Genomic DNA, 57,671 nt, shown 5'->3' on the forward strand with positions numbered 1-57,671 from the left:
AGATAGAAAGCAAAGAATAGCTGAACTTGCTAAAGTTTTTGATATGGAAAGTGCCTTGGGAGATAAGATTATGAGTTACTCTCATGGTATGAGACAGAAGATTGTTATCATGGGTACGCTTGTTCATAACCCAAGAATCTGGATACTTGATGAACCAATGACTGGTCTTGATCCTAAATCATCTTTTGATCTTAAGACTATGATGAGACAGCATGCTGATAATGGAAATACAGTATTATTTTCTACACATGTTCTTGAAGTTGCAGAAAAAGTCTGTGACAGAGTTGCTATTATAAATAAAGGTAAAGTTCTATTCTGTGGAACACTGAACGAAATGAAAGAACACTTTAAGGAAAATGAGTCACTTGAAAAAATGTTCTTGGAGATGACTGAAAATGCATAATATTCTTTTATTAACTAAAGTATTTTTAAAAACAGGAGGAAATTCGTTCGCCTCAGATAGCAACAAAAAGAAAAAGAGTGCAAAGATTGGGAATGGCTTAATGTATCTTCTAATCTGTATCTGTTTTTTACCACTTATAGGATTAATATTTACACTTCTAAATAATGTTTATGGATCATTTAAGGCTTTAAATCAGGAAGGATATCTGATGACATTTGTCCTTAGTTCAGTAAGTATGGTTATATTTATATTTTCAATGTTCAGCATAGCTTCGATACTATTCTTTTCAAAGGATATAGAGTATCTGTTGCCTATGCCATTTAAAGCAAGAGAAATAACTATAGCAAAGTTTTTATATATTCTTTTTGGAGAATATTTAATTTCAGCTTTTATACTAATTCCAGCATATGCTGTATGGATTATTAACAGTAACCCTGGAGTAATGTTTTATGTTGCTGCAGTGATAGTATTTCTTGTTACACCGATTGTACCTATATTATTATCAGCTATTATAATAATGCCTATAATGAGATTTTCAGGACTTGTAAAACATAAAGATGCTTTTACTATTGTAGGATCATTTATAGGTATTGGTTTTGGAGTAGGAATAAATATATTTACACAAAGTGTAGGAAAAAACGCAAATTCACCAGAAGCTCTACAAAATATTTTACAAAGCAAAAACGAACTTATAAATTCTATAGCAACTATTTTTGTAAATGTTAAGTCATCAACTAAGGCTATTGTTTTATCAGGATCAAGCGAAGGAATTATAAACCTGCTTATTCTTTTTGTTATAATAGTAGCTGCACTTGGAATTTATATGGTACTATCAGATGCTTTATATCTTAAAGGTGCAATGAGTTCATCTGGTTCTGTATCAAAAAAGAAAAAGATATCTAGTGAACAATTTGAAAAGTCTACAGATACAAATAGTCCACTTATAGCACTTGTTAAAAGAGAAATAAAGATTATTTTAAGAACTCCAGTTTATTTGATGAACTGCGGCTCAACAGTTTTACTTGTTCCAATATGCTGCATTCCTGTATTCTTGTCAGGCAATCTCTTCAGTCAACTTGGAGGACTTGCTAGTACTATTGCATCAAGTGAAGGTGCACAGATTATAACACTTATGATAATTTATGCAATCAGTGCTTTTACAGTAGCAGTAGCGCCTGCATCAGGTACAGCTATTTCGAGAGAAGGAAGTAGTATATATGTATCAAAATATATACCAGTTGATTATAAGAAACAGCTTGATGCAAAACTTATAGTATCATTTAGCATAAGTGCTATATCATTAATTTTAATATTAGCTATAGTAGAAATCTTATTAAAGCTTAATGCGATTTTATTTATAGCATCATTACTGATTACACTTCTTATTTCATCATTTGCATCAATAGTAGCTCTATTAATAGATGTTATGAAGCCAAAACTTTCATGGAATACAGAAGAACAGGCTGTAAAGCAGAACTTTAATCCATTTTTTGCTTTTGCAATATCAGCAGTAATACTTGCACTTGGAATTCTTCCTACAATACTGCTTATTGATAAGGGATTATGGATTAATATATTAGTAATACTTGCAATTCTTGCAGCGATCAATGTTGCTGCATATTACGTACTCTCTAATTATGGAGTAAAAAGATTTGCATCTATAGAATAATATAAAATGAAAAGTTTATTAAAATTAAACAGGGCCGTTGTATAACGGCCCTGTTTTTGCTTGGGGGAGATAAAAATGGGAAAAGGAGTATGATAAGAAACATCATAAGTTATAGTTTCTTTTAAAATTCTTCTTAAACAATATATAAAGAAGTGTTCCATCAAATACCCATTGAATTGAAGTTATAACCCATACTGATACTACTGACATCTTTAGGACAAAAATTGCAATAAACATCAGTGGTAGTCTTATAGCCCATGATGTAAAGAGAGCAACCTTAAATGGAGTCTTTGTATCGCCAGTACCTTTTAAGATTCCACCAGCTATCATAGATAAAGCAGTAAATGGTTGCTCAATTGCAGCTACCATTAAGCAGTATGTTCCGAATTTTATAACTTCAGATTCGTTTGATGTAATAAAGAGATTTATTAATTTCCCGGGAATTACAAGGAAAAGTACAGAACAGATTGACATAGTAAGTATTCCGAGGATAAGTGAAACTGAAGCATATTCTTTGGCTCCTTTATAATTTTTTTCGCCTACCTTCTGTCCTACAAGCGTAGTTGCAGCTACAGCAAATCCCCATCCAGGCATATATGATAAGGACTCAATAGTTGTAGTAATCTGGTTAGCCGCAAAGGCTATTGTACCAAGTGAAACTATGAAGAGGTTACAGATAAGCCTACTTATACTGAATGATGCTTCCTGCAACATAGCTGGTACTGAAAGATTAATCAGTGATTTTGTTCTGAATATGTTCAATGATTTTATATATTTTATCCTTATCTTTATTTTTGAGTATTTAATGAAATATACTGAAGCTACGGAAAAACCTACAGCTTCTGCAATAGCTGTGGCAATGGCTGCCCCATCAGTTCCAAGCTCTGGAAGGCTAAAGCGTCCAAAGATAAGACAGTAATCAAGAAATATATTTATAATGTTGACTGAAGCTGCAATTATAAGTGGTGTTACAGTGTTGCCAGAACCTCTAAGTGTTGCAGAAAGAGCAGTAGTCATCATGCTGAAGAATATTCCTATGCAGGCAATTCTCATATATGAAGAGCCAATCAATGCAACATTATCATCTGCGCCTATAGTTTTAAGAAGAGGCAGAGCAAAAACTGCAAATAATATACTGACTATTAATGAGATTATTATCGTAATACCGTATCCTATTGTGGCACACTCTTCAGCTTTGGCGATATTTTTGGCGCCTGTATAACGTGCAATCAGGGATGTTATTCCAACTGATATACCAGAAGCTATAAGAATATTAGAAAATGTAGAAAGTATTTCTGTACATAAGCCAACGCTGCTTACGGCAATATTTCCACCATATCTTCCTACCATCATCGTATCAAATACCCATATTAAAGTGTAAAGAAGCATTTCTCCGACTGCTGGAAGTGAAAGCTTAAGAACATTTAAATAAGTCTGTTTGTGAAATCTAGTCATGATATAAAGTCTCCTTTTAAAAACATCAATATTCCCATTATATCATATAATTGTTGAGTGATATGCATCAATTATTGTACTAAAATATCTATTAGCCATATTAATAAATGTGAATTTGTGAATTAGTTAAGAGATTAGAACTAAGAGAGCAGAGAATCGGATGAAACTCCTATGGAGTTTCTAGCAAATGTATAAGCAGGCATACTAAATCAAAGATTTGGAATGCCTGCTTAAGCGTAGCGAATAAATTCCATCCTGTTCTCTTATCTCTGCTCTTATATCTCTAATCTATTTATTATCAAGCAGCTGTTTTTGTAGCTTGGTTAGCGCTTTTCTCTTTATAAACATAACCTGACTGTATGTTAAGTGAACTTCCTTTGCATATTGTCTATAGGATTTGTTTTTGAAAAAACATTGCCTTATAAGATGCTGTTCCTTCTCATCAAGATTTTTTAGTGATTTTAAAAGTACATCATAATCAGCTTTTAATATTATATCTTCCACAAGATCATGAGTAGTCTGTTCCACAAATTCAAAGTTATCCACGTAACAGTTTGATTCTTTTTCTGGCACGCTTCTTCGTATTTTATAATTTACTTGATTTTTGATAGCAGTAAGTGCATAGCCAAAAAATCTGTGCTTGTCCACGTTGTAGTATTTCACAGCCTTTGATAGAGCAAGATAGCATTCTTGATATATATCTTCAAAGGTATAACCGTCGATAAAGCTTTTTTTGCAGAGATTAATGATGAAAGGCCTGAACTTTTCATACAGTTCTTTTTCAGCTTCTTTATCTCCGTTTTTTGTTTTTATTACTAATTCCTCGAATGAATTTATTTCCAAATTAAGTTCACCACCTTTTTAACTTTCAATATAAATATATGCTACCGAACAAATGTTTGCAATAAAATAGAAAATTTGTTCGAAAATGTTTAAAGAAAATTAATTTTATCATCATGGGATATGTTGTAAAGTTGTCACAAAACTGTGTTACAATATTAATTAATAAAACTACAAGAAGGGGCGCGATATTATGATAAAAGATGTATTCGTAAAGAATAGAAAAAAATTATTGGAAAAGGTAGAGGATAATTCAGCAGTTATATTTTTCGCTGGAAAAGCGCTTACTAAATCTGCTGATGAAGAATATCCATTTACTCCAAATAGAAATTTTTATTATTTAACAGGAATCGACGAACCACATCATATTCTTTTATTAAAGAAGGTTAACGGAAAAGAAAGTGAAGTATTATTTGTAATAAAACCAGATCTTGAAAGAGAAAGATGGTATGGAAAAACTTTAAGACAGAATGAAGCATCAGAACTTTCAGGAATTGAAGACGTAGAATTCCTTGATTCTTTTGAAGCCGTAGTTAACAGACTTATAACTGCTGGAGACATTGAAAACTTATATCTTGATTTAGAAAGAAATTCAATGGATGATGACAAGACTACTGCAGAAAAATTTGCTTCAAAGATAGCGGGAATATATCCACAAATTGTAGTTAAGAATATCTATAATATAATAAGTGAAATAAGAATGGTAAAGTCTGAAGAAGAAATTGAAGAGATGAGAAAAGCTATAGCTATAACATTAGAAGGCGTAGAAGCTCTTATGAAAAATTCAAAAACAGGCATAAAAGAATATCAGCTTGAAGCTTATTTTGATTTTGTATGCAAGAGCCATGGAGTTAAGGATTATGCATTTAAGACTATTGCAGCAGCAGGAGAAAATGCAGCAATTCTTCACTACTCAACTAATAATACTGTAATCAAAGATAATGAAATGATTCTTTTTGATCTTGGAGCTCAGTACAAATACTACAATGCTGATATCTCAAGAACATTCCCTGCTAATGGAAGATTCACAAAGAGACAGAAGGATGTATACGAAGCAGTACTTAGAGTAAATGAAAAAGTTATTGCAGCAACAAAACCAGGAGTTAAATTTATCGACTGGAACAACCAAGCTACCGAATGGATTGCAGAAGAATGTATAAATCTTGGTCTTATAAAGGATAAGTCAGAAGTTAGAAAGTACTACTGGCATAGTATTGGACATAGTTTAGGATTAGACTGCCATGATGTTGGAAGAAGAGATGTAGAGTTTAAGCCAGGAATGGTATGGACAGTTGAGCCAGGTATTTATATAGCTGAAGAAGGTATAGGAGTAAGAATAGAAGACGATGTACTTGTTACTGAGAACGGCTGTGAAGTTCTTACTAAGGATATGATTAAATCAGTAGAAGATATAGAAAAATTTATGGCTCAGAAGTAAACATAAAAAAATAATAAAGAAGGTGTTTAAGATATGAATTTTATGAATGGACGATATGGAAAGTTTGATATGCTCGATCAGATAATCATTCTGGTTGCTGCAATACTATGCATGTTCAGATATACAAGACCTGTCAGCATATTGCTTGTCTTATTTGTACTATATAGATTCTTTTCAAAGGATGTATATAAGAGACAGCAGGAAGAGCTGAAGTTTCAGGACTTTATAAGAAATGCCCTTGGAAAATCAGCACAGAAATATAGTGGTTATAATGTATACAAGAAGCCATTAGGCCAGAGAATGAGCGATTGGTTTAATGAAAAGAAAAACTATAAGATTTTTACATGTAAGAATTGCGGTCAGAAGCTGAGAGTTCCAAGGGGAAAAGGCAAGATTACAATTACATGTAGAAAATGTGGCATACAGTTTAAAGCCAAAAGTTAGACATTAATTCCCTAGCAAAATCAAGCGTAAGTATAGATTGAGCAAGATGCTCAATAATAATTTAGAATGTAGGATTTAGAATGTAAAATTGCAGATTGAACTCCTTTGAGGAGTTCTAAAAAGAGGCGGAAGCTCCTCTTTAAAACTCCTCTTAATTTAAAATTAATTAAGAGGTTTGGAGGTGAAACCTCCATGATAAATTAAGAAATCAACTTGCTGATTTCATCCTGTAATTTTAAATTTTAAAATCTAAATTTTTAATTATTTATATATAGCTTTTATTAGAGGATTAATCATTAAAAAAAGGGTATAATAAAAACATATTATGGTAAATAATGAGAGGTGTTTTTTATGAATGATTTAAAAAATGTATTTTTAGCAGGGATAGGTGCTGCAGCTGCAACATATGAAAAGGCTGACAGTATGGTTAAGCAGTTTGTTGAAAAAGGAAAGCTTACAGTAGATGAAGGTAAGGAACTTTCAGAAGAATTAAAGAGAAACTTTACTAGTTCAGCAAGCGACAAAATGAATAAGCTAAACAATAAGATTGATGACATAAAACCTGCAACTAAAGATGAAGTAAGACAGATAATAGAACAGTATGGTTTCTGCTATAAGGGAGAGTATGATCTTCTTCAAAGCAAGGTTGATGAACTTGAAAAGAAAGTTGAGGAACTTGAAAAGAACTTAAAAACAAATAATTAGAGGATGATTGGTGAAATATGAAGAAGAAGTCTTTTTTAAGGTTTAAGGAGATAATGGGGGTTTTCGCTTCGTATGGTTTTGGATACCTTATAGATTCAAAGAAGAAGAGGCATGAAGATGCTCCTAAAAATTTAAGAAGAGCATTTGAAGAATTAGGGTCTACATTTATAAAAATAGGGCAGATACTAAGTACAAGACCGGATATACTGCCGGAAGAATATATAAATGAACTTTCAAAACTTCAGGATTCTACAAATGAAGAAGACTTCTTCAGCATTAAACAGGTATTTTTTGATGAATTTAAGATAGACATTGAGAAAGCTTTTAAGGATATTGATATAAAACCTGTGGCCTGTGCATCGATTGCCCAGGCTTATAAAGCTGAACTTAATGATGGCAGGAAGGTAATTGTAAAGATACAGCGTCCTGGCATTGAAGAAATGATCAATACTGATATTCATATATTAAAAAAACTTCTTGGAATGGTCAGCTTTATAAATGAAGATGAATTCCTTATGAATCCAGTGGATGCTCTTAAGGAAATTGAAATCGAAACAAATAAGGAATTAAATTTTGAACTTGAAAAAGAAAATATATTGAAGTTTAGGGAACTTAACAAAGATGTAGCATGTATATATGCACCAAAGATTATAGATGAATACTGTGGTAGAAGAGTAATTACTATGGAGTACATAGAAGGCTTTAAGATTACTGATATTGATAAGATTGAGGAGTATGGTTATGATCGATATGATATAGGAAAGAAACTTGCTCTTTCATTTTGCAAGCAGGTGTTTAATGATGGGTTCTTTCACGGGGATCCTCATCCTGGAAATATTCTTATAGCTGATAATAAAATATGTTATATAGATTTTGGATCTGTGGGAGTTCTCACAGAATCAATGAAAAAATCATTTAATGATGCAATGGTTGGAGTTGCAACAAGGGATACCAATAAGCTTGTCAATTTCCTAATAGGGGTAGGTATACGTCGAGGGAAAATGGATAGAAATATGCTTTATGAAGATGTAAAGTATCTTTTAAATATGTATCTATCTACGTCAATTAAGAACATAAAGATGTCAATGCTTATCAGAGAAATTATTGAAATAGCAAAAAGAAACAATATACAGCTGCCTATTGACTTTGTAATGATATCAAAAAGTGCGCTTATCATTGAAGGTGTTGTTTCAAAGGTTTCTCCTGACATGGATATACTTGATTTTGTAATTCCATATGTAAAGTCTAAGAATAAATATTACTTTAGAGAATCATTTAATTACGATAATATAATGATTAGCTTATACTCATTCTTAAAAAGATCTAGCGAGTTGCCAGATAAGTATGCAGAACTTGCAGAAAACCTAAATGAGGGAAGGGTAAAAGTTAAAATAGAATCTACAGAATTCAAAGATACCATGAAGGAGGTCAATAAAATGACTAACAGGGTGGTATTTGGAGTCGTAGTATCAGGCATGATAATAGGTTCATCTTACATACTCAGCGCCAATGTAGGACCTAAAATTAAGGGTGTATCAATCATTGGAATAACAGGATATGTTATCTCAGGGATATTTGCATTATACCTGTTAATTTCAATATTACGATCAGGAAATCTAAAATAATACAAGTCTTAAGCATTATTTTGTAGAAATATGTATTTTTACAATTTTGCAAATAGGGCTTGTATTTTTTGCTAGAATGGTATAGTATAATTGTTATCAAAAAGAGAATAGATTTAGAAGAGGTAGAGGCGCATTATTTAATAGTAACTGTACAGAGGTAAACACAATGAAGTGCAGTGAAAGGAAATGATGCCGAAGTTTATGGATAATGTTTTAAGGCCATATGCTGGACTTGCATAGAATATATGCAAGGCTGTCACAATATTTTGTGGAGAGCTATCATCTATAGGAAATTTTTCATTAAGTTATCTTAATGGATTAAGAACTCTGGGTGTTATCTCAGGGTTCTTTTTTGCCTCTTTTATTATCACTCTTAAGTATTTTAAAGGAGGACTTTTTATGAAAAACAGAAAAAAAATATTTTTACTATCATTTACTTTGTTTTTACTATCATTTTGTACTATAGCACTTGGTGCAGAGAAGGATGCAGCACAGGTTAACGCAGTTAAGTTTGGACTGCTTACACTGCTTCCACCACTAATAGCAATAGTACTTGCATTTGTAACAAAAAACGTTGTTATTTCATTGTTTCTGGGAATACTTGTAGGATGTGTAATTCTGCAGTTTAATGGGACAAGCAATATATTTTATGCACTTATCCATGGATTCCTGGATATGACTCAAAGGATGCTTAATTCTATAGCAGATCCTTGGAATGCAGGTATAGTACTTCAGGTACTTGCAATAGGAGGACTTATCAGTCTTGTAAGTAAAATGGGTGGAGCTAAGGCGGTAGCAGAAGCTTTATCAAAGAAAGCCAAGACTCCAAAGAGTGCCCAGATGATATCATGGCTTTTAGGAATTCTTGTTTTCTTCGATGATTATGCAAACTCGTTAATCGTTGGACCTATAATGAGACCAATTGCTGATAAGCTTAAGGTTTCAAGAGAAAAATTAGCATTTGTTATTGATGCAACAGCAGCACCTATTGCAGGACTTGCAATAATATCAACTTGGATAGGGCTTGAAGTTGGACTTATAAAAGATGGATTCAGCCAGCAACTTGGACAGGATGTAAATGGATTTGGGATATTCCTAAATACAATTCCTTATAGATTCTATAATATTTTAATCCTTGCTTTTGTTGTAATTACAGCATTATCTTCAAGAGAATTTGGACCTATGCTTAAAGCGGAGAGAGCTACCAGAGTTAGAAGTAAAAAGGCTGATAAAGAAAATGTAGTTATTGATACTGATCTTGAACCTGTAGAAGGAATAAAATTAAGTGTCTGGAATGCAATAATTCCAATAGGAACTCTTATAATAGCAGCACTTGTGGGATTTTATTACAGTGGATATAAAACAATATTAGCTGGTAAAGATGCTTCGCTTATAGCACTTGTAAATAATTCACCAGCAAGTTTTGCAGCTATTAGGGAATGTTTTGGACAGGCAGATGCTTCAATAGTATTATTCCAGGCAGCACTTATAGCAACAATAGTAGCAATTATAATGGCATTCTTTAAAAAGATTTTCTCAGTATCAAAAGCTGTAGAAGTATGGATAGAAGGTATGAAACCACTTGTAATTACAGGAGTTATTCTTATTCTTGCATGGAGCTTAAGCTCAGTAATAAAAGAACTTGGAACTGCAAAATTCCTTGTTTCAATATTATCTGATTCAGTTCCACAATTCCTTCTTCCATCAATAATATTTATATTTGGTTCAGTAATATCATTTGCAACAGGAACAGCTTATGGAACAATGGGAATACTTATGCCGCTTGCTATTCCATTAGCCTTTGCAATATCACCTGATATGGGATATGTAACAGTAAGTATAAGTGCTGTACTTACAGGAGCTATATTTGGGGATCACTGCTCACCAATATCTGATACAACAATACTTTCATCAATGGGAGCAGGATGCCATCATATAGATCACGTTAAAACTCAGATATGGTATGCACTTTTCGTTGCAGCTGTAACAATAATCTTTGGTTATATACCAGCAGGACTAGGGCTTCCTATATATATAATACTTCCAGTAGCTATTGCTGCACTTACTGGACTTACTTATCTTATAGGAAAACCAGTAGAAGGTAACGAATAGTTAATAGTGAATAACGAATAGTGTAGGCAGAAACTCCTTACAGGAGTTTCTGAAATTAAAGAGGGGGTTATCTTTTTAATTATAAATTTTATATTTTAAATAAAAGGTATGGGAGAATCCTATACCTTTTGGTATTATTGAGATTTTTTTGACTTTTTTTAGAAAAAGGGTTATTATAATATTAATTTAATTTTAGGAGGTATATTATGACATCACTTAATATGGTTAAAGTAATTTTAGTCCATCATCATTGTTAGAGACTTGGTCTGATTAAAGTCAGATACAAGTCTATTTCCGCAGGCTTGTATCTCTGACAATGGTTTTTAAGTGTATTCATAATTTTTGTGAAGCCATGCAGGATAGAAGCTGCATGGTTTTTTTGTATTCAAAAATTCTAAATTATTAAGGAGTGTATGAAAAATGAAAAATAATATAATAAAACCAAGTATTTTAGCAGGATTTATGGAGTTACTTCCCAAGAATCAGAAAAAATTTGATGATATAGTAAGTAAGATTAAAGCAGTTTATGAGGAGAATGGCTGCGAAGCTATTGATACACCTATAATAGAAAAATCTGAAGTGCTGCTTGCAAAGTCTGGCGGAGAAACTGAAAAGCAGGTATACAGCTTTGAAAAAGGAAAGAATAAGATGGCATTAAGATTTGACCTAACTGTGCCTTTTGCCAGATATACAGCTCAGCACTTTGATGAATTAGCTTTTCCTTTCAGAAGATACCAGATAGGAAAAGTTTATAGAGGAGAAAGAAATCAGAGAGGAAGATATAGAGAGTTTTATCAGTGTGATGTTGACGTAATAGGAAAGAACAGTTTAAGTATCAATAATGATGCCTGGGTTATTAATCTTGCTGATAGAGCATTTAAAGCTATAGGCCTTACATCATATAAATTCCAGATAAGCAATAGAAAAATCTTAAAAGGAATTTTAAGCGAACTTGAAATTGAGAGAGAAAATGATGTAATGACACTTATAGATAAGTATGACAAGATTGGAGAAAAGTGTTTTAATGATGAACTTACAAAAGTTATTGGTTCAGAACAGGCTGAGATAATAAATAACATTATTTCTATAGAAGGCAGCAGTGATGAAACAATAAAAAGACTTTCTGAATTTAAGTTTTCCAATGAAACATTTATTGAAGGAATAAAAGAACTGGAAAAAGTAACTAATATACTGTCATGTCTTGGAGTAAGCAGTGATAAATTTACAATAAATTTAAAGATAATTAGAGGTCTTGATTACTATACAGGTACTGTATTTGAAACATTCCTTACTGGTAATGAGAGTTATGGTTCAGTATGTTCAGGTGGAAGATATGATAACCTTGCAGAAAAGTATACAAATAATATTCTTCCTGGTGTTGGAATGTCTATAGGATTAACAAGATTGTTCTTTGTGTTAAGTGAAATTGGATTCCTTGATACATATAAAGCAAACAATAGTCTTGATTATCTTATTCTACCACTTGGAGATACAATGGATTATTGCATAGAAGTGATGAATGATCTTCAGAAAAAGAATTACGTAGCAACTGTTTATTTTGAAGAAAGTACATTAAAAAAGATGATGATTTATGCAAATAAGATACAAGCAGAAAATGTAATTATTATAGGCGAAGATGAAGTTAAAAATAAAAGACTAAAATCTAAAAATATGAAAACAGGTGAAGAAACTTATATTAATTTATAATATAAATTAATTTCTGTAAAGTATTGAAATATAGGCGATGCAACTCTTAGTTGACAAAAAGAAATTATCGGTTTGTAGACTAAAATTACCTTTTAAGTATAATTGTTCTTAGAGGTGAGTGTGGTGAATTTAGCAGATAAGTTACAATTATTAAGAAAGAAAAATTTATTGTCTCAAGAGGAACTTGCAGAGAAACTTGGTATTTCAAGACAGGCAGTTTCAAAGTGGGAATCTGGACAGTCTTTACCAGATTTAAATAAACTTAAAGCAATATCTAAACTTTATAATGTTACAATTGACAGCTTAGTTAATGATGACAATGAAATTGGTGAGCGTAATGAAAATAAAGCAGCAGATGAAAAAAGTAATACTTCATATGAGCAAGATTTAAATGGTAAAATAGTTCTCAATATTAACAAGATATCAGTTGATTATGAGTATAAGAGTAAAAAGACTTTATTTGGACTGCCTCTTGTACACATTAATTTAGGTGGTAAGAACAGAACCCTCCTTATTTCAATGAGGAGATGAATGTTCTTCTTTTTTGCATAAAAAGACTATATGTAACCATATAACACCCTTAAATACTTGCTTTTTATATTAAATAAATGTATACTATATGTATGAAGAGTAAATTAACTAAAGCGAGAACTTGTGTCTATAATATTAACTATCATATTGTTTGGACAGTTAAGTATAGACGTAAAATTTTAATTGGAGATGTAGAACAATATTTAAAAGATGAACTACAAAAAATTGCTGAAGAAAAAGATTTTATAATTCATGCAATGGAATGTGATAAAGACCATATTCATTTATTTGTATCAGCTCATCCTAAGATAGCACCTTCTTACATTGTTAAGATGTGTAAAGGTATCACAGGAAGAAAATTGTTTCTACAATTCCCTGATATAAGTAAAAAATTATGGAAAAATACTTTGTGGAATAGTTCTTTTTATATTGAAACTATTGGTTCAACTAATGAAGAAAATATAAAAAGATATATTGAAAATCAAAAAATGAAAGGAGAATAATGTTTTGTTATTGACGAAAAAGATTATATATAAACCAAATGAATTAGAACTTAATATTTTAAACTCAATGGCTTTTTCGTCAGCAAAGCTATGGAATATAGGCAATTATGAAAAGAGAAATTATAAAACATTAGGTTTCTCTGAATTTCCTAATTGGTATGACCAAAAGAAAAGACTAAAAGATAATTTTTGGTATAAGAATTTACCATCTCAAACATCACAAGATGTATTAAATAAATTGCAAAAAGCTTGGAAAAGTTTTTTTGAGTTAAATAAATCAAAAGGAATTAAAAATCCAAAACCACCAAGATTTAAAGGTAAAAAAGATTTATTTAATTTCACTTATCTTAATAATGGATTTAAAAAAGTATCTGATGATACTATTAAATTTTCTATTTCTAAACAACAAAAAGAATATTTAAAGGATAAATATGACTTTGATTCTAAATATTTAAGTTTGAAAATAAAATACTTTTCAACAATCAAAGGAAATATTAAAACTATTGAATTTAAACCACTTAAAAATAAAAAATATCAAATTAATGTTGTTTATGAAATAGAAGATGTAGCCCTTAAAGATGATAATGGAAATTATTTATCTATTGATATTGGTATTTCAAATCTTTTCACTTGCTATGATAATAAAGGTAAAAGCTTTATTGCAAGTGGCTCTAAATACTTAGAAATTAGTCATTATTTTAATAAGAAGATAAGTCATCTTCAAGAAATAGCGAATAAACAGCAAATAGCAAGTGGTAAAAAGTATGTAACTACTACTAAAAGGATAAATAATTTATATAAAAAGAAACAATTACAACTTAATCATTATTATCATTGTGTAACTAAAGAAGTTGTTAAATATTGTGTTACTAATAATATAAATAAAGTTGTAATAGGTGATATAAAAGGAATTAGAGATAATGCTAAATTAGGAAGTATAAATAATCAAAAGCTACATTTTTTGCCTTATGATAGACTTTATGATTTACTTGCATATAAATTATTAAGAGAAGGAATAGAACTAATAAAAATAAAAGAAAGTTATAGTTCACATAGTATCCATGTTGAATGATAGCATATACTCTGCCTCCTTTGTATTATTATATTTTTTATCATTAATTTTATAGATTTTCATTTAGTACTTATTATATTATATCTGTTTATGTTGACTATATGCAACGCTTTTTATATAATTTTAAATATATCACTAAGGAGGAATAATTAGGATGAAGTCACTAAAGAAAATAATGCTCGGCATTACAATGTTAATGTTAGTTTCGGGATTAGGTAATACACTAATTACAGCACAGGCAGAAGGAGAAGTTAGTAATGACTATGTATCCCCATATGATATATCTACAGAAGAAAATACTATATATGGAGAACCTAATATAGAAAATCCATTAGATGAGATTGGCTCAATGTCCGGATATGAAGATATTAATGATAATACTCTCACTTTATCTAGTAATGTAGTTGATATATCTAATATACTAACAGATAAAGAGGAAATAAATACCGTAATTGCCAATCAAAACGAACTGACAGGTCTTAATATTGTAGTGTATACTGATACTAAAGATGTTGAAGATAGCACATTTGAGACTATGTTCGGGTATAAAGTGGACAAAACTAATACCAATATATTAATTACAGTAAATACAGAAACAAATAAAATGAGAATTATACATGGTAAAGGTGTTAAGATGAACTTTATATCTAAATTTAACCTTGAAAGATTGGCTAACATAAAACTAAAAGATGGAAATTATGCGGGAGCTATTACTGACACAGTAACTAGACTAGATAAAACCATAAAGCATGATACCATAAAATGGAAAATAATTAGTTTTATTACACCTATGTTAATTTCACTATATTTAGCTCTAACCATAGTAAAACTTAAAAACTATAATCATGGAAAACTGTAAATAATTGCGAGAAAATGAGGCGACATCACGCTTAGAAGGTGTCGCTTTTTTGCGTTTTTGGGAAATAGTCATTAGTGAATACTCCCCTCTTGTAGAAGAGGGAGCTTCTAAGGTAGTCCTAACAGGGCTATCTTATTCTTTTTTATATTGTGTTTGGTATTTAATATTTCTAACCTGTTAGGCTACCCTTAACAATATAGGGTTATTCACGCACCCCTTATCCATTGCTATTTGTATTAGCTTTGGAGTACTATTTTTATACTTTCTTAATATATTATATCTTCTTTTTTTCTTGCAATAAATATATTTGCCGTTATAATTATATTATATTTCTCAATTACCCTAATTTTATCAAAATATGAAACGGAGTATATATATGTTTGATGTAAGAGACTTTTCAGAATTAAAAGAACTTTTGGCTAATAGCTGTAATGGACACCCAAATATTGTAGATAATATTGAAGACTTAACTAGAGGAATAGCATTTTATCAGATTGTTTTCCTCGATGATAGATTGAACCATTTTGATGAAAATGACTGGTATAATCATATAAAAGAGTATGAGACTAGAACAGGTATGCCATATGATGGTGACGCAATAGATATAAAATATGACACCAGAGTTAGATTATCTAATAGTATGTTAAGCGATAACTTCCTATGCGTTACAGAGCTTATAGTAGGTAACGGGTATGAGGAAAATTATTATGATATATTAATGTGGATTGAAGATTACGCAAGGAAAAAAGGCTATGACGGTGTGCGTATTGATTTATCTACAAATAATGAATCTGTAAATACCATAGCACAGGATTGTGGTTACGAATATAAGGAGCTTACAGTAAAGAATATCGTATCTAATATGATAAATACTGGATTCGTAAGCAAGAAGCCTTTAGTTCGATATTTAGTATAGTAAAAAAACCGGGTTAATACTATTGAAGTATTAACCCGGTTTTTTGATATTAATATATACTTTACAAATTTTAGGTGGTAAGAGCAGAACCCTCCTTATTTCAATGAGGAGATGAATGTTCTTCTTTTTTTTGCATAAAAAGACTATATGTAATCATCTAACACCCTTAAATACTTGCTTTTTATATTAAATAAGTGTATACTATATGTATGAAGAGTAAATTAACTAAAGCGAGAACTTGTGTCTATAATATTAACTATCATATTGTTTGGACAGTTAAGTATAGACGTAAAATTTTAATTGGAGATGTAGAACAATATTTAAAAGATGAACTACAAAAAATTGCTGAAGAAAAAGATTTTATAATTCATGCAATGGAATGTGATAAAGACCATATTCATTTATTTGTATCAGCTCATCCTAAGATAGCACCTTCTTACATTGTTAAGATGTGTAAAGGTATCACAGGAAGAAAATTGTTTCTACAATTCCCTGATATAAGTAAAAAATTATGGAAAAATACTTTGTGGAATAGTTCTTTTTATATTGAAACTATTGGTTCAACTAATGAAGAAAATATAAAAAGATATATTGAAAATCAAAAAATGAAAGGAGAATAATGTTTTGTTATTGACGAAAAAGATTATATATAAACCAAATGAATTAGAACTTAATATTTTAAACTCAATGGCTTTTTCGTCAGCAAAGCTATGGAATATAGGCAATTATGAAAAGAGAAATTATAAAACATTAGGTTTCTCTGAATTTCCTAATTGGTATGACCAAAAGAAAAGACTAAAAGATAATTTTTGGTATAAGAATTTACCATCTCAAACATCACAAGATGTATTAAATAAATTGCAAAAAGCTTGGAAAAGTTTTTTTGAGTTAAATAAATCAAAAGGAATTAAAAATCCAAAACCACCAAGATTTAAAGGTAAAAAAGATTTATTTAATTTTACTTATCTTAATAATGGATTTAAAAAAGTATCTGATGATACTATTAAATTTTCTATTTCTAAACAACAAAAAGAATATTTAAAGGATAAATATGACTTTGATTCTAAATATTTAAGTTTGAAAATAAAATACTTTTCAACAATCAAAGGAAATATTAAAACTATTGAATTTAAACCACTTAAAAATAAAAAATATCAAATTAATGTTGTTTATGAAATAGAAGATGTAGCCCTTAAAGATGATAATGGAAATTATTTATCTATTGATATTGGTATTTCAAATCTTTTCACTTGCTATGATAATAAAGGTAAAAGCTTTATTGCAAGTGGCTCTAAATACTTAGAAATTAGTCATTATTTTAATAAGAAGATAAGTCATCTTCAAGAAATAGCGAATAAACAGCAAATAGCAAGTGGTAAAAAGTATGTAACTACTACTAAAAGGATAAATAATTTATATAAAAAGAAACAATTACAACTTAATCATTATTATCATTGTGTAACTAAAGAAGTTGTTAAATATTGTGTTACTAATAATATAAATAAAGTTGTAATAGGTGATATAAAAGGAATTAGAGATAATGCTAAATTAGGAAGTATAAATAATCAAAAGCTACATTTTTTGCCTTATGATAGACTTTATGATTTACTTGCATATAAATTATTAAGAGAAGGAATAGAACTAATAAAAATAAAAGAAAGTTATAGTTCACAAGTAAGTCCATTTTCGCCAGAGGTGAGTAAAACATATGCAACAAAGAGTAAAAGAAAGAAAAGAGGCTTATATATAGACAAAATGACATTATTTAATGCAGATAGTGTTGGAGCATTTAATATATTAAGGCTATATGAACAACAAGAAAATAAAGGTATAAAAGTACCACTTAAAGGATTAAGTAACCCTTATAAAATAAAAGTAGCTGTGTAACTTCATAGTTAAGTAGCAGTATTGGGTGTGGACTTCCCCTATAGGTAGTATATGAGATATATTGCATTGCATACTTCCTCATATATGACTATAAAAAGAAGCTCCTTATTTCAATGAGGAGTAGTTCACGAAGAGGATTTAAGAAAGCCAAAGGCATAATTGCTATAGGAAATATATCATACGGGGTAATATCAGTAGGATTTCTGTCTTTTGGACTATTAAGTTTTGGCTGTTTTGGTATTGGATTTGCTGGATTTGGAGCAATTGCATTAGGACTTTTATTGGCGACTGGAGCTATTTCTGTGGGGACTTTCTCATTTGGAGCTATATCATAGGTGTGTTTTCATGTGGAGCATTAGCAATAGGAAAGTATGCCTTTGGTGCAATGGCAATTGCATCAGATATAGCTGTAGGTGATAATGCACATGCTCATATAGCTATCGGCAATACTGTGCAGGGAATAAAGACACTTCCATTAAATACACCTTTTGAGCAGTTAAAGGATACATTAAAACAAAGTTATCCTGATCTGCCAGAATGGATTATTAACACAGTTCATTTTTTCAGCAGTAATATTACTAAAAAATAAGAGCTATATTATCTTAGTTTCTACGGAAGCGTTATAGTAAATGTTTAAAAATACTAAATATTATTATATAATTGTAATTATATTGTTTACTATAAAACGTGGTACGGAGGGATGAGAAAGTGGAGTTTATAAAAAATTGTTTTAAAGGTTTGTATGATTTTAAAGTATATAAAGAGTTGATGAAAGCGTCAAAGCTTAAGGTTTTTCTATATGTTGTGATATTGTCAGCAGTTCTTGGAGGGATATTATCAGTGCCATTTTACAATAATAGCAGGAGTAGTGTTAATGTTGTAGAAAATAATATGGACAAGATACCAGAATTCACTGTTAAAAATAATAATCTTCAGCTTAAAAATGAGGGACCTGTCGTTATTAATGATAGTGGAATGGTGCTTATATTTGACGACAGCACTGACAATAATAGTGACTATGCTAAAGCTGAGAATGCAATATTCTGGGGAAAAAGCTGCCTAAAGAAGAAGCTTAATGGCAAAGAATTAGGAAGTGCAAAATATGCTGATTCAAAAGGGATTACATTAAATAAACAATACGTAATAGATGAAGCAAAGTCATATAAGTTTATGCCTATTAGATTTATAATACAGAATATAGCTATATCATATATGCTGATATTCATGGCAGCTTTATTAGTAATGACATTCAGCATGAGAGCAAAGAATCCTATGCAATTTGGAGAGATATTTAAGATAAGTTCATTTACAGTAACTGTACCAATAATATTATTTACATGCCTAAAAGCTTTTGGGATAGGTAACATGCCAATAATAAGCTGGATTTTGGTTATTATTCAGGTATTATATGTACGTAAAGCAATAAAGGAAGTTAATGGTGAAGATAGCCTTAAACCAGAATATAAAATTAAAAAAACAAATAAAAAGTAAATGATTTGACACTATGTTTAGTGTATAATATAATTATGTTAAAATTTATAAGAAGCTATGAAGAGAAGAGTAGCATTTTGGAATGTTAAAAGAGAGTTGGGCAAGCTGAAAACCAATAACAGGAAGATTTGTGAACATGGTCTTGGAGCATATTTTTCGAATGTAATTTATAGCGTAAATGCTATGTTTTAGAGAAGTACGGAAGCAGCCGTTATACTGCAGGGTGATGATGTATTAAAGTCGCCTGATATAAGGTATCGTAAATTATTTTTTAAGATATGAAATAGAGTGGTACAGCGTATAAAAAAGGCGCCTCTATATGAGAATAACTCATATGGGGGCGCTTTCTTAATTAGTAACTAATTTGCTTGTTTTTCTAATAACTATAGGAAATTAAAGCACTTTAAAATATAAAAACATTGTAGGAGGACGTTGAAATGGAAAAAAAACCATTTTATATTACAACACCAATTTATTACCCATCAGCTAATCTTCATATAGGTAATACATATACAACTGTTGCTGCTGATGCAATTGCAAGATTTAAGAGACTTACAGGATATGATGTAATGTTTCTTACTGGATCTGACGAACATGGCCAGAAGATTCAGAGAAAAGCTGAAGAAAAGGGAGTAACTCCAAAGGAATTCGTTGATGAAATAGTTGCTGGAATTAAGGAACTATGGACAATGATGGACATAAGCTATGATAAGTTTATCAGAACTACTGATGATTATCATGTTGAAGCAGTTCAGAAGATAGTTAAAAAACTATATGATCAGGGAGATATCTATAAGAGTTCATATGAAGGAATGTACTGTACTCCATGTGAATCATTCTGGACAGAAACTCAGCTTGTAGACGGAAAGTGCCCAGATTGTGGAAGACCATGTGAAAAGGCAAAAGAAGAAGCTTACTTCTTCAAGATGAGCAAATATGCTCCAAGACTTATAAAGTACATTGAAGATCATCCTGATTTCATTCAGCCAGAATCAAGAAAGAATGAAATGCTTAATAACTTCTTAAAGCCAGGCTTACAGGATCTTTGTATTTCAAGAACAAGCTTTACATGGGGAATTCCTGTAACATTTGATCCAAAGCATGTTGTTTATGTATGGATAGATGCATTATCAAACTATATCACTGCTTTAGGATATGGCTCAGAAAACGCAGAAAAATTCAATAAGTACTGGCCTGCCGATGTACATCTTGTAGGTAAGGATATCATAAGATTCCATACAATTTACTGGCCAATAATGTTAATGGCTCTAGATTTACCACTTCCAAAGCAGGTATTCGGACACGGATGGCTTCTTGTTGATGGTGGAAAGATGTCAAAATCAAAGGGTAATGTTGTAGATCCAGTTGTCCTTGTTGATAAATTCGGTGTGGATCCAGTTAGATACTACTTATTAAGAGAAATACCATTTGGTTCAGATGGATTATTCAATAATGAAATATTCATCAAGAAGATTAACTCAGATTTATGTAATGACCTTGGAAACCTTCTTTCAAGAAGTGTTGCAATGGTTGAAAAATACTTTGACGGAGTTATACCAGCACCAACAGCTAAAGAAGCTATTGATGATGAACTTATAAATCTTGCACTTGCAACTCCTAAGAAGGTTGAAGAATATGTTGACAAGTTCAACTTACCAGCTGCACTTGAAGAAATATTCAATCTAATTGGAAGAGCTAACAAGTACATTGATGAAACAACTCCATGGATATTAGCTAAAGACGAAGACAAGAAAGAAAGACTTGGAACAGTTTTATATAACTTAATCGAAAGTTTAAGATTTGCATCTGTACTTCTTGAATCATTCTTACCAAGAACAAGCAAGAAGATTAATGAACAGATTAATGCTGAAACTTTAAGCTGGAACAGTTTATCATCATTCGATGGAACTAGTGCTGGAACTAAGGTTGTTAAGGGTGATGCATTATTCCCAAGAATAGATGTAGAAGCTAAGATAAAAGAACTTGAAGACTTAAAAGCAGCTCAGATGGCAGAAAATGCAGCTCAGGCTGAAAAACATGAAATACAGCCAATAAAAGAAGAAATTACAATAGATGATTTTGAAAAGCTTGATTTAAGAGTTGTTAAAGTTCTTGAATGTGAACCAATAAAGGGAGCAAAGAAACTTCTTAAGTTAAAGGTTGATTTAGGAAACGAAGTAAGACAGGTAGTTTCAGGAATAGCTAAGTTCTATAAGCCAGAAGAACTTGTTGGAAAGAACGTTGTTCTAGTTGCAAACTTAAAGCCAGTTAAATTAAGAGGCGAATTATCACAGGGAATGATTCTTTGTGGAGCAACAGATGATGACAGTAAGCTATTTGCTGTAAATCCTGGTGATCTTCCAACAGGAAGCATAGTAAGATAATTTAGAATGTAAAATGTAGAATTCAGGATAGAACTCCCCTTGAAGGGAGTTCAAGCCAAGGCATAAGCGAACATACCAAATCAAAGATTTGGAATGCCTGCTTAAAAAGAGAGCTTGGCCCTCTTTAAAACACCTTTTTTTAATGACAAGAGGTTTGGAGGCAAAGCCTCCATTAAGTTTTAGAAATTAGCTTGCTAATTTCATCCTGAATTATACATTCTAAATTATACATTTTACATTGATACATATACATAGTAGAAGCAATAAGAATTATAAGTGGGGTTTAGTTTATGAAAGTTTTAATAGGTAATGCATGGCCATATTCAAGTGGATCTCTTCATCTTGGAAGACTGGCAGCTTGGATTCCTGGAGATATTTTAGCTAGGTATCATAGAGAAAAAGGTGATGAAGTAATTTTTATTTCAGGTAGTGACTGTCATGGTACACCAATATTAATGAAAGCTAAGGAAGAAAAGAAAAGCCCAAGAGAAGTTTCAGATTATTATCACAATGAGTTTAAAAGATATTTTGAGAAAGCTGATATGTCTTTTGATATATATGCAAAAACAGATTCTCCATATCATCATAAGATTGTTCGGGAGCTTGTAACTGAGCTTTATAAAAATGGATATATATATGAGAAGATACTTGAGCAGAATTATTGTGAAGAATGTGGTGAATACCTTTCAGATAAGATGATTGAAGGAACTTGTCCATACTGTGGAGGAGCAGCAAGAGGAGATCAGTGTGAAGAATGTTCAGCACTTCTTGATCCAGAAGATCTTATTGATAAGAAATGCAAAGTATGTCACAGTGAACCTGTTATCAAGCAGACTAAGCATTTATTCTTTAAACTTTCAAGTTTTGATAATGACATAAAAGCACTTGTAGAGAGAGACGGCAGGTACTGGAGAAATGACTCTATTAAAATAACAAAGAGATATATCAAGGAAGGATTAAGAGACAGAGCGATTACAAGAACTCTTGACTGGGGTGTTGATGTACCGTTTCCTGGATTTGAAGATAAGAAAATTTATGTGTGGATTGATGCCATAATGGGATATATTTCAGCTTCAAGAAAAGTTGCTGAAGAAAGAAATGAAGATTATAAGGAATATTGGAATGATGAAAATAGCAGAATATATTTTGTACACGGAAAAGATAATATACCTTTCCATACAGTAATTTTACCTGCTATATTATATGGGCTTAATATAGGAAAGTCAGAAATAAGAATGGTTTCGTCACAATATATAAATCTTGAGGGCAAGAAGTTTTCTGCAGCGAAGAACTGGGCAGTATGGGTTCCTTATATCTTTGATCATTATGATTCAGATTCCATAAGATACTACCTTACTATCCATGGTGCTGAAAAGAGAGATTCTGATTTTACATGGAGGAAGTTTATAAATAGTCATAATGGCGACCTTCTTGGATGCTATGGCAATTTTATTAACAGGAGTCTTAGTTTTATCCACAAGAATTTTGACGGAAAGCTTGATAACTGTGGATTAAATGAAGAAATTCAGCGTAAACTAAAGAATTTATATATAATTGCTGGTAATAAAATCGAAAATGGTGAATTTAAAGCAGCACTTGAAAAGATATTTGATTTTATAAAAGAATCAAATAAGTATTTTGATAATGAAAAACCATGGGTTACCTTGAAAGAAAATAAGGAAAGGTGCAGGAATACTTTATATAACTGCGTACAGATAATAGCAAATCTTTCAAATCTTTTAGAGCCTTTTGTTCCAGAATCTGCAGCTAAGATAAGACAATTTCTTAATATAGAAAAGCCTATATGGAGTTTTGTTGAACTTAAGGATGTATCAGTTAATGAATTATCATTTTTATTTACCAGAATAGATAAATCTAAGATTGATGAAGAAATTCAACTTATGATTGATGCAAGAAATGCTGAATGAATTTGAATACAATTTTCTATGAAAGAAAAAAATAAGCCCTGGTACAAAAAAGTCTGTCAAGGGGGACGACTAAAACCCAGGGCTTTAAACTTATATAATTTTAAGGGGTAAAATTTTATTTTAGTGCTTTAGCTACTTTACAAGTATTATATTACAAAACTTATGTGTCAGGATTGTGTCAAAAAAGCAAAGAAATTATTAATAAATATAAATATATTATTAACATGAGGAGGAATTGCTTTGATAAAGATATTAGTAGGCGCTGCTATTGGGGCAGTAATCGGATATATCACAAATTACATAGCTATAAAGATGCTTTTTAGGCCATTAGAGGAAAAAAGAATATTTGGCATAAGGGTGCCATTTACACCAGGACTTATACCAAAAGAAAAGTCAAGAATAGCAAAAAGTGTTGGTGAAGCAGTTGGCAAGTATCTTTTAAGTAGTGAGGCTATCTTAGAATCATTAAAAACTCAGAGATTAAAAGATAAAGTAAGAAATAATATTTTTAATTTTATATGCTCATTAAAGGATAAAAAACTTAATGTCAAAAAGTTATTAACAATTATGGTTAAAGATAAAGAGATAGCTGTTGAAAACGAATTGAAGATGTTAATAACTAACACAGCACTTAATAAGTTTGAAAGTGAAGATGTGGTTGAGAGAATTAGTGATCACTTATTAGCTTTTGTGGATGTGAAACTTAATGAAGAGCCTCTTCTTATTAAAGATTATTTTGCAGGAAATGGATTTAAGTCATTTTTAAATGATTTAATGAAGAAATCACAAGATCAGGGATATATCAGGGATAGTATTTCAAAGATAATTACTAATAAAAAGATAAGTCTCATAGAAAATAATACAAAGCTTTTCGAAATTGTACCTGTAGAAGTTTTCACTGGTATTAATCTTTATATATTTAATGAAAAAGAAACTATAGCATCAGAAATTAAGGAACTTGTAAGGAACCCAGAAGTTGCAGATAAGATTAAAGAAAACATTACATCAAAAGTATTAAATAACATGAATCCGCTTGTTTCTATGTTCCTTAATGATGAGACTCTTTATACTAAAGTGTTAGATTTTGTTGATGGCTATCTTGATGATGAAGTAAACAGAATAGAAATTGTAAAATACTTAAATTCATATGTGGATTCATATAAGGATAAGACTGTAGCAGAAGTACTTGAAAAGATTCCAGTTAATATTCAGGATGAAATTCTTAAAAACATCTCAACTAAGATAGAATCGCGAATTCTTAATTCTGATATAGCAAATCTTATTTCAAAGAAAATATCAGAGAAAGTTAATAGTTTATCATCATATGATGAAATTATCTCTTCTTTCAGAAGTACTTATAGAGAAGATATAAAGGAAGTTGTTAAAAGAGAGATTGTTAAACTTGTTAACAGTGAAGATATAAAAGTACTTGTATATCATGCTGTTGATGATACAGTTAATAAGATGATGAATAAGAACATCAGCAATAAGTTTATAGACACAGTCAACAGCTATGTGTCAGATATAGCTGGAGGACTGTACGATAAGGTACTTACAAGATACATACCTACTTTAATAAATGACATCAAAATTGCACCAATCGTTGAAAAGCAGATTAATGAATTTGAAGTAGACTATGCTGAAAAAATTATCATAGAAATAGCAGATAAAGAATTAAAGTCAATAACATGGCTGGGAGCACTTTTAGGAGCAATCCTGGGAATAATATCACCAATAATAAATGGACTATTCTAGAAGATATAGATTAGAGAGCAGAGAAAAGGATGAAACTTCTAGGAGGAGTTTCAAGATAAGAGGACGAATCCCTCTCATATCTCTAATCTTTTTATTAGGTACTTTTTGTGAAAAAATAAAGTCATTATATGGCTTTATTTTTTTGCTTTTAGAGGTGGGTTTAATTTTTTTTATGTATCGTGCAGCTAGATGTTTACAGTATTTGCATATTAAGAGTTAATTTCAACCATATAATATGGCTTGTTAAAAATGTAAAAAAGTGGTAATATTTATAGCGTAGTCACTAAAAAAGTTTAATTTGGTTGCCGATATGCCGATGAAATGCTTGAAATTTGACATATTGACATGGGTATGGGATAATTATACTAATAAACTTAACGGGGTGATTTCATGAATCAAGATAATATATTAATATTTGATTCACATGCGCATTATGATGATTCTAGCTTTGATGATGACAGATATGAACTTATTAAGTCTCTTAACGATGATGGAGTAATAGGAATTATAAATTGTGGAGCATCACTTAAAGGGACGCTTGACTCAGTAGAATTATCTAAAAAATATGATTTTATCTACAGCGCAGTAGGAATTCATCCTGAGAATGCATACGAATATGATGATAAGGTGGAGCGACAACTAAAAAATATAGTGTTGTCTGAGCCAAAGGTTAAGGCTATTGGAGAAATAGGTCTTGATTATTATTGGGAAGAGAATCCACCAAAAGAAATACAGAAAGAAGTTTTCGCAAGACAAATGAAGCTTGCAGATGAGCTTAACCTTCCAGTGATTATTCATGATAGAGATGCTCATCAGGATACATTAGATATAATGAAACAGTTTCCAAATGTCAGAGGAGTGGTGCATTGTTTTTCAGGAAGTGTTGAGTTTGCAAGAGAATGTTTAAAGCTAGGATATTATATAGGCTTTACAGGAGTTGTAACATTTAAGAAGTCTAAAAAAGCAGTTGAGGTTGCTAAAGATATCCCGATTGACAGAATGTTAGTTGAGACTGATGCACCTTATATGTCGCCAGAGCCAAACAGAGGTAAAAGAAATCAGTCAAACTATATAAGATTCGTAATTTCTAAAATAGCAGAAGTGAGAGAAATTAGCGAAAAAGAACTTAGCGAAAAGCTTATAGATAACACTAGAAGGTTATTTGGCATAAAATAATATGCTGTGTTTTTTAAGTTATTTGAGCTACGATGGAATAAGAAAAGTATTATATTAATATATATATAAAGATTAATCATAAAACCATTTATATGACTAAAGATCTTACAGAGTATACTATTTCTTTATATATAGTATAAATATGTACAGTGTATGCATTCTATAAGAATGAAAGTACTAGCAAGAGGCTTAAATTTGACATGATAATTGAATTTTCCTATAATACAGGAGACTCTCTTGCCAAAGGAGGAATATTGAATGGTAAATAAGATAACTAGTCAGCTAAAAAAACTGACGGGTAGTCCCAAGGCAAAAATGGTAGCAGGATTGATAGTGATTGCCATCATGGTGGTGACGTTATTATCCATGAGGAAGACGTTAATAGTTAATATAGACGGTAAAGAAACAACAATAACTACTTACAAGGGTAATGTAAAGGCAGCATTGCAGGACAATAACATTACAGTGGGGCAGAAAGATAAAATTACACCAGGTTTAAGCACAGAGCTTTCAAGAACAGGAAGAGTAAATATCCATAGAGCAGTTAATGTTTCAATCTCAGTAGATGGACAAACTACTCATGTAGCATCAGCAGAGAAAACAGTTGCTGATATGCTAAAAGCTGAAGGTGTTATTTTAGGAGATAAAGATAAAATAGAACCTGTTAAAGAAACAGAAATTACTAAAGATACTAGTGTGAAAATAACTAGGGTTGATTCAAAAATAGTTAAAGAAGAAAGCAAACTGGACTATGAAACAGTTATACAAACAGATGATAATTTAGATAAGAGTGTATCTAAGACTATCACAGAAGGTGAATGTGGAAGTAAGGAAACTACTTATATGTTAACCTTAGAAGATGGTAAAGAAGTAAAAAGAACTGTAGTAGCTCAGAAAGTTACTAAGAAACCAGTAAATAAGGTTATAAAAAAAGGAACAGCTGAAACTGTTACTTTATCAAGAGGCGAGAGTACTGTATATAAAAAGAAAATGAATATGGTAACTACAGCCTATGCAATTCATGGTGGAACAGCAAGTGGTGCAACAACTGTAAGAAATCCAAATGGTTTAAGTACCATAGCAGTTGATCCAAATGTAATTCCTTTAGGAACAAAGGTTTATGTGCCAGGATATGGACTAGCAGTTGCCCAAGATACAGGCAGTGCTATTAAAAATAATAAAATTGATTTATTTATGAATACATCAAGCGAAGCATATAACTGGGGAGTTCGCAACGTTGAAGTATATATAATTGCATATCCAGGACAATGGTAATTGTTTTTTGTAAGTAGGGATAACATGCTCGTTATCTCTACTTTATTTTTACACCTTTTTTCTAATTAATAAATTAAGAAATGGTTACAAAATATAAAATATATGAAATTTTTTAATAATAGCGATTGTTGATAAAAGTATAGGGGAATGCTAAAATTAAGAAGATAATTTTTAGAAAAATAGTTAATGATATAAAATGTAAAAATATTCGTATTGAAAGGATGTTTTAGGTGATAAAAGAAGTTATAGTTGTTGAGGGACGAGACGATGTAACAGCAGTAAAAGCAGCTGTCGATGCAGAAATTATAGCTGTTGGTGGCTTTGGTATAAATTATAAAGTTATTAACAGAATAAAGGAAGCTCAGAAGAGACAGGGTGTAATTGTTCTTACTGATCCAGATTTTGCAGGAGAAAAGATAAGAAGAATAATTTCGAAAAGAGTTCCTAATATAAAACATGCATACATATCTAGAAAAGAAGGTACTAAAGCTGATGACATAGGTGTTGAAAATGCTAGCCCTGAAGCAATAAGAAAAGCACTTGCTGGTGCAAAGGCATTAACAAAGGAAAAGAGAGAAGAATTTAATTCAAGTGACCTTGTTTTCTTCAAGCTTAGTGGTGATGCAAAATCAAAGATGAGAAGAGAGCTACTTGGAAAGCAGCTTAGAATAGGTTATGGTAATGCAAATCAGCTTTTATCAAGATTGAACAATTATGGTATAACAAAAGAAGAATTTGTAGATGCTATGAAAATTGTTGAAAAGAAAATAAAATTAGGAGAAGATGAATAATATATGGATATGAAAGATATACAGACTCAGGAACTTGTTAAGAAGTATAATTTTAAGTTCACAAAGAGCCTTGGACAGAACTTCCTTACAGATGAATCAGTACCACATGATATAGTTAATGGTGCAGAAGTAAATAAAGATGATCTTGTTATTGAAATAGGACCGGGAGTTGGTACACTTACTACTCAGCTTTTAAATAGAGCAAAAAGAGTAATAGCAATCGAACTAGATGATAAACTTATTCCTATACTTCAGGAGGAACTTGGAGATAATCCAAATTTTCAGCTTATACATAATGATGCTCTTAAGGTTGACTTCAAGCAGCTTATAGGCGAAGAGAAGCATGTTAAGCTTGTTGCAAATCTTCCATACTATGTTACAACTCCAATAATAGTTAAGCTTTTAAAAGAAAGATACAACTTTGAATCTCTTACAATAATGATTCAGAAGGAAGTTGCAGAAAGAATTGATGCAGAACCAAATTGCAAAGATTACGGTTCTTTATCTCTTTTAGTGCAGTACTACTGTGACACTAAGATTGTAAGAAAGGTTGCTCCATCATGCTTTATACCAAGACCGAAGGTTGAGTCTATAGTAATAAGACTTGATAAACTTGCAAGTCCTAGAGTTGAAGTGAAAGATGAGAAACTATTCTTTGAAGTAATCAGAAGCTCATTCAACATGAGAAGGAAGACTTTAATGAATGGACTTAAGGTTTTAGGGCTTCCAAAAGAAAAGCTTGAGGAAGCATTTAATAATGCAGGAATAGACCTTAGGAGAAGAGGGGAAACTTTAAGTATCGAAGAGTTTGCTAATTTATCAGATCAAATATATGAAGTGAAGAATAAATAAAGATACGTAAAAACCTTACAAATTAATTTTGTAAGTTTTTTTTAAAAGTAGATATAATATTTCATCTTAATGAGTAAACTTTCTAAGGATAATAATAAATGAATGAGGTGTTACTATTAATAATTTATTAAAAATTAGAAGGTGCTCTATAATTTTGCCTATTAGTGCAATCATTATTGGTTGTCTAGCTGTGTTTGGTATTAAGTTTATTGTAGTGAAAATTATTATGGGGATGCTATCAGCATTAATGATAATCACGTTTATATTTATTTCGGTATTTATATGGAGGTGCCCTAACTGCAGGCAGGAACTGCCTATTATTATAAAATCTAAGGACTTTGACAATGAATATGAGTGTCCATACTGTGGTGAAAAAATAAAAGAACATAAACCTTTGATCACAAAAAAAGGAAATATATAATTGTGTTTATAGATATTTTTGTTGGAGGGATAGTTGTGAAAGAGAGAATATGTAAAAAATGTGGTTTTACTAATGATACTAATGCTTTTTACTGTCAGAAGTGCGGAACTCATTTAAGCAATAAGGGGATTAAGAACTTTGTTAAAAGCCTGAAACTTGGAAGTGTCGCAGGCGGAGGAGCAAAAGGCGTATCAATTGCACCTATTGCAGGTATGGAAGTAGATAAAATGAGTGGCAGTGCACAGTCATTCAAATCTGTAAGAAAGAGTTATAGCCTTGAGGATGGTTCATGGTACTGCCCATACTGTGGTAAAAAGAACAAAGAACATGCTGTGGAATGTGGTGACTGTGGGAAGGCAAAGCCACATGATTAATTTAGAAATGAGAATGTAAGCGGGAAATTTCAATTATACTTTTTATAATTTCTAGCATTATTAATATCTTGGCATGGCTTGCACCATTTATTATTATAAGATTAGTTATGACAATTATAATTGTATTATTGGTGCTTATATTTTTTTTACTTTCACATTTGTTCTGGAAATGTCCTTACTGTAAGGAACATCTTCCTATAAGAATAGATTTCGATAATGATCTTAATAATGTATATTAGTGTCCATACTGTGGAAAAAAGTTTGAATAATAATTATATTGCTCATCTGCTTAATGCAGGTGGGCAATTTTAATTTTAAATTTTAAATTACAGAGGTTTGGAGGCGGAGCCACCATTATAATAGAGAAATCAGCGAGTGTAGCGAGCTGATATCCTCATTTATTAATCATTGATGCTTGAGCAATGATCATTTTTCTTTGGAGTATTTGTAATTGTAATAATGTCTAAATCAAATTCTTATCATAAATTCAACATTTGCTCAGTATACTATATGGAATAAAAATGTATCGGAGGAATTGAGATTGGCACATTCTAGAATGATGAGAAATTTTATAATCTTACAAGAGGATGAGAAAGATCAATCAGTGTCTAAAGATAAGGTGCTGTCAGGCTATGTTAAGATTGAGACCAGACCAGATAGGTGCAGAATATCATTTTATGCCCAGAACATAAAGGCTGATCAAAATAGATGCTATATGGCGTTAATCTGCTATAAAAAAGATGCTAAGCAGATAATTAACATAGGAGCGTTGTCTATAGGAAGAGAAGGAAAATGTGATACTGGAGTTGAATTTCCTATAAATGATATAGCTGGTCTTGGCTTGAATGCTGAAAAAATAATTGGTGCTGCAATTTACAAGGAGATTCAGGGCAGGATAGTGTACTTAATGTATGGTTTCATTAATGGACATGTTCCAAAGGAAGACTGGAAGAAATTCAGTAAAGTAAAATGTAAGGGCATGGAGAAGGAAGAAGAGAAAAAACCTAAGCTAGAGATTAAGAAGGAAGAGCCTGTAAAAGAAAAGTCTAAAAATCTTGAAGTTAAAGTAAAAGATGAATGTGATGATAAAGATAAAAAGGTAGAAAAAGAATGTAAAAAGAAAGATGATTTCTTTGACGATGAGTATATAGACGCAACAAAATGCAAGGATAAGGACAAAGATGAGAAATGTGATAAAGATAAGGATGATGATTATAAGAAGTATAATCATGAGCACCATGACGATGATGAGCACCATGACCACCATGACGATGATGATCATCATGACCACCATGATGATGATGAGCACCATGACCACCATGACAATGATGAGCACCATGATCACCATGACGATGATGAGCACCATGATCACCATGACGATGAGCACCATGATCATCATGACGATGAGCACCATAATCATCATGATGATGGCGAGAATAAGGAGTGTAAGAAATGTTCTTCAATGGAGCAGGCAGTTCCAACTATAGAAGGTGTTTCAGATGATATACCTCTTGAGATGCCATTAAACATAACAAGTATGACTGCTGATGAAGGATTTATTAATGCAGTAAGATCTGATGAGAATATGAGTGATAATACAAATGAACAGGTTATAGATGATGATATTGACAGTGACCTTCTTAGAACATTAAAACTTAAGGCTATAGAATCTGAACTTGAAGAAGTTAAGGAAAAAATATGCAGCATAAATAAGAAGAATGAGGAAGCAATATTAGCTGAACTAAAGAAGTTTAAGGAACTTTGTCTTTGTCAAATGCAGTCAGTAGTACAGGCAGTTCCAAAAGCTTTAGGAAAAGAAGATAAACCAAAATGTGACAGCAAGAAGCGTGAAACCAATACCTTTGATGATTATGAACAAAAAATAGATGATGCAAGATATGACCGTCTAGAGAAAAATAATGTGTATGAAATAAAAGGTAAAGTGGGAGAATATTTTAATAGGTTATTATCAGGCGTAAAGAATGATACTGAATCAATTAAAGATATAAAATATTGCAAGTGGTACAACATTCCTGTTGACAGCATACAGCAGATGTGCAATAAGGATAATCTAAGTAAGCAGGGAATTATATATAAGATTATGGTAAATAACTATCCTTATATAATTAAGAATCATCATTTTATGTTTGGAATTAAAGGCGATCAGGAAGGAAATGCTAAATATCTTGTTTATGCAGTGCCTGGTACAAACAATGTGAAAGATCAGCCATACGGTGGAAAATCAGGATTTGTAACTTGGGTACAGGCTGCAAATAAAGAAAAAGGCATGGGATACTGGCTGATGTTCTATGACTACAAAAATGAGATACTAGTAGTTCCGATGAAAGAAAACTAGTTAAAGTTTAATCTGATTATTTTGATAAATGATAATCTGAAGTAATTTAGAATTTAGATTTTAAAATTTAAAATTCAGGATGAAATTCATGAGCTTATAGCTCATGAATTTCTAAAATAAATGGAGGATGCATCCAAACATCTGTAATTAATTAATTTAAAGAGTTGTAAAGAGGAATTTGTCCTCTTTTTAGAACTCCTTTTGGAGTTCAATCCGAAATCCTAAATTCTACATTAGATTGTGGGGGTGATATTGATGAATGAACATAAACAGAGAGTTACTATCGCTGTGGTTTTGATTTGTTTATGTACTGTGCTGTTTTTTTCAGGAATGCTTTTTAAGAACCAACTGAGGACTGTTGCGCTTATTAATAACAATATAAGCAGTTTAAAAAAGTATGAAGCTAAAGAAAAGTATACTTATTCACTGCCTGAAAACTGGAGCACTGAAGAAGAAAATTTCCCAGGAAACGTTATTCTTCACCATAATTCGTTCAAGAACGACAAAGTTGATATGAATGGATATATACAGATAATAAATAGTAAGGGCAGTATTCAAGATCTTATAGGACAGGATAAAGAAAATCTTAATAGTAAAGATGTAAGTGCATATAGTGCTAAGGACATTAAGCTTAATGGTAAAAATGCGAAGAAGATAGGTTATATCGAAAAACTTAAAAATGGAAAGTATTATACGAAGCGGGTTTATTATATTCAACTTAGTGAAGGTATAATTTTTAAAGGTTGCTTTAACATAAATTCTGATAATTATAACGAAAGTCTTGATTCTGTGTATGAGACAATCATGGAAAGTGGTAAATATATGTGAAAAGCTGTTTATTAATTGCCATTAAAATAATATAGTATTATAATAAATATAAGAATATAGGTGGAGGGGCATATTGCTTCTCCTTATTTAATATATAAAGGGGTGGTGAAATAATGAGACCTATATTACTGAGTTTAGGAAAGATTAATATTTATTCATATGGTACTATGATTGCTATAGGAATAATTGCTGCATATTTTTTACTTAGCACAAGAGCTAAGAAAAAAGGATATGATGAAGACTCAATAATTAATATGACTATTATTACAGTCATAATGGGGGTGATAGGCGGAAAGGTATTTTATATTCTTACAGAATTTTCGAGGTTTTTAAGTGATCCAGTAAGCATTATAAAAGAATTTGGCAACGGATTTGTAGTATATGGAGCTATTATTTTCGGAATGATAACAATATATGTGTATTGTAGAAGAAAGTCATGGGATATGCTTGAAATATTAGACCTTACAGTTCCAGCTGTAGCACTTGCTCAGGGATTTGGAAGAATTGGATGTTTTCTTGCAGGATGCTGTTACGGAAAGGAAACTACATCACATTTATCTGTAGTATTCCCAGCTGGAGGACTTGCCCCAGTAGGTGTACATCTTCATCCTACACAGTTATATTCAGCAGCATTTGATGTACTGCTTGCACTATTCTTATTATGGCTTTCTAAAAAGAATAAAAAAAGCGGCGTTATATTCTCTATGTATCTGATACTATATAGTATTGGCAGATTTATAGTAGAATATTTCAGAGGCGATCCAAGAGGAAATGTCAGCATGCTGAGCACATCTCAGTTTATTGCAATATTTATCCTTGTACTTGGTATTTCTGTGCTGGTTTTACAACTAAGAAAAGGGAGAAAATCAAAAAGTGAATAAATCAAAAAAAATAATTTTACTCATGGTGATAATGATATTATCTTTTAGTTTAACAGGATGTTCACTTATCGATAATGTCAAACTAAAACTTAACATGAAGAATACAGATTTTGAATATCTTAAGCAGGGTAAGGCTGATAAGCTTGTTATTCAAAGTACAAGAGATACAAGCTTTAGGTTTATGGTTACTGATAAGAATACAATCAAGGAAGTATATGAGCTTTTATCTAAAGGAAAAGTCATTAATGAAAAGAGTGATTATGATCCTGATTATATCTTTGAAATTCATATAGGAGATTCTGTGAAGAAGTTCAAGTATGTTGTGGGCGATTATCAATCAAATAAGGGAAACTTCTATAATGACAACAAGAAATATATAGTATCAAAGAGACTTGATAATGATATAATTCAGAACCTTGAAATAAGCAGAAAGCCTAGAAATTTTAAAAATGTATATTATGAATCAATAATTCAAGTTGTTGAGAAGAACAAAGCGCTTCTTAATAAAGATAATAAAAAAGTAGGTATAGATATTATCGGTGATGTTGATGTTACTAAGTATCAGTATTCAGTTGATATTTCTGATTTTATGGAAAAAATAAATGACGCTGTACCAAATGCAAAACTTGTAAATAAAGATAGAGAAAAATATGATATTATAGTGAACGTAAGAACTTACGGTTTTAAAACGTCAAAATATAAATCAATAATAACTATACTAAATAAGAATGATAAAAGCGAAACTAATATATATGTTGACTGTGAAAACAATGCAAATACGTGGGAGATAAATATATTAGATAAGAAACCATCAACATGGTAAAGCTAAAAGGAGGAGAACAAATGTCAGGATGTGAAAGCTGCGCAAGCAGAGATAAATGCTCAAGCAAAGATAAAGAAAATTGTGGCAGCAATTCTATAAGTTTAAAAATAATGCCTAAGTACGGCAATGTAAAGAATATTATCGGAGTTATAAGTGGTAAAGGTGGAGTTGGTAAGTCAACTGTAACTGGTATATTAGCAATACAGCTTGCTAAGAAGGGTTATAAAGTTGGTGTGTTAGATGCAGATATAACTGGTCCATCTATGCCTAGATTCTTTGGTATAAATGAACAGAGAGCTAAGATGGTACCTGTAGATGAAAATAACTTTAAAATACAGCCAGTGGAAACTAAGTTAGGAATAAAGGTTATATCAATGAATCTTTTAACTCAAGAAGAAGACCAGCCAGTTATCTGGAGAGGCCCAGTTATTACTGGAGTACTTAATCAGTTCTACACAGATACTATGTGGGGAGAACTTGACTATCTTCTAATAGATATGCCACCTGGAACTGGTGATACAGCTCTTACAGTAATGCAGAGCTTCCCTATAAAAGAACTTATCATAGTATCAACTCCGCAGGATATGGTTTCTATGATTGTTAAGAAGGTCGTTATAATGGCTCAGAAGATCGGAGCTAACATAAGAGGACTTGTTGAAAATATGGCTTACATTGAATGTGAAGACTGTGGCAAGAAGATGAAGGTATTTTCAAAGAAATCTTCAGAAGAATTTGCGCAGTATATAGGACTTCCACTTCTTTGTGAGCTTCCTATAAACCTAGACCTTACAGAAGCTCTTGAAGAAGGAAAAGCAGAGCAGTATGTAATGGAAAGTCCACTTTATGATCAATTATTTGGAGCACTTTATTAATTTAGAATTTAAGATTTAAAATTTAAAATTAGAGGATGAAACTCCCCTAAAGGGAGTTTCTAAATTATTAGAGATTTCGCAAATTGCGGAGTCTCTTTAATTATATCCATAATTTAGCAAAATAATATTTTTGGGATGGAGAATTTAGAATTTGGATTGAACTCCCTTCAGGAGTTCCTAAAGAGGATTTTATCCTCTTTAAATTAACTAATTATAGAGGTTTGGAGGTGTCCTCCATTGGAAGTGGAAATCAGCTTGCTGATTTCATCCGTAATTCTAAATTTTAAAATCTAAATTTTAAAATTTAAATTCTCAATTAAGCTTTAGCGATAGATGATGAACGGTTAACTTCTCTCATTAATCTTTCAACAGGTAGTATAGCAAGTATTACAAGACAGATTGCACATTCTAATCCCTGTGCTGCTCCGTTAGCAACTAAAGAATAAACCCAAGGGCTCATACCCTTTGGTGCATAGTTTCCGAAGAATGCAACTCCTGAAATGAAGTGACATACAAATTTAAATAATACTGCCACAAGTGCTCCGATGAATTTTTTATCTTTAAAGAATCCTGCGATTCCTAGACACATAAATGGTAGTGGATAGTCAAATAGTACTTGTACAGGGTTAAGCATGTATCCTCCCATAAGCAGGTTAAGAATTCCGTATACAAAACCTGTGAACATTCCTATTTCAGGGCCATACATAAATGAAATTATCATTAATGGAATAAAGCTTCCTAGTGTAATGCTTCCAAGTGCATTTGGCAGTTCGAAAATCTTAAATGCATGAAGTATAAAAGTAATGGCAAGAGCTAGTCCTAATCTTGCTACCATCTGAGGAGTGAATTTAATTTTTCTTGCTCTTATAACAACAACAAATAAGATTACGCATGCTAATATTGTTATTATGCAAAGAGGATAAGAGAATGAAGCGTCTGCTGCTTCAGGCAATGTAAATGACTTTTGAATGTTTTTGATAAAAGTACTGAATATTTTAGAAATACCCATCATAGTTGAATCATCCCTTCATTATTATAATTTTAAGAAATTATGCACAAATGCAAATGAAGTAAATCAACAAAAAAGCAGCCTTATAAAGGCAGCTCATATCATCAATATTTTATAGACATTAATGTTGGTCGCTTCCTTACGCTGGAATTATCCAGATCAAGTTTGAGGGTTAATGATTAGTCATCTCTCAGCCTATAGGCACCCCTAGCATGTTCATAATTACTTACAGAAATATACTATAATATTTAGATAAATATGTCAAATGAGTTTGTTTGGTAATGTAAACGAATGTTCGATTTACAATAGAGGTTTTGTTGCATTGTCAACAAAGGAAATCATATAAAAGAAGTTAATATAATGAGAAAAATGGATATAAACACTATTTGTTTTCTTAAAATAACGAATTTAAAATTGTTCAAAAAAAATTATTGAATTATAATTATACAAGATATAGTACTAGGGAGGGATTAATAATGCTACATGTTGTAAAGAGAGACGGGAGAGAAGTAAACTTTAATGCTGAAAAGATAGCTATTGCAATAAGAAAATCAGCTAAGGAATTAGGATATGAAATAAAGGAAAGTGAACTTTTAGATACTGTTAAAAGAGTAATTTCATATATAGAAGAAACAGAAAGCGAAAAAGTTTCAGTAGAAGAAATACAGAATTTTGTGGTTAAGGCTTTAAGGGATAGTAATTTGCCAAAAATATCTGCTGCATATGAAAGCTATAGAACAGAAAGAACTAAGATAAGAGAACTTAAATCAGATTTAATGACAGCAATAAGCAAGATTGGTGTTGAGACAGATAGAGATAATGCTAACGTAGGAAACAACTTCTCATCAAAATTATTGAGAATTGCTTCAGAATCTAACAAATGGCATAACTTGTCAGTGATGCCTAAGGAACTTGCAAAGGCTCATGAAAATGGAGATATCTATTATCATGATCTTGACAGTTATAATTTAACTACTAACTGCCTTCATATACCAACTAAAAAGATGCTTATAAATGGATTTAATACTGGATATGGTACTATTAATCCTCCAAGAAGAATAGAATCTGCAGCTGAATTATCATGTATATTATTGCAGTCAACTCAGAATGATATGTTTGGTGGACAGTCTCATCCTGATTTTGATAACGACATGTCAGAATTCATAGAACCTACTAGAGAAGAAGTAAAACAGGAGCTTATTGAGCTAGGTATTGAAGGTGATATACTTACTGAGCTTACAGAAAAGAAGCTTAGAAAAAGAGTTCATCAGGCAATGCAGGGAGTTATATATAATTTAAATACCATGCATTCAAGAGCAGGCTCCCAGGTACCTTTTAGTTCAGTTAATATAGGTATACCTAAGAATAAGGATGCTGCATTAGTATGTGAAATATTCTTGCTTGAATACGAAAAAGGACTTGGAAAAGGTGAACAGCCAATATTCCCTAACATAATCTTCAGAGTTAAAGATGGTGTTAACAGAGAAGAAAATGATCCATACTTCTACTTATTTAAGATAGCATGCAGAGTTGCATCAAAGAGAATGAACCCTACATTTATGAATATAGATGCAGATTTCAACAAGGAATATTATGATAAGGGATATATGCCAGCAACTATGGGATGTAGAACTTACTTAATGAGTAATGTTAATGGTGAACCTGGATGTGAAGGAAGAGGAAATATTGCTCCAGCAACAATTAACTTACCTAGAATAGGAATACAAGCAGGCGGAAGTGAAGAAAGATTCTTCGAAATTCTTGATGAAAGACTTGAGCTTACTAAGAAATCATTATTAAACAGATATGAAGTATTAAAGAAGCTTAAGGTTAAAGACCTTCCATTTGTAGCAGGTCAAGGACTTATGAAGGGATCTGAAAACTTAGGACCTGATGATTCAATCGAACCGATATTAAAGCAGGGTACTTGGGGAATTGGATTTATTGGACTTGCAGAAACACTTATTGCTCTTACAGGAAAACATCATGGTGAAGATGATCATGCAAGAGAATTAGGATACAAGATAATTTCTTATATAAGAGATTACACTAACAAGACTACACAGGAAACACACTTAAACTGGTCTTGCTATGCAACTCCAGCAGAAGGACTTTCAGGAAAGTTCATTAAACAGGATAAGAAGATATTCGGAATAATAAAGGGCGTAACTGATAAAGATTACTATACTAATTCATATCACGTTCCAGTATATTATCCAATATCATTAAAGAGAAAAATAGATATAGAAGCACCATTCCACAAGATGTGTAATGGTGGACATATAAGCTACCTAGAAGTTGATGATATGCCTACAGAAGAAGCTATCATGGATATAGTAAGATATGCTTATAGAAACACTAACTTGAGCTACATGGGAATCAACTTCCACATAAGATACTGCAGACGCTGTGGAACTTATCTTCACGAAGGACAGCACAAATGTCCTAAATGTGAAAGCACAGATATTCAAGGAATATCAAGAGTTACTGGATACCTTTCTTTAGATGAAAGATTCGGAGAAGGAAAAGTAGCTGAAAGAGCAGACAGAGTAAGCCATGATAACTTACATGCTCACACTTATAATGAATAATTTCAATTTTTAAATTTAGATTTAGAATTTAAAATTAAAGGATGGAACTCCTTCAGGAGTTCCTTTTACTATAAAAATAAACAGTATTAGTTGAAATTTAGAATTATAGGATGAAATCAGTTAACTGATTTCTTTAGTATAATGGAGGTATAACCTCCAAACCTCTGTATTATTTAATTAGGAGATTTAAAGAGGGCGAAGTTCTCTTTTTAAGCAAGCATACCAAATCTTCGATTTGGTATATTCGCTTATGCCTTGGCTGAAACTCCCATAAGGGAGTTTAATCCGTAATTCTAAATTCTACATTCTAAATTTTAAATTAAGTATGAAATTTTACCGAGTTGTGTAAAAGAAGGAGTGGTTGTTTATGGATAAAAATATTAGGCTTGCTGGCATTACTTATGAAAGTCTTGTTAATGGTCCTGGAATGAGAAGGGTATACTTTACTCAGGGATGTATTCACAATTGTCCTGGCTGTCAGAATCCGACTACTCACAGTATGAATGGCGGGGAAGATAGAAACATGGATGCTCTTATTGATGACCTTAGAGATAATCCTATGCTTAGAGGTGTAACATTTAGTGGTGGCGATCCATTTGAACAGGCTGATAAGTGTACTTATATGGCTGAGAAAATCAGAAATTTACATCTTAACATATGGTGTTATACAGGTTATACATATGAAGAAATTCTTGAAAACAAGGATAATAAAAAGGGATGGAAAGAGTTTCTTAACAATATAGATGTACTTGTTGATGGAGTTTTCATAAAAGAACAGATGCAGGAAGGGCTTAAATTCAGAGGTTCAGCTAATCAGCGAATAATTGATGTTCAGAAGAGTTTGTCTGAAGGAAAAGTTGTTGAAATGGATTATTGACATTAAACTACGTTTTGTATATAATGGCAATATCAAATAAGTAAATTCAATGAAGAGAAGAGTATTTATTTAGATTCCTTTTAGCGAGCAGGAACAGAGTGTAAGTCCTGTAGGATATAAATAAAGAAAAGAATCTTGGAGAAGATATTAAGCCTTACAGGTGAGATAAGCCGTTTGCTGCGTTAAAGCATTGAGTGAACTAAATTTTAGTTAATTTGAGTGGTACCGCGGAATAATACATTCGTCTCTTATATAAAGAGAAGGATGTTTTTTTTTGCTCTTAAAATATTCTGTTATTGTATTGTTTTTTACAAGCAGGGTATCATTCTGTATTATAGTTAATGCCAAATGAAAATTGAGAAATGATAATTAATAATTACTAGGAGGTATTTATGGATAAGTTTATTGAAAAGATAAGCTATATTGTATCTACAAAGTTTAAAGAAAACGGATATGATAAACAATATGGTAAGGTTAATGTTTCAAACAGACCTGATCTTTGCCAGTTTCAGTGTAATGGTGCACTAGCAGCTGCTAAGAAATATGGAAAAGCACCAAGAAATATTGCAGAAGAAGTAGTAGAAAGTCTTAACTCACTTAATACTTTCGAAGAAATATCAATAGCAGGACCAGGATTCATCAACATAAAAGTTAAAGATGAAATCTTAGTTAAATATGTTAATGATATGGCTAAAGATAAGAAGTGTGGATGTTCAAATGCTGAAAATCCAATGAGCATTGTTGTTGATTACGGCGGTGCTAATGTTGCAAAGCCGCTTCATGTTGGACATTTACGTTCTGCAATCATCGGTGAAAGCATCAAGAGAACTGCTAAATTCTTAGGACACAATGTAATAGGTGATGTTCATTTAGGAGACTGGGGTCTTCAGATAGGTATGGTTATCACTGAAGTTAAGAGACGTCAGCCAGGTCTTCCATACTTTGATGAAAGCTTTACTGGAGAATATCCAAAGGAAGCTCCATTCACTATTGATGAGCTTGAAGATATATATCCAAAGGCAAGTAAACTTGCTAAGAGTGATGAAAATGCAATGCTTGAAGCAAGAGAAGCTACAGTTGAACTTCAGCAAGGTAGAAGAGGATATAGAGCTTTATGGCAGCATATATTAAATGTATCTGTTGCTGATTTAAAGAAGAATTATTCAAGCTTAAATGTTTTCTTTGATCTTTGGAAAGGTGAAAGCGATGCGCAGGAATTTATTCCTGACATGGTTAAGTACCTTAAAGACAATGGATATACTAAGGAAAGTGAAGGTGCGCTTGTTGTTGATGTAGAAGAAGAAACTGATAAAGCACCAATTCCTCCATTCCTAGTATTAAAATCTGATGGAGCATCATTATATGGTACAACAGATTTAGCAACTATAGTTCAGAGAGTTCAGGATTATAATCCTGATGAAATAATTTATCTTGCTGATAAGAGACAGTCTCTTCACTTTAACCAGTTATTCAGATGTGCAAAGAAGACTCATATATTTGATAAAGATAAGACACTTGACTATATAGGCTTCGGTACAATGAATGGTAAAGATGGCAAGCCATTTAAGACTCGTGAAGGCGGAGTTATGAGACTTCATGATCTTATTGAAATAATAAAATCAGCTGTTAGAGACAAGATAGTAGCTAACAACTCAGTTGAAGCAGATAAGGTTGAAGATACAGCTAGAATAGTAGGTCTTGCAGCACTTAAGTATGGAGATTTATCAAATCAGGCAACTAAAGATTATATCTTTGATATAGACAGATTTGCTGCATTTGAAGGAAATACTGGTCCATATATTCTATATACAGTAGTAAGAATTAAGTCAATACTTTCAAAGGTAAATCCTACTGGAGAAGAGATTATTATTAAGCCTTACAGCGATGTAGAAAGAGACTTAATGCTTAAGCTTACTAAGTTTAATGAAGTTATTGAAGCAAGCTATGCTGAAAGAGCTCCTCATAAGATATGTGAATATATTTATGACGTATCTAATATATTCAACAGATTCTACAACAGTAACAAGATTGTTTCTGAAGAAGACAAAGAAAAACAGTCTTCATGGGTAGCTATGATAACTTTAGTTAAGAGAGTTATTGAACAATGTCTTGATTTATTAGGTATAGAAGTACCAGAAAAGATGTAGTTAATTAATAAAGCAGAATGAAGAGTGAAGAGTTTAGTCTGGAACTCCCAGAGGAAGTTCCAAACCAATGAATAAGGGGACAGATTCCCATTAAAACTCTTTCTTCATTCTGCTTTTATTTTTTAATGCTCAAGGAAATTGCATTGAAAAAGGTAAAATTTTAATCTGTAAAGCATTGAAAACAAAGGATTTACAGGTTGATACAAAAAATGGTAGAATGCAATTTCGTCCTTTAGTCATCAAGAGGGTGAAAGACATATGAAGAAACGACTTGGAGCGTGTCGACGGAGGCTTCGGAATATGTCTTTCACCCTTTTATTTTATTTTAGAAATTCTTCTACAGAACTTAAGAACATTTTTTCAGCTTCAATTTGTGGATGGTAGCCACAATTTTCTATTGTATGAATCTTTAAGTTGTTATGTTTTGAAAATAGTGTATAAGCATAATCTATGCTTGCTTCATCGTAATTCTTACCATCTATTATAAGAACTTCACCATTGAGATTTTTATCATTAGTTTCAGATTTGTAGTCGAAATTAGCATTGTACGCTTTTTTAAATGATTCATATGGAATTCTGCTTACTGCCTTAAAGTTCTTTTCTAATATAGTCATATCTATATGCTGAAGATTTAAAAATTTAGTAGCATAATCTATCATATATAGAAAATAAGACTTATTGCTTAGCCAGGTCATTATATTAGGCTTTGCAGTTAAGTTCTTTTCTTTTAAAGAAACCAGCACTGTTTTTTGGACAGATGTATAGTTTCTACACATTTCAAGAGCAATGTTAGCACCAGCACCATGACCTATTACATAATAGCTATTATAACCTAAAGAAGACATAAAATTATTGCATAGTTCGGCAAGATTATTCACATTATAATCAACTTTTGAGTTTTGTGAGCCGTATATAGGAAGATCCATAGAAATTACAGTGTAACTCTTAGAAAGATCTGCAGCTGTATTGCCAAATTCATCAGAACTACTGTTAAAGTCGTGTATAAGAAGAACAGGTAAGCCTTTTCCTGACTTTGTATAAGAAATCGATACATCATTTATCTTTGTAGTAATCTTCTGCTCATCTTTTAAGAATATACGCACAGCAAAATATGAAATTAAATTTGCGCATAAAAATAAGATTGTGAAAGAAATAATTATGTTAAGTGTATACTTTTTGAATCTATTCACGGTAAACTCCTTTCTATATATAGTTTAAGTTATTAAACTATCATATTCAAGGTATTACTACATTTTACCAAAATATACCGCAAGTTCTTTGATGAAAATACTGCATGCTTCTGTTTTATTTATGTTGCTTGGTGCAATACATGAATAATGACGGTTAAAGGACTTATCAAGAGGCAGTATATTTAATTCTTTATTTTTAACTTCAGATTCAATTACAAGGCTTGATATTACAGTTATACCTAGACCATCTTTTACAGCTTCCTTAACAGCATAGTTGCTGCCTAGTACTGTTATACTTTTTGGAGTAATTTTATTTTGTGCAAGAAAAAGATTTAGATACTCTCTTGTGCCAGAACCTTCTTCACGTACAACCCAGTTTTTATTCTGAAGATTTTCTGTAGAAATTTTGTTTCTTAATAAGTTTTCATCTGCTGGGTAAGCTAAAACTAGGGAGTCTTCAAAGAAGTAATGTTGATTTATGTTTGATACTGTAGGAGAACCTTCTATAAGACCTAAATCAATAGAAAGGTTTTTGACATAAGAACATATAGAAGAAGTATTTTTAATTGAAACTTCTACATCAATGTAAGGATACTTCTTCAGGAAATATGATAGAAATTTTGGAAGTATATATTCACCAATTGTAAGGCTTGCACCTATTTTCAGTGTGCCACTTATTGTGTCAGGTATATTATGGAGGTCGCTATATGTAATATCAAGCAGATTAAGTATTTCCTTTGCACGTGCATATAGCTTATAACCACTTTCAGTTATAATAATATTTTTCTGCTTAACTGATCTGTTAATAAGTACTACGCCAAAGTGATTTTCAAGGTTTTTGATATGCGTGCTTACACTTGGTTGAGATAAATTCAAGGCTGCGGCAGCTTTAGTAAAGTTCTTTAGTTCTACAACAGATATAAATGTTTTTAATTCTTCAAACAAAGATAGACCTCCTTAACTTAATGTATTATTTAATGATTAATATCTTTAATGGTTAGTATTCATTATATTTATTTTACTTATTATTATATCAGATATATACTATGACAGTAACAGAAATTCGTAATGAAAGGAAGATTTGATTTATGGCTAAAGATAAAAAAGGTATCATACAGAGTATTAAAGATATAATACCTGGTTTTATAGTATCACTTGCAGTAGCCCTTGCGAGTATGTTTATTGCACAGTTTGTGCCTAAGCTTGGTGCAGCAACTATAGCAATATTTTTAGGAATGATAGTCGGAAACTTATTTTTTAAACAGAAGGTTTTTATTAAAGGATACAAATTTTCAGAAACAGATTTATTGTCATATTCTATAGTGCTTTTAGGAGCAACACTTAGTGTTTCAACTCTTATAGAACTTGGCGTAGGTGGTTTTGCATTTATAATATTACAGATGACTATAACAATAGTAGCAGCTTTATTAATAGGAAAGAAGCTTGGATTCAGCCAGAATTTTAGATTTTTAATGGCAAGTGGTAATGCTGTCTGCGGTTCATCTGCAATTGGAGCTGTAGCACCAGTAATTGATGCTGATGACGATGAAAAAGGCATTGCAATTACAATTGTTAATGTAAGTGGAATTGTTCTTATGTTTCTTCTTCCGCTTATATCAGGAATTCTTTATAACCATGAAGCTATGAAAACATCAGCGATGATTGGTGGAACTCTTCAGTCTGTTGGGCAAGTTGTAGCCAGTGGTGCAATGGTAAATGAACAGGTTAAGGATCTTTCAACAATATTTAAGATATTAAGAGTTATTATGCTTGTTGTAGTTGTGCTTGTATTTGGGCATTTAAAGCATAAGACTAATGAAGAAATAATTGAAGAGGAAATAGTAGCAGAAAAGAGAGGTAGAGTTAAGGTTCCATGGTATGTTATTGGATTCTTTATAACATGTGCACTATTTTCACTTAATATTATTACACCTGAAGTATCTGCATTCTGTAAGGCTCTAAGCAATAAGTTTGAAATAATAGCTCTTGCAGCTATAGGTCTTAAAGTTAATGTAAAAGAACTTATGAGACAGGGTAAGAAAGTTTCTATGTATGCAGTTGGCATAGGACTTGTGCAGATAATATCAGCAATTACATTAATAGCATTATTAATTAGAAAGTAAGATTACTTTTTGTCCTTTAGTAATCTAGGGGTGAAAGACATATGAAGAAACGACTTGGAGCGTGTTAGGGCGGAGACTTCGGAATATGTCTTTCACCCTTTTTTATTTTAATGCTTTTATAAAATATCCGTATTTGTACCAGTCTAAATATTCAAGAGAAACCTTCCAGCCTCTTTTTTCGTATTCATTTTTTTGTTATAATATTTTTCAGCATCATTTCTGTCTATAATAACTTCGTTATCACATTTATTACAGCGAGTTTTAATAGTAAAGTTATCTTCAATCCATGGATGATGATTAGTTACTAATATTTCTATATCGTTGCCGCATTTACATGTAGTCCCCCAAGCTACAAAATTATGTTCCAACAATGTTCAACCCCCCCCTTATTTTAGTTTGATATACCTAATCTAGTGTACATTAAATCGATAGATATATCTATACATAGAAATAATAAATGATGATATAATTATTTCATATTAGGGAATGGAATTCTCTTGCTTAGAAAGGAGGATGTATAATGCATAAATTTAATATTGTAATAATTGTTGGATGTGGTGGATTTATCGGTGCAGCATTAAGATATATTATTTCTGCCAAAGCTAATAAAGGGATACAGATTGGCATACCAATGGGAACACTTATAGTGAATATACTTGGAGCTGTTCTTATAGGATTTATAATGGAAATGAGTAAGAAATCAAATATCTCATCAGAACTTAAAACATTTCTTACAACAGGAATAATGGGAGGACTTACAACCTTCTCTACTTTTTCATATGAAACAATAACACTTATAGGTGAAGGTAAAGTAATGATGGGAGGAATCAATGCTGCATTAAACTTATTTCTTAGTTTAATAGGAGTTTCTTTAGGAATGTTCCTGGGAAGGATAATACAACATTAATTAAGAATTTATAATTTAGAATGTAGAATTGAGGATGAAACTCTTATGGAGTTTCTAAAAAAAGAGGAGGTATCCTCTTTAAAACTCTACTTAAATACTAATCTTGCATCTTTTGAGATAAAAATATAATCTTAAAATAAAAAAGCAGAAGACACATTATGATGCCTTCTGCTTTTTGTCATAGTTTATTAGAATTCGCAAAGTCCTGTAGTTCTTGGGAATGGGATAACATCTCTGATGTTTGACATTCCTGTGATGTACATGATTAATCTTTCAAATCCAAGACCGAATCCTGAATGCATTGTTTCTCCGTATTTTCTTAGTTCTAGGTACCACCAGTAAGTTTCCTTATCTAGGCCAAGAGCATCCATTCTAGCTGAAAGTTTTTCAAGACTTTCTTCTCTCTGGCTTCCTCCGATGATTTCTCCGATTCCTGGTACAAGACAGTCAGCAGCTGCTACAGTCTTATTATCATCATTTAGCTTCATGTAGAATGCTTTGATATCCTTTGGATAATCAGTAACGAATACTGGTTTCTTGAAGATTTCTTCTGTTAAATATCTTTCGTGTTCAGTTTGAAGATCATCTCCCCATTTAACTGGGTATTCAAATTCTTTTCCTGATTTTAGAAGAAGTTCAACAGCATCAGTGTAGCTTATTCTCTTGAAGTCAGAAGTTGCTACATGATTTAATCTTTCAAGTAATCCCTTGTCGATGAACTTGTTGAAGAATTCCATTTCTTCTGGACATTGTTCCATAACGTAGTTGATTACGTATTTAAGCATTTCTTCAGCGCAGTCCATGTAGTCAGATAAGTCTGCAAAAGCAAGTTCAGGTTCTACCATCCAGAATTCAGCAGCATGTCTTGTTGTATTTGAGTTTTCAGCTCTGAATGTTGGTCCGAAAGTATAGATATTTCTGAATGCTAAAGCATAAGATTCACCATTTAACTGTCCTGAAACAGTAAGATGAGACTGTTTGCCAAAGAAATCTTTGCTGTAATCTATCTTTCCGTCTTCTGTTAATGGTGGGTTCTTCATGTCTAAAGTTGTTACCTGGAACATTTCGCCTGCACCTTCACAGTCTGAGCTTGTTATAAGTGGAGTATTAACATATACAAAGTCTCTTTCCTGGAAGAACTTATGTATAGCATAAGCAGCAACTGAACGAACTCTGAATACTGCTGAGAAAGCATTACTTCTTGGTCTTAAGTGAGAAATAGTTCTTAAGTATTCAAAAGTGTGTCTCTTTTTTTGTAGAGGGAAGTCTGAGTTAGACATACCTTCAACTACAACTGCATCAGCGTGAATTTCAAATGGCTGTTTTGCATCTGGAGTTGCTACAAGAGTACCTGTTACTGATATTGATGAACTTATAGGAAGCTTTGATATTTCTTTGAAGTTTTCAAGTTTGTTATCAAAAACTACCTGAATGTTTTTGAAGAAAGTACCATCATTAACTTCGATAAAACCAAAAGCATTTGAAGCTCTTAAAGTTCTTATCCATCCTGAGATTTTTACTTTCTTATCTACATAATCTTTTTCGTTTCTGTAAAGTGTCTTAATGTAAACTACATCTTTCATAAAAAATCCTCTCTTTCATGTGTAATATAAATTAGCTAAAAGTAATTTCAAATAAAAAAACCTATCATCCACACTGGGACGAAAGGTTAAAATTCCGCGGTACCACCCAAATTGCCAAATAGGCCTCTTTAATAATACGCTCAACTGTAACGGGTTGAAATCGTCTAGGCCTACTGTCTCAAAAAACCGAGAGTTCGGATAGAAACTCAGAGACGTTCTTCAATAAAGAAATAGTATGGATCCTTGCACCACCGTCCACTCGCTAAAACTATAATCTATATTTACTCTTCTCATCATTGTCATAAATTTTTATTAACAATTAAGATTTTACATTATAAGTTTATTATTTGCAATGATTATATTAGTTAATGTTCGAATCTTTTACTAATTTATAATCATAATCGATGCCGATAAGAGCATCCCTAAGGTTGATTAGTGATTCTATATCTGGAATAAGTGGCATTCTGTCCATAGTTTTATTATTAGGATATATATCAGTGGCATAGGAAAGATACATATTTGTATTTTTTAAAACTTTTGTCTTTGGATTTGAGAATACAGTTTTGAGTCCACCTGTACTTGTTCCGATGATTTTTGAATTTGGAAAGGCATTTTTAAAGTCAATGCCGGCAAATACACCTGCCGAGAATGTTGATTCATTTGTAAAAATAAACAGCCTGTTATTTTTATCAGCTATATTTTTGAATTTTGGGTCAACTGCTAAGTTTGAAATAAGATACTTTATAAGTTCAGGGTTACCTCCGCCATTGTCTCTTAAATCTATAATGAATTTCTCAGCATCGCTGTTATTAAAATCTTTTATTAGGCTATTAAAGTATAGATTTATATCATTTGAATAAGATAACTGAGATTCACCTATAGATTTTGCTGTAGCTGCATCCATACATGATTTGTATTTGAAATAAAAGATTTTATTGTCTTTATCATATGCATGCCAATAATTTTGATTTGATTTTTTGGGTTTTGCAGGAACGTTTTTCTGATTATATAACAGATCAAGAAATACTAGCTTTTTAAAGTCTTGTTTGTTTATAGCCTTAAATTTAACGTTGAAAGATTTATTTGAGAAATCCTTCAGAGCTAGGGTTATAGTATTATTTGCTGCAATTCCTAGTAGCTTTAAGAGTTCGTAATTACGAAGGCTTTTAGAGGCTTTACTTTTTAACCAGTTACTACTTTCATTAGGTGTTACAGCATCTAACTTTTTTATTACATCATTAATTGGTAGATTATTAACCTTTGATATTTTGTATCCCAGATATTTTTTATACTCTTTTGTAACTGCAGTAATTCTTAGTGAATTATCATCAAACCATGTAGCTGAAAAAGGAAAATATTTTGCTGATTTTACATAGGCAGTGGTGTGGCCATCTTCAACTGATGCTGTAAGCTTCATTAATTCAAGACGCATGTCATTTATAGAATATTTAGACTGATTTTTTGTAAGATAGTTTAATTTGTTATAATAGTCTGATTTGCTGTATTTATAGAATAAATTAGGATGTAACTTAGGGAGATCATTTTTGAAAAATTGTAAATCATCATTATAAGGGGCATCATTAGTTTTGTTTATTACTTTGGCAGGAGATATTGAGTGGTTTATAGCATTGCTTAAATATACAACTATCAAGAAAACAACCACATATAACACTGCAAGAAATCTTCTGAAATTAGTTTTCATTTTTTAATCCCTCCCCCAATCTAATTTATTCTATAAATCTAGTCAAAGGTACTTTTAAATTCTAAATTAGAAGTTTTGATATTGAATCAATTATTAAATAAATTACTCTATGCCGCTTTCATATGAACTTATAAGTCTATTAGGAAATCGTTTCATTGTCATGTCTTTCATTATTTTTGTGAATTCATATGGAACGTTTTTTATTTTTGCTTTTATAGGCTGGTCTTTTTCAATTTCAAGTAATGCATAAGTCGCATCGGGCTGTCCATTTTTTGGCTTGCCGACACTTCCATCATTAACTAAAAGTTTGCTACCAAACTGCTTTATATATGGGATGTGTGTATGAGCACATACTAAAGCATCCTCTTCTAGATTTGCCATTATTTCATCTATGTTTTCATTATCTTCTGTTAAGTATTCATTTATTTTTAATGGGCTTCCGTGTACGAATTTTATCTTTTTACCTTCAAATTCAAGAGTCATAGTTTCAGGAAGTGAAGATAGATAGAACCTATTTGAAGCTCTAAGTTCTTCATATGTCCATGGTAGTGAAAATGAATTTAAATCTGTATTTCTTATATATGAGTAGGCATTGTCCACAACTGAAGCGTCATAGTTGCCTTTTAAACATAAGATGTCTCTCTGTTTTATTAATGCTATTACTTCATTTGGATGACATCCATATCCTACTAGATCACCAAGACAGATTATTTGTGACACTTTTTCATTATCTATATCCGCTAAAACCTCCATTAAAGCGTAAAGATTACTATGTATATCAGAGATTATTGCTATTTTCATAAGTTATGCCTCCACGTTTAATTTTCTTCATTAATACAATAAATATTATATCACTTAAACCAGTCTTATCTAATATATTTTATTTGGAGAGCAATTACTATTTTGGTAATAGAATCATATTATTAAGTATTTTCTAGGGGCTTTATTAACTGTAAGTTTTTTTATCCCTGATATTAATAATATGATAAAGGTTGTTCCTAAGTTAAGAAATGCTGCTATATATGATTTCAGTCATTATAATATTGTGGCAGGAATTGTTGGAACTATGCTTTGTTATTTCATTATATGTGGATTATTAGTGAAGTATAGTGAAAGAATTAAAATAATAAAAAAGTTAATACTTTAAGAATATTGTGAGGCTAAGGTATTTTAAATATACATATAAAAATGTATACTAAAAGCATAGTAGATTTACATGCAAATAAGGAGTGATAATATGCTTGATAAAAATAGACTTAACAGAGTAATCGAAGGAATGAAAGAACAGAAATTAAAACAGATGCTTGTTTCATCTGCTGCATCTATATTCTACCTTACAGGAAAGTGGATTGATTGTGGAGAAAGAATGATTGCTTTGTACATAAACGTTGATGGAACTACAAAGATGTTTATTAATGAGCTTTTCCCTATAAACGAAGATCTTGGTGTTGAACTAAAATGGCACAGTGATGTGGATAACCCTGTTGATGATATTTTAACTGTTGTGGATAAAAATGAAGCACTTGGAGTAGACAAAAACTGGCCTTGCCATTTCCTTATCAGCCTTATGGAAAAGAGCGCAGCAAAATCTTATGTTAATGGTTCACATATTCTTGACAGAGTAAGAATGATAAAGGATGAAAATGAGAAAAACTTAATGAGAAAGGCTTCAAAACTTAATGATCAAGCTATCGATAAAGTTATTAAGTTCTTATCAATGGATAAGTCAGAAAAAACAGTTGCATCTGAAGTAGGTAACATATTTGCAGATATGGGTACTCAGGGTAATTCATTCTCACCTATAATAGGCTATGGACCTAACGGAGCAGATCCACATCATGAATGTGATGGTTCACTTCCTAAGAGTGGTGATACAGTAATCATTGATATGGGATGCAGAAATGAATACTATTGCTCAGATATGACTAGAACAGTATTTTTAGGAGAGCCTACTGAAGAAGGAAAGAAAGTATATAACCTTGTTCTTGAAGCTAATAAGGCAGGAATAGCAGCTGTAAAACCAGGAGCTAGATTCTGTGACGTTGATAAGGCTACAAGAGATGTTATTGAAAAAGCTGGCTATGGAAAGTACTTTACACATAGAACTGGACACAGTATCGGTATAGAAGTTCATGATTTTGGTGATGTAAGTTCAGCTAATACAGAAGTATTAAGACCAGGAATGATTTTCTCAGTAGAACCAGGAATATATCTTTCAGGAAATCTTGGAGTAAGAATTGAGGACCTTGTAATGGTAACAGAAGACGGATGCGAAGTACTTAATGCATACCCAAAGGACATGATTATACTTAAATAATGTAGAATGTAAAATTTAGAATGTAGAATTGAGGAGGAAATCAGCAGGCTGATTTCTGAATTAAAATGGAGGCTGTGCCTCCAAACCTCTAATTTAGTATTTATAAATTAAAAACAGCACTGCGAAAGCAGTGCTGTTTTCTTTATTCAATCATAGAAATTCCGTAGGAATTTCAACATCAATATTTTAAAATCTAAATTCTAAATTATATTAAAAGTCCTGCTATTGTTGCAGTTAAGAATGTTGCAAGTGATCCACCAAGAAGTGCTTTTAATCCTAACTTTGAGATTAATCCTTTCTTGTTTGGAGCCATAGCACCTATACCACCTATCTGTATAGCGATTGAGCTGAAGTTAGCAAATCCGCATAGAGCATAAGTTAATATAGTTATAGTCTTAGGAGCAAGTGTACCAGCTGTTATATATTTTGATAAACTTCCATAAGCAACGAATTCATTAATAGCAAGTTTCTGTCCTAGTAAGTCACCAGCTGCAAATATATCAGATGCTGGAACACCCATTAAGTAAGCTATAGGTGAGAATATTCTTCCAAGTATCCAGTTTAAGTTTATGTATGGAGCTCCGAATAATCCACATATTGAGCTTATTAAGAAGTTAACTAAAGCTATTAATGCAACGAATGCTATAAGCATTGCTCCAACATTAAGTGCTAATTGAAGGCCGTCGCTTGCACCTGAAGCAGCAGCATCAATAACATTTGCATGATCTATTTCAAGTTCTAGTTCTGCACCATCCATAGTTTCTGGAGTTTCAGTTTCAGGAACTAATATCTTAGCAAAAACAAGTCCTGCAGGAGCAGCCATTATACTTGCAGCAAGAAGATGTGCCGCATTAACTCCCATTGCTATATATCCAGCCATAACACCGCCAGCTACAGTTGCCATACCACCAGTCATAACTGCCATAATTTCAGATTTTGTCATCTTATTGATATAAGGTTTTATTAATAATGGTGCTTCAGTCTGGCCTAAGAATATGTTACCAACTGAGTTTAATGATTCAGCACCACTTGTTCCTAATATTTTTGAGAAAAACTTAGAAACATATTTAATAACAAATTGCATTATTCCTAAATAATAAAGTATACCAACAAAAGCTGAGAAGAATATTATTGTAGGTAATGTGTTAAGTGCAAAGATTACTCCGAATTTATCAGTATCAACAAGTGATCCGAATAAGAAAGAAGTTCCTTCTTTTGTAAAGTCTAAAAGTGTTGAGATTGCGTTGCCTAATCCCGCGAATATTTTTTGTCCAACAGGAACTTTTAAAATAAGTAATGCGAATGCGAACTGTATTACTATACCTGTAATAACTAATCTCCAGTTTATTCTCTTTTTGTTATCAGAGAATAGGAAGGCTATTCCAAGAAGTACAATAATTCCGATAATTCCTATAAATTTATCCATAGTTTTTTCACCGTATCCTTTAATATTTTATCTTTAAGTGGGTAAATAAATTTTATCCCCGGTTTCGCTTTATAATTAAATTTCTTTAATTATGTTTGTCATAAGGTTTATAAAAGTTGCTTTTACTTTGTTTGAAGTTTCCATGACTTCTTCATGACATAGTGGCTGATCTAAGATTCCAGCTGCCATATTAGTCATACAAGAAACACCAATTACTTTTAATCCACAGTGATTAGCAATTATTACTTCAGGAACTGTAGACATACCAACAGCATCTCCACCTAAAGTTCTAATCATTCTAATTTCTGCAGGAGTTTCATAAGTTGGACCACTAAGCATTGTGTATACGCCTTCCCTTAATTCTATTCCAGCATTTTTCGCGATTTCTTTAACCTTTGTACGTAAATCCTTATCGTATGCATTAGACATATCAGGGAATCTAGGACCAAATTCATCAAGATTTCTTCCTATAAGCGGATTTCTTCCTGATAGATTAATATGATCTGAGATAAGTACAAGATCGCCAGGATTAAAGTCTTTGTTAACAGCTCCAGCTGCATTTGTAACTATTAATGTTTGCACTCCTAAAAGTTTCATTACACGAACTGGGAAAGTAACTTGATCCATTTCGTAACCTTCGTAATAGTGAAATCTTCCTTGCATAGCTACAACTTGTTTACCTTGGAAGTTTCCAATTACAAGTTTTCCAGCATGACCTGCAACTGTTGAAACAGGGAAGTTTGGAATATTACTATAATTGTAATGTTCAGCATCTTCAATTTTATCTGCGATTGCGCCTAGTCCTGAACCAAGAATAAGACCTATTTCAGGCTTGAACTTAGTTTTAGATAGAATAAAATCAGCAGATTCTTTTAGTTTTGTGGATAAATCCATAATGCACATCTCCTTCTGCTTATTATTTCAAATTTCAATTAAGAAACTTTTAACGTTAATAATTTTTCATATTTTATTTCACTATATATCTTTTGTTTGAAGATTATTAGTTATTCTTATATTATAAAATAATTTAAGAAATCCCATATGGTATATTATATAAAAGTTAAGCAATAGTCAATAAGTAAATAACAATTACCTTAAATAACTAATTAGTATATCATAATGTAAAACAAAAATAACACATTAAACAAAAAATCTTCATAATGATTTCAAGTTAATGTGTCATTTAATAGATAAGATATATGAGAGCAGAGATTAGAGAAGTGGATGAAATTTATTCGCTGCGTTTAAGTAGCAAATAAATTTCTACATCATAATGGAGGATGACCTCCAAACCTCTTGTAGAATTGCTGAACGTAATTTCACTTTGTTCATTAAAAACTAGTTTTTAATATTTCAAACTGTTATAAGGGGAATGTGTCCCCTTATATGGAAACTCCCACAGGGGAGTTTCATCCTTTTCTCTGCTCTCTTAATTCTGATTTCATAACTTATTTCTATATTGTTATCTAACAAGTAGTTAAAAATACAGTTCACAGTAGTTTACTTGTCCGACAAGTTTATGCTGACAGGAAGCTGTACTGTGCCATGTATAAATCGTAGTAGGCTCCTTTTTGCCTTAACAGTTGTTCGTGAGTTCCACATTCTATTATTTTACCATCTGATACAACCATGATTTTGTCACAGTCTCTGATTGTTGAAAGTCTATGAGCAATTACTATAGAAGTTCTTCCTGTAAGCAGCTTCTGAATTCCTTTCTGAACAAGTCTTTCTGTATGGGTATCAATATTAGAGGTTGCTTCATCAAGAATAAGTATCTTCGGATTAGCAAGCAGAGCTCTGGCAAATGAGATAAGCTGTCTCTGACCAAGACTTAATCTTGAACCTCTTTCATTTACATTTGTATCATAGCCATCTTCCAGACTCATAATGAAGTCATGTGCATTTACTGCTTTAGCTGCTGCGATGATTTCATCATCAGTTGCATCAAGTTTTCCATAGCGGATATTCTCCTTTATTGATGAAGAGAATAGGAAAGTATCCTGGAGCATTATTCCCATCTGGCTTCTTAAGCTTTCGATATCAACATGTTTTATATCTATGCCATCAATGAGAATTTGTCCTTTTTGAGGATCATAGAATCTACTTATTAATGAAGCAATTGTTGATTTGCCAGCACCTGTTTCACCAACAAAGGCAATTTTCTGTCCTGCTTTTATTTCAAAGTTTATATTGCTTAAAGCCTGAGTTTCCTTATCATAGAAAAAGTCAACATTTTTGAATCGTATATTTCCTTTTATTTCAGGCATTATAAGCGCATTTGTATCACTCTTGATATCAGGATTTATATCAAGAATATCAAATATCCTTTCAGCAGCTGAGAAGTTTGATATAAGTGTTGTATAAAAATCTGAAAGATTTATTATTGGACGCCAAAGCATTCCTATATACATAGTAAAGGCAATTAAAGTACCAGATGATAGAGAACCATTCTTTACAAGAAAATATCCTGCCAGGAATACAATAACAGTGCCTATCCCTTGGGATATATCAACTGTAGGCCAGAATAAATCCTGAACCTTTACAGCTGTATCAAATGCATTTACATGATCAGATACGGATTTATAAAATCCTTTTGCTTTAAAGTCTTCCTTGTTAAATCCTTCTGTAACCTTTATTCCAGAAAAAGCTTCATGTGAATAAGCTATAAAGTTAGAACGCTTTTGTCTTGAATCGGCCCATAATTTTGTAGCCTTTATTTCAATTGTAAACATTGAAATCATAAGTACAGGAATTATGATAATACTGCATACAGCAAGTTTTGGATTCATTGAAAACATCATTATCATTACGAAAACTAGTGTAAATAAATCTGGAATAGTATTAGTTACACATGTGTTTAACAGATTCTGAAGTGATGATACATCTCCAACAACTCTTGCAAGAATCTTTCCAACTGGTCTATTATCAAAAAATGAAAATGATAAAGTCTGTATATGAGTGTATAATTCATGCCTTATATTGATTAATATTTTATTTGCAAGTTCATTCATCCATAGAAGTCTATATTTTGAAACAACCATGGAAACAAAGCTTATAAGAAGCAGCAACCCTCCGAATTTTATCAGACCTTGTACATTTTTTGAAGATACATAGGTATCTATTGAAACCTGAAGCATATATGGAATAAGCACGTTACATGCCATAACAATAAGCATTAGCATTATGATGACTGCAACTCTTAGCCTATAGGGCTTAAGGTATGATAAAATTCTTTTTATTGTAGTAAACGATGAGTGCTTTGCAATTAATTCGTCTTGTGAAATAGCGTTATGTGCCATTTATACCACCTCGCTTTCTAGTTCATCAAAGTCTTTAAACTGGTCTTTATAGATATTATAGTAATATCCTTTTTTCTTAAGAAGCTGTTCATGATTTCCGCTTTCAACAATATGTCCATTTTCCATG

At 31.6% G+C, this 57,671-nt stretch carries 52 protein-coding genes, 2 riboswitches and 2 other annotated features (2 of these 56 cut by a window edge); of the genes, 39 read left to right on the top strand and 13 right to left on the bottom strand.

Annotated features, from left to right (window positions below; translation table 11 throughout):
- Together FYJ33_RS04800 and FYJ33_RS04805 are read left to right on the top strand one after the other, a co-directional pair.
- Positions 1-403, top strand: the 3' portion of a protein-coding gene (locus FYJ33_RS04800; RefSeq protein ID WP_154530632.1) for an ABC transporter ATP-binding protein. The gene continues 323 nt to the left of window position 1, outside the view; only the last 403 of its 726 coding nucleotides appear in the window; the start codon falls outside the window, past its left edge; it ends in the stop codon at positions 401-403.
- Positions 396-2,072 carry a putative ABC transporter permease subunit gene (locus tag FYJ33_RS04805; RefSeq protein ID WP_154530633.1) on the top strand — a complete coding sequence of 559 codons (1,677 nt, stop codon included), beginning with the start codon at positions 396-398 and terminating at the stop codon, positions 2,070-2,072. Before FYJ33_RS04800 ends, FYJ33_RS04805 begins: the two co-directional genes overlap by 8 nt.
- Positions 2,073-2,174: 102 nt before the next feature.
- Here the strand turns inward: FYJ33_RS04805 and FYJ33_RS04810 are convergent, their stop codons facing one another.
- Together FYJ33_RS04810 and FYJ33_RS04815 are read right to left on the bottom strand one after the other, a co-directional pair.
- Positions 2,175-3,527 (bottom strand): MATE family efflux transporter, encoded by a 1,353-nt coding sequence (locus FYJ33_RS04810; protein WP_154530634.1) that lies wholly within the window; start codon positions 3,525-3,527, stop codon positions 2,175-2,177.
- 288 nt (positions 3,528-3,815) lie between these two features.
- Positions 3,816-4,370 carry a sigma-70 family RNA polymerase sigma factor gene (locus FYJ33_RS04815; RefSeq protein ID WP_154530635.1) on the bottom strand — a complete coding sequence of 185 codons (555 nt, stop codon included), beginning with the start codon at positions 4,368-4,370 and terminating at the stop codon, positions 3,816-3,818.
- 190 nt (positions 4,371-4,560) lie between these two features.
- Here FYJ33_RS04815 and FYJ33_RS04820 point away from each other — a divergent pair, with 190 nt between their 5' ends.
- The 30 genes from FYJ33_RS04820 to FYJ33_RS04960 all read left to right on the top strand — a co-directional run bounded on the left by FYJ33_RS04820 (position 4,561) and on the right by FYJ33_RS04960 (position 36,373).
- The gene (locus tag FYJ33_RS04820; protein WP_154530636.1) at positions 4,561-5,805 is read left to right on the top strand and encodes an aminopeptidase P family protein; all 1,245 of its coding nucleotides are present in this window, start codon (positions 4,561-4,563) and stop codon (positions 5,803-5,805) included.
- Between the two features lie 33 nt (positions 5,806-5,838).
- Complete coding sequence (locus FYJ33_RS04825; protein ID WP_154530637.1) at positions 5,839-6,249, top strand: hypothetical protein; 411 nt, start codon at positions 5,839-5,841, stop codon at positions 6,247-6,249.
- 351 nt (positions 6,250-6,600) lie between these two features.
- Positions 6,601-6,954 (top strand): phasin family protein, encoded by a 354-nt coding sequence (locus FYJ33_RS04830; protein ID WP_154530638.1) that lies wholly within the window; start codon positions 6,601-6,603, stop codon positions 6,952-6,954.
- A gap of 17 nt (positions 6,955-6,971) precedes the next feature.
- The gene (locus FYJ33_RS04835) at positions 6,972-8,579 is read left to right on the top strand and encodes an ABC1 kinase family protein (protein WP_154530639.1); all 1,608 of its coding nucleotides are present in this window, start codon (positions 6,972-6,974) and stop codon (positions 8,577-8,579) included.
- 115 nt (positions 8,580-8,694) lie between these two features.
- Positions 8,695-8,866: riboswitch (Lysine riboswitch) on the top strand.
- A gap of 112 nt (positions 8,867-8,978) precedes the next feature.
- Positions 8,979-10,691 (top strand): Na+/H+ antiporter NhaC family protein, encoded by a 1,713-nt coding sequence (locus tag FYJ33_RS04840; RefSeq protein ID WP_154530640.1) that lies wholly within the window; start codon positions 8,979-8,981, stop codon positions 10,689-10,691.
- Positions 10,692-11,111: 420 nt separating this feature from the next.
- Positions 11,112-12,398: a histidine--tRNA ligase gene (gene hisS / locus FYJ33_RS04845; RefSeq protein WP_154530641.1), complete on the top strand. Its 1,287-nt coding sequence runs from the start codon at positions 11,112-11,114 to the stop codon at positions 12,396-12,398.
- A gap of 120 nt (positions 12,399-12,518) precedes the next feature.
- The gene (locus FYJ33_RS04850; protein WP_328598657.1) at positions 12,519-12,929 is read left to right on the top strand and encodes a helix-turn-helix domain-containing protein; all 411 of its coding nucleotides are present in this window, start codon (positions 12,519-12,521) and stop codon (positions 12,927-12,929) included.
- Positions 12,930-13,021: 92 nt separating this feature from the next.
- Positions 13,022-13,432, top strand: a complete 411-nt coding sequence (tnpA, locus tag FYJ33_RS04855; RefSeq protein WP_154530643.1) for an IS200/IS605 family transposase — start codon at positions 13,022-13,024, stop codon at positions 13,430-13,432.
- 4 nt (positions 13,433-13,436) lie between these two features.
- Positions 13,437-14,504, top strand: a complete 1,068-nt coding sequence (locus tag FYJ33_RS04860) for an RNA-guided endonuclease InsQ/TnpB family protein (RefSeq protein ID WP_154530644.1) — start codon at positions 13,437-13,439, stop codon at positions 14,502-14,504.
- Positions 14,505-14,658: 154 nt separating this feature from the next.
- The gene (locus tag FYJ33_RS04865; protein ID WP_154530645.1) at positions 14,659-15,363 is read left to right on the top strand and encodes a TPM domain-containing protein; all 705 of its coding nucleotides are present in this window, start codon (positions 14,659-14,661) and stop codon (positions 15,361-15,363) included.
- 376 nt (positions 15,364-15,739) lie between these two features.
- Positions 15,740-16,279, top strand: coding sequence for a hypothetical protein (locus FYJ33_RS04870; RefSeq protein WP_154530646.1), 540 nt, complete (start codon positions 15,740-15,742; stop codon positions 16,277-16,279).
- Positions 16,280-16,488: 209 nt separating this feature from the next.
- Positions 16,489-16,899 (top strand): IS200/IS605 family transposase, encoded by a 411-nt coding sequence (gene tnpA / locus FYJ33_RS04875; protein WP_154530643.1) that lies wholly within the window; start codon positions 16,489-16,491, stop codon positions 16,897-16,899.
- Positions 16,900-16,903: 4 nt separating this feature from the next.
- Positions 16,904-18,166, top strand: a complete 1,263-nt coding sequence (locus FYJ33_RS04880) for an RNA-guided endonuclease InsQ/TnpB family protein (protein ID WP_154530647.1) — start codon at positions 16,904-16,906, stop codon at positions 18,164-18,166.
- Positions 18,167-18,279: 113 nt separating this feature from the next.
- Positions 18,280-18,501 carry a hypothetical protein gene (locus FYJ33_RS04885; RefSeq protein ID WP_154530648.1) on the top strand — a complete coding sequence of 74 codons (222 nt, stop codon included), beginning with the start codon at positions 18,280-18,282 and terminating at the stop codon, positions 18,499-18,501.
- Between the two features lie 2 nt (positions 18,502-18,503).
- Positions 18,504-18,755 (top strand): hypothetical protein, encoded by a 252-nt coding sequence (locus tag FYJ33_RS04890; RefSeq protein ID WP_154530649.1) that lies wholly within the window; start codon positions 18,504-18,506, stop codon positions 18,753-18,755.
- 119 nt (positions 18,756-18,874) lie between these two features.
- Positions 18,875-19,657 carry a DUF1189 domain-containing protein gene (locus FYJ33_RS04895; protein WP_154530650.1) on the top strand — a complete coding sequence of 261 codons (783 nt, stop codon included), beginning with the start codon at positions 18,875-18,877 and terminating at the stop codon, positions 19,655-19,657.
- 437 nt (positions 19,658-20,094) lie between these two features.
- Positions 20,095-22,041 carry a methionine--tRNA ligase gene (gene metG, locus FYJ33_RS04900; protein WP_154530651.1) on the top strand — a complete coding sequence of 649 codons (1,947 nt, stop codon included), beginning with the start codon at positions 20,095-20,097 and terminating at the stop codon, positions 22,039-22,041.
- Between the two features lie 290 nt (positions 22,042-22,331).
- Positions 22,332-23,969, top strand: coding sequence for a methionine--tRNA ligase (metG, locus tag FYJ33_RS04905; protein WP_154530652.1), 1,638 nt, complete (start codon positions 22,332-22,334; stop codon positions 23,967-23,969).
- Positions 23,970-24,209: 240 nt separating this feature from the next.
- Positions 24,210-25,724: a DUF445 family protein gene (locus FYJ33_RS04910; RefSeq protein ID WP_154530653.1), complete on the top strand. Its 1,515-nt coding sequence runs from the start codon at positions 24,210-24,212 to the stop codon at positions 25,722-25,724.
- Between the two features lie 390 nt (positions 25,725-26,114).
- On the top strand, positions 26,115-26,900 hold the full coding sequence (locus tag FYJ33_RS04915) for a TatD family hydrolase (protein WP_154530654.1): 786 nt from the start codon (positions 26,115-26,117) through the stop codon (positions 26,898-26,900).
- A gap of 258 nt (positions 26,901-27,158) precedes the next feature.
- The gene (locus FYJ33_RS04920; protein ID WP_154530655.1) at positions 27,159-28,175 is read left to right on the top strand and encodes a 3D domain-containing protein; all 1,017 of its coding nucleotides are present in this window, start codon (positions 27,159-27,161) and stop codon (positions 28,173-28,175) included.
- A 230-nt stretch (positions 28,176-28,405) separates the two neighbouring features.
- Positions 28,406-28,966, top strand: a complete 561-nt coding sequence (gene rnmV / locus FYJ33_RS04925; protein WP_277642939.1) for a ribonuclease M5 — start codon at positions 28,406-28,408, stop codon at positions 28,964-28,966.
- A gap of 3 nt (positions 28,967-28,969) precedes the next feature.
- Complete coding sequence (rsmA, locus tag FYJ33_RS04930) at positions 28,970-29,818, top strand: 16S rRNA (adenine(1518)-N(6)/adenine(1519)-N(6))-dimethyltransferase RsmA (protein ID WP_154530656.1); 849 nt, start codon at positions 28,970-28,972, stop codon at positions 29,816-29,818.
- A 247-nt stretch (positions 29,819-30,065) separates the two neighbouring features.
- Entirely contained in the window at positions 30,066-30,239 is a 174-nt protein-coding gene (locus tag FYJ33_RS16965; protein ID WP_407928880.1) for a zinc ribbon domain-containing protein, read from the top strand.
- A gap of 35 nt (positions 30,240-30,274) precedes the next feature.
- A complete protein-coding gene (locus tag FYJ33_RS04935) occupies positions 30,275-30,613 on the top strand; it encodes a hypothetical protein (protein ID WP_154530657.1) in 339 nt (112 codons plus the stop codon).
- A 541-nt stretch (positions 30,614-31,154) separates the two neighbouring features.
- The gene (locus FYJ33_RS04940; protein ID WP_154530658.1) at positions 31,155-32,969 is read left to right on the top strand and encodes a DUF7922 domain-containing protein; all 1,815 of its coding nucleotides are present in this window, start codon (positions 31,155-31,157) and stop codon (positions 32,967-32,969) included.
- Positions 32,970-33,224: 255 nt separating this feature from the next.
- Positions 33,225-33,797 (top strand): hypothetical protein, encoded by a 573-nt coding sequence (locus FYJ33_RS04945; protein WP_154530659.1) that lies wholly within the window; start codon positions 33,225-33,227, stop codon positions 33,795-33,797.
- Positions 33,798-33,910: 113 nt separating this feature from the next.
- On the top strand, positions 33,911-34,678 hold the full coding sequence (locus tag FYJ33_RS04950) for a prolipoprotein diacylglyceryl transferase (protein WP_154530660.1): 768 nt from the start codon (positions 33,911-33,913) through the stop codon (positions 34,676-34,678).
- Positions 34,671-35,501: a hypothetical protein gene (locus FYJ33_RS04955; RefSeq protein ID WP_154530661.1), complete on the top strand. Its 831-nt coding sequence runs from the start codon at positions 34,671-34,673 to the stop codon at positions 35,499-35,501. Before FYJ33_RS04950 ends, FYJ33_RS04955 begins: the two co-directional genes overlap by 8 nt.
- A gap of 20 nt (positions 35,502-35,521) precedes the next feature.
- Positions 35,522-36,373 carry an Mrp/NBP35 family ATP-binding protein gene (locus FYJ33_RS04960; protein WP_154530662.1) on the top strand — a complete coding sequence of 284 codons (852 nt, stop codon included), beginning with the start codon at positions 35,522-35,524 and terminating at the stop codon, positions 36,371-36,373.
- Positions 36,374-36,689: 316 nt separating this feature from the next.
- Here FYJ33_RS04960 and thiT read toward each other — a convergent pair whose 3' ends face one another.
- The gene (gene thiT, locus FYJ33_RS04965; RefSeq protein ID WP_235900775.1) at positions 36,690-37,385 is read right to left on the bottom strand and encodes an energy-coupled thiamine transporter ThiT; all 696 of its coding nucleotides are present in this window, start codon (positions 37,383-37,385) and stop codon (positions 36,690-36,692) included.
- A 116-nt stretch (positions 37,386-37,501) separates the two neighbouring features.
- Positions 37,502-37,601: riboswitch (TPP riboswitch) on the bottom strand.
- Between the two features lie 257 nt (positions 37,602-37,858).
- Here thiT and FYJ33_RS04970 point away from each other — a divergent pair.
- The 3 genes from FYJ33_RS04970 to argS all read left to right on the top strand — a co-directional run bounded on the left by FYJ33_RS04970 (position 37,859) and on the right by argS (position 42,997).
- Positions 37,859-39,973 carry an anaerobic ribonucleoside triphosphate reductase gene (locus tag FYJ33_RS04970; protein WP_154530663.1) on the top strand — a complete coding sequence of 705 codons (2,115 nt, stop codon included), beginning with the start codon at positions 37,859-37,861 and terminating at the stop codon, positions 39,971-39,973.
- Positions 39,974-40,340: 367 nt separating this feature from the next.
- The gene (nrdG, locus tag FYJ33_RS04975; RefSeq protein WP_154530664.1) at positions 40,341-40,850 is read left to right on the top strand and encodes an anaerobic ribonucleoside-triphosphate reductase activating protein; all 510 of its coding nucleotides are present in this window, start codon (positions 40,341-40,343) and stop codon (positions 40,848-40,850) included.
- Positions 40,851-40,890: 40 nt separating this feature from the next.
- Positions 40,891-41,102: a binding site (T-box leader), on the top strand.
- Positions 41,103-41,242: 140 nt separating this feature from the next.
- Positions 41,243-42,997 carry an arginine--tRNA ligase gene (gene argS, locus FYJ33_RS04980; RefSeq protein ID WP_154530665.1) on the top strand — a complete coding sequence of 585 codons (1,755 nt, stop codon included), beginning with the start codon at positions 41,243-41,245 and terminating at the stop codon, positions 42,995-42,997.
- A 320-nt stretch (positions 42,998-43,317) separates the two neighbouring features.
- Here argS and FYJ33_RS04985 read toward each other — a convergent pair whose 3' ends face one another.
- Positions 43,318-44,187 (bottom strand): alpha/beta fold hydrolase, encoded by an 870-nt coding sequence (locus tag FYJ33_RS04985; protein ID WP_154530666.1) that lies wholly within the window; start codon positions 44,185-44,187, stop codon positions 43,318-43,320.
- A 57-nt stretch (positions 44,188-44,244) separates the two neighbouring features.
- Positions 44,245-45,132: a LysR family transcriptional regulator gene (locus tag FYJ33_RS04990; RefSeq protein ID WP_154530667.1), complete on the bottom strand. Its 888-nt coding sequence runs from the start codon at positions 45,130-45,132 to the stop codon at positions 44,245-44,247.
- A 143-nt stretch (positions 45,133-45,275) separates the two neighbouring features.
- Between FYJ33_RS04990 and FYJ33_RS04995 the strand changes: the two genes are divergently transcribed.
- Complete coding sequence (locus FYJ33_RS04995) at positions 45,276-46,310, top strand: YeiH family protein (protein WP_154530668.1); 1,035 nt, start codon at positions 45,276-45,278, stop codon at positions 46,308-46,310.
- A 143-nt stretch (positions 46,311-46,453) separates the two neighbouring features.
- On the opposite strand, the gene FYJ33_RS05000 is transcribed toward FYJ33_RS04995, so the two are convergent.
- Positions 46,454-46,681 carry a hypothetical protein gene (locus tag FYJ33_RS05000; RefSeq protein ID WP_154530669.1) on the bottom strand — a complete coding sequence of 76 codons (228 nt, stop codon included), beginning with the start codon at positions 46,679-46,681 and terminating at the stop codon, positions 46,454-46,456.
- A gap of 149 nt (positions 46,682-46,830) precedes the next feature.
- On the opposite strand from FYJ33_RS05000, the gene crcB reads away from it, so the two are divergent.
- A complete protein-coding gene (crcB, locus tag FYJ33_RS05005; RefSeq protein WP_154530670.1) occupies positions 46,831-47,217 on the top strand; it encodes a fluoride efflux transporter CrcB in 387 nt (128 codons plus the stop codon).
- Between the two features lie 188 nt (positions 47,218-47,405).
- On the opposite strand, the gene asnS is transcribed toward crcB, so the two are convergent.
- The 3 genes from asnS to FYJ33_RS05020 form a co-directional block, all read right to left on the bottom strand.
- Positions 47,406-48,800, bottom strand: coding sequence for an asparagine--tRNA ligase (asnS, locus tag FYJ33_RS05010; RefSeq protein ID WP_154530671.1), 1,395 nt, complete (start codon positions 48,798-48,800; stop codon positions 47,406-47,408).
- A gap of 71 nt (positions 48,801-48,871) precedes the next feature.
- Positions 48,872-49,106 (bottom strand) — a binding site (T-box leader).
- A gap of 55 nt (positions 49,107-49,161) precedes the next feature.
- On the bottom strand, positions 49,162-50,502 hold the full coding sequence (locus FYJ33_RS05015; RefSeq protein ID WP_154530672.1) for a S41 family peptidase: 1,341 nt from the start codon (positions 50,500-50,502) through the stop codon (positions 49,162-49,164).
- 102 nt (positions 50,503-50,604) lie between these two features.
- Positions 50,605-51,303, bottom strand: coding sequence for a metallophosphoesterase family protein (locus FYJ33_RS05020; RefSeq protein WP_154530673.1), 699 nt, complete (start codon positions 51,301-51,303; stop codon positions 50,605-50,607).
- A gap of 181 nt (positions 51,304-51,484) precedes the next feature.
- On the opposite strand from FYJ33_RS05020, the gene FYJ33_RS05025 reads away from it, so the two are divergent.
- Both FYJ33_RS05025 and FYJ33_RS05030 read left to right on the top strand, forming a co-directional pair.
- Positions 51,485-51,649, top strand: coding sequence for a hypothetical protein (locus tag FYJ33_RS05025; protein ID WP_154530674.1), 165 nt, complete (start codon positions 51,485-51,487; stop codon positions 51,647-51,649).
- A gap of 90 nt (positions 51,650-51,739) precedes the next feature.
- Positions 51,740-52,819 carry a M24 family metallopeptidase gene (locus tag FYJ33_RS05030; RefSeq protein WP_154530675.1) on the top strand — a complete coding sequence of 360 codons (1,080 nt, stop codon included), beginning with the start codon at positions 51,740-51,742 and terminating at the stop codon, positions 52,817-52,819.
- Between the two features lie 205 nt (positions 52,820-53,024).
- On the opposite strand, the gene FYJ33_RS05035 is transcribed toward FYJ33_RS05030, so the two are convergent.
- The 4 genes from FYJ33_RS05035 to FYJ33_RS05050 form a co-directional block, all read right to left on the bottom strand.
- Positions 53,025-54,245 carry a NupC/NupG family nucleoside CNT transporter gene (locus tag FYJ33_RS05035; RefSeq protein WP_154530676.1) on the bottom strand — a complete coding sequence of 407 codons (1,221 nt, stop codon included), beginning with the start codon at positions 54,243-54,245 and terminating at the stop codon, positions 53,025-53,027.
- Positions 54,246-54,320: 75 nt separating this feature from the next.
- Positions 54,321-55,139, bottom strand: a complete 819-nt coding sequence (locus tag FYJ33_RS05040; protein WP_154530677.1) for a purine-nucleoside phosphorylase — start codon at positions 55,137-55,139, stop codon at positions 54,321-54,323.
- Positions 55,140-55,762: 623 nt separating this feature from the next.
- Positions 55,763-57,544, bottom strand: a complete 1,782-nt coding sequence (locus FYJ33_RS05045) for an ABC transporter ATP-binding protein (RefSeq protein WP_154530678.1) — start codon at positions 57,542-57,544, stop codon at positions 55,763-55,765.
- Positions 57,545-57,671, bottom strand: the 3' end of a protein-coding gene (locus FYJ33_RS05050) for an ABC transporter ATP-binding protein (RefSeq protein ID WP_154530679.1). It continues 1,613 nt past the right edge of the window; the window shows 127 of its 1,740 coding nt (coding positions 1,614-1,740); its start codon lies off the right edge, out of view — the gene reads right to left on this strand; it ends in the stop codon at positions 57,545-57,547.

This window comes from Inconstantimicrobium porci (assembly GCF_009696465.1).
GTDB classification, from domain to species: Bacteria; Bacillota; Clostridia; order Clostridiales; family Clostridiaceae; genus Inconstantimicrobium; species Inconstantimicrobium porci.

Bases quoted from the DNA above. Each gene is read 5' to 3' on its own strand.
- FYJ33_RS04915 (WP_154530654.1), top strand. From the start codon at position 26,115: ATGAATCAAGATAATATATTAATATTTGATTCACATGCGCATTATGAT.
- FYJ33_RS04870 (WP_154530646.1), top strand. From the start codon at position 15,740: ATGTTTGATGTAAGAGACTTTTCAGAATTAAAAGAACTTTTGGCTAAT.
- thiT (WP_235900775.1), bottom strand. From the start codon at position 37,385: ATGATGGGTATTTCTAAAATATTCAGTACTTTTATCAAAAACATTCAA.
- metG (WP_154530652.1), top strand. From the start codon at position 22,332: ATGAAAGTTTTAATAGGTAATGCATGGCCATATTCAAGTGGATCTCTT.
- FYJ33_RS04995 (WP_154530668.1), top strand. From the start codon at position 45,276: ATGGCTAAAGATAAAAAAGGTATCATACAGAGTATTAAAGATATAATA.
- FYJ33_RS04830 (WP_154530638.1), top strand. From the start codon at position 6,601: ATGAATGATTTAAAAAATGTATTTTTAGCAGGGATAGGTGCTGCAGCT.
- argS (WP_154530665.1), top strand. From the start codon at position 41,243: ATGGATAAGTTTATTGAAAAGATAAGCTATATTGTATCTACAAAGTTT.
- FYJ33_RS05015 (WP_154530672.1), bottom strand. From the start codon at position 50,502: ATGAAAACTAATTTCAGAAGATTTCTTGCAGTGTTATATGTGGTTGTT.
- FYJ33_RS04885 (WP_154530648.1), top strand. From the start codon at position 18,280: ATGAGGAGTAGTTCACGAAGAGGATTTAAGAAAGCCAAAGGCATAATT.
- FYJ33_RS04805 (WP_154530633.1), top strand. From the start codon at position 396: ATGCATAATATTCTTTTATTAACTAAAGTATTTTTAAAAACAGGAGGA.
- FYJ33_RS04920 (WP_154530655.1), top strand. From the start codon at position 27,159: ATGGTAAATAAGATAACTAGTCAGCTAAAAAAACTGACGGGTAGTCCC.
- FYJ33_RS05030 (WP_154530675.1), top strand. From the start codon at position 51,740: ATGCTTGATAAAAATAGACTTAACAGAGTAATCGAAGGAATGAAAGAA.
- FYJ33_RS04945 (WP_154530659.1), top strand. From the start codon at position 33,225: ATGAATGAACATAAACAGAGAGTTACTATCGCTGTGGTTTTGATTTGT.
- FYJ33_RS05045 (WP_154530678.1), bottom strand. From the start codon at position 57,544: ATGGCACATAACGCTATTTCACAAGACGAATTAATTGCAAAGCACTCA.
- FYJ33_RS04970 (WP_154530663.1), top strand. From the start codon at position 37,859: ATGCTACATGTTGTAAAGAGAGACGGGAGAGAAGTAAACTTTAATGCT.
- FYJ33_RS05020 (WP_154530673.1), bottom strand. From the start codon at position 51,303: ATGAAAATAGCAATAATCTCTGATATACATAGTAATCTTTACGCTTTA.
- nrdG (WP_154530664.1), top strand. From the start codon at position 40,341: ATGGATAAAAATATTAGGCTTGCTGGCATTACTTATGAAAGTCTTGTT.
- metG (WP_154530651.1), top strand. From the start codon at position 20,095: ATGGAAAAAAAACCATTTTATATTACAACACCAATTTATTACCCATCA.
- FYJ33_RS04825 (WP_154530637.1), top strand. From the start codon at position 5,839: ATGAATTTTATGAATGGACGATATGGAAAGTTTGATATGCTCGATCAG.
- FYJ33_RS04820 (WP_154530636.1), top strand. From the start codon at position 4,561: ATGATAAAAGATGTATTCGTAAAGAATAGAAAAAAATTATTGGAAAAG.
- hisS (WP_154530641.1), top strand. From the start codon at position 11,112: ATGAAAAATAATATAATAAAACCAAGTATTTTAGCAGGATTTATGGAG.
- FYJ33_RS16965 (WP_407928880.1), top strand. From the start codon at position 30,066: ATGATAATCACGTTTATATTTATTTCGGTATTTATATGGAGGTGCCCT.
- FYJ33_RS05040 (WP_154530677.1), bottom strand. From the start codon at position 55,139: ATGGATTTATCCACAAAACTAAAAGAATCTGCTGATTTTATTCTATCT.
- FYJ33_RS04960 (WP_154530662.1), top strand. From the start codon at position 35,522: ATGTCAGGATGTGAAAGCTGCGCAAGCAGAGATAAATGCTCAAGCAAA.
- FYJ33_RS05025 (WP_154530674.1), top strand. From the start codon at position 51,485: ATGATAAAGGTTGTTCCTAAGTTAAGAAATGCTGCTATATATGATTTC.
- tnpA (WP_154530643.1), top strand. From the start codon at position 13,022: ATGAAGAGTAAATTAACTAAAGCGAGAACTTGTGTCTATAATATTAAC.
- rsmA (WP_154530656.1), top strand. From the start codon at position 28,970: ATGGATATGAAAGATATACAGACTCAGGAACTTGTTAAGAAGTATAAT.
- FYJ33_RS04950 (WP_154530660.1), top strand. From the start codon at position 33,911: ATGAGACCTATATTACTGAGTTTAGGAAAGATTAATATTTATTCATAT.
- crcB (WP_154530670.1), top strand. From the start codon at position 46,831: ATGCATAAATTTAATATTGTAATAATTGTTGGATGTGGTGGATTTATC.
- FYJ33_RS04810 (WP_154530634.1), bottom strand. From the start codon at position 3,527: ATGACTAGATTTCACAAACAGACTTATTTAAATGTTCTTAAGCTTTCA.
- FYJ33_RS05035 (WP_154530676.1), bottom strand. From the start codon at position 54,245: ATGGATAAATTTATAGGAATTATCGGAATTATTGTACTTCTTGGAATA.
- asnS (WP_154530671.1), bottom strand. From the start codon at position 48,800: ATGAAAGATGTAGTTTACATTAAGACACTTTACAGAAACGAAAAAGAT.
- tnpA (WP_154530643.1), top strand. From the start codon at position 16,489: ATGAAGAGTAAATTAACTAAAGCGAGAACTTGTGTCTATAATATTAAC.
- FYJ33_RS04865 (WP_154530645.1), top strand. From the start codon at position 14,659: ATGAAGTCACTAAAGAAAATAATGCTCGGCATTACAATGTTAATGTTA.
- FYJ33_RS04835 (WP_154530639.1), top strand. From the start codon at position 6,972: ATGAAGAAGAAGTCTTTTTTAAGGTTTAAGGAGATAATGGGGGTTTTC.
- FYJ33_RS04840 (WP_154530640.1), top strand. From the start codon at position 8,979: ATGAAAAACAGAAAAAAAATATTTTTACTATCATTTACTTTGTTTTTA.